The sequence below is a fragment of the Blastopirellula marina genome, assembly GCF_002967715.1.
Taxonomy (GTDB): domain Bacteria; phylum Planctomycetota; class Planctomycetia; order Pirellulales; family Pirellulaceae; genus Bremerella; species Bremerella marina_B.
Window position 1 is genome coordinate 346,029 of sequence record NZ_PUIA01000074.1, and the last position, 57,671, is coordinate 403,699.

The window sequence follows — 57,671 nt, forward strand, 5'->3', positions numbered from 1 at the left end:
CGGTTCTTCGCCGCTGGGTGATCCTTGCAGGGCACCTGTCTTGGCGACAAGCTTGCCATCTACCCACATACGGCTGAGACCACGTGCCCGCAAAAGAAAGGTTTGCTTTCCTTCTGGAAGAGATACATCGGCGGCCATTCTCACCAGTACCGGTGCATTCCAACTATCACGAATTCCCCAGCTGTCATAACGCAGAGGTAACCGTGGGGTAAGAAACTCGGATGTTTCCCAACGGATGATTTCTGCCGGATAATCCTCATCGAAATCGAGCCATTGGGTGTGAGATGGCATGCCTTCGTGGAAAGTAACCGTAACACGATCTGCGGGAAGTTCGCCTAGCTTTGGCATCGATTCGGGTGCGGCTTCAGGCTTTGGGGCTTCGCCAACCCGATGAAATCGCTTCTTGAGCGTCTCCGCATCAAGCGCCACGCGGTGGAGTGCCACGGCGTCTAGGTAGCCGCGGAACGAATTCGAAGCACTTCCTCCCAGAGAAGACCCGATCCAAACGCTGTCGTCGTCAACTACAGGCGCGAGCGTCGTTGGACCACCCATATCCCAATTCCCAGGCAGTTGTTTCCCGTCGATCCAACCTTGCACACTTTCAGGTTTGCCGAACTCGTAAGTAACAGCAACGTGATGCCAGCCTGTTCTCGGTATGAAGCCGTCAGCGGTTGTCCAACGGTGCCAGTGCGACTTCGATCCTTTACTTGGGGTCGCAAACAGGAAGCTGGCACACGCCTTCCCTTTGACACCTCGTAGCCTCAGAGCCCAGTTCTGGTTGTCAGGTGCGAACTCAGGATTGCCAGTTCGACCTTTCCCCATGATGTAGAGATTCTCGCCATCTTTCAGATCGCGAGCATTCACCCAAGCTTCGATAGTAATGGAATCGCCGTTAGTGAAGTCAAACGGACTGAGATGGCCTGGGTCGTCGTACGAGTAGTAAGCGCCTTGACCATCAAATTTGACCGCCGTATTGGCGGTATCAAAATCGGGGTACGAAGGAGGACGCGGCCCTGGAACATCGCGGTGGACTCCACCATGCGCGATAAGCGGAGTTTCCTCTTCCGCGCCAAAGTCCCAGTTCACAACGGGCTCAGATGCCATGATCGCTGCGCAAGTGCACACCAACACGAAGGTTAAGGAAAGTAAATGGCAACGAAGCAATCTCATCTGCGATACCTATTGAGAAGGACCAGAACGCGATCAATCGGGGGCGTTTGGCGAATCAACAATCTGAGTGGAGGGATTAGGACTTCGATCGGAAGTGATAGGAAGGAACCTTAAATATCCATAGATTTTTTGCTTTCGTCAAGGTTTCTTGGCTAAGCTAGAGCGACTCGACCTAGCTCAAAACGCTGAATATCACTCGCTCATCTCAGTACTTTGCTCCCTTCAATTTTGACACAATCATGCGAAGCTCCCTCAATTGCCAATGTGCTTTGAAGGCGATGGCCTGCCTACTTTTTGGTATTCTTGTCGCACCAGCCGCGGCGAAAGCGCCAGATCTGCAACAGCCTCCGAATGTCCTGCTTTTGGTGGCCGATGACCTTGGCTATGCCGAGTTGGGTAGCCAAGGAAATGCGACGGTTAAAACGCCAAAAATTGACGCATTTTGTAAGAGTGCCGTGCGGTGCACGCAGGCTTATGTAACGGCACCCAATTGCAGCCCTTCTCGGGCCGGTTTTCTAACAGGACGAATTCCACTGCGATTCGGCTACGAATTCAATCCCATCGGTGCTCGGAACGAGGACCCTCAAACAGGTCTGCCTAGCAAGCAGCAAACCATGGCGGAATACCTTCACGATGCAGGCTACACAACTGGCCTGATTGGGAAATGGCATCTTGGAGGTGCGGCCGACTTTCATCCACAACGTCATGGTTTCGACGAGTTTTTCGGCTTTTTGCATGAAGGCCACTACTTTGTTCCCAATCCATGGAACCAGACAACAACCTGGATTCGCCGCAAGGGACTACCAGCAGGGCAAAACAATCGGTACGAAGTCTCACCGCGCCTGATCTATTCCTCTCATATGGGGCACGACGAACCTGCCTACGATGCCAACAACCCGATACTTCGTGCGGGGCAGCCGGTTATTGAAGATGCCTACTTTACGGACGCGATCACACGCGAGGCGACCTCCTTCATCGAACGATATCACGCGAGCCCTTGGTTTCTCTATGTAGCCTACAATGCGGTTCACAGTCCGCTGCAAGCCAAGAACGAAACCCTAGAACTATTTAAAGACGAAGACGACATTCACCGTCGCATCTTTCTCGCCATGCTTTATGACTTAGATCGAAGTGTCGGGCAAATTCTCGACACGCTCGAGGCGACAGGGCAAAGCGATCACACGCTGGTCGTTTTCTTCAGTGATAACGGCGGTCCCACGAAAGAAACGACCGCCAGTAATCTTCCGCTACGAGATGGTAAGGGCAGCATGTACGAAGGGGGAATTCGCATACCATTCCTCATTCGTTGGCCGGGAAAGCTCGAAGGGGGAATCGTATCCGATGCGATCATCAGCACGCTCGATCTCTTTCCCACGATCACAGGGATCATTGGCAATAGGCCTCAATACGAACTAGATGGCCTCGAAATCACCGAGCTTATCCACAGCCCAGAATCATCCAGCAATCGCATTCTCTATTGGCGGCAAGGGAAACGAGCCGCGTTGCGCGAAGGCCGCTGGAAAATAGTTGCTCCCAATGGACACGACTCCCCAGAGAAGTGGCAATTGTTCGACCTCCAGGAAGATCCATCAGAAAAGATCGATCTCTCCCAGAATCCGCAGCAAATCCCACAGATGAAGGTTCTATTAAGGAAATGGAACGGGCTAAATCAAGAGATGGCGGCCCCACTGTTCTAGGCAGGACGGATAGGGCCAACGATGCTGGAAACTCATGCTACTAGACATGTTGTGTCGATCTGCGGGTCGAATATAATACCACGATGAACCTCGTTGAACTAGCCGAACGAATCCGATCTCTCCGTATCGACCAACGGTTAACGTTAGAAGAGGTCGCCTCGCGCACCGGGCTAACACGTAGTTGGCTATCGAAAGTTGAAAACTTTCGCGTCACTCCGTCGTTGCCCGCCCTGGCCGAGATTGCCAAGGCGTTGGGAATTACTACTTCTAAATTAGTCGAAGGACTGGATGAAAAGCCCTCGTTAACCATGGTTCGTAAGAATGAACGCAAGGTTATCGAGCGAGATCAGTCCGATGCCAACACATCGGTTTACGAATCGCTGGCTCATCGACGTAAATCCCGTTCGATGGACCCCTTCATGATTACAATCCCCCCAGGGGTTGCCCGTGAAGAGGCCTTACCCCACCTGGGCGAGGAGTTTCTGCTAGTCCAGACAGGCAATGTCGACTTTGAATACGATGGCGATGTCTTCAAGCTCCAAGCGGGGGACAGTCTTTATTTCGATGCCAGCGTACCGCATCGCCTCGTGAATGCTTACAAAAAACAAGCCGTAGTGCTTTGCATCTTCCAGTCGCCGCAAGCCTAACTCTTCGTCATGCGGTGAACTTACACAATCCACGACAATGGCGTGGTAAATGTACGCGCATCGTTATTCTGAACGCACATTCTGAATCTGTCTTCAGGTTTAAGGCTTGGCAATCTTAACCGCGACTTCACAACACATTTGTTGACTACCAGGCAACTTCCGGTAAGAATGACTCAAGTCAATCAGGATGATTGCCTGGCAAAATGTTTCTTCAAACACTTGGCTCAACGAGGATATCCCTATGGGGGCAAAGCAAAACATGACGCAGAACCTGGACCGGCGTTCGATGCTTGCCATTACGGCCGCTTCCCTCTTGGCCACCACTTCCGAGGGTAGCGACCGCGAACTTCCGAAATTCACGGGACCTATGGTGGGCCACGTATCGGACGTTGATGCCAACATTTGGTTTCGGCCCGATGAACCTGGCGAATACTCGCTGCACATCCTGAAAGCAGATGGCTCCGAAGACCGCGTCATCACCGCAACTGCCAAGATCGAAAACGACAATTGCCTGACTTGGCACGTCTCTGGAATGCATTCCGGTAGCCAATACGGTTATAAGATTTCAGGCTCCAATGGAGTGCTGGTTTCAGGGGAAAAGTACTATTTTGAAACGGCTCCCGATCCCGCGAAAGCCAGTAAAGTATGTCTGGCATTTGGGTCGTGTGCGGCGAACAAGCCTCTCGAGTTGTGGTCGCAAATGGAGCAACGCGGATCCCAGGCATTGGTGCTACTGGGCGATACGCCTTACATCGATTCGACGGATCTTAGTGTCGCGCGACAACGTCACCGAGAATTCCTCCAGGTTCCTCAATTAGCGTCCTTGATTAGCCATACGCCTACTTGGGGAACATGGGACGATCATGATTTCGGACGCAACGATTCCGACGGCCGTCTTAAAGGAAAAGAAAATACACGACAAGCATTTGTCGAATATCGAGCGAACAAAGGCTTTGGTCACGACCGATCCGGAATTTACACCAAGTTTCAGTACGGACCTGTCGAGGTCTTCTTGCTGGATACCCGCTGGTTTGCTCGGACGGAAACATCTCCCGTCGATACAAAGCAACCAACACTCTTGGGTAGAAAGCAATGGGAATGGCTCAAGGAAGCGTTGTTGGCCTCTACCGCACCTTTCAAACTCATCACCTGCGGTATGATTTGGGACGATAAAGAGAACTCCGAGTCCGATGACTGGGGTACCTATTCGTATGAGCGCGATGCCTTGTACGAGTTCATTGGCCAAAACAAGATTTCTGGCGTTGTACTAATTGGTGGCGATATCCACTGCTCTCGGCACTTAAAGTATGACACCGAGAAAAGCGTCGGATATCCGATTCATCAGTTCATCGTTTCGCCGATTCACGATAGCACGATCCCCAAACTCAACGTGCCTCATCCCAATCTGGTACGGGGCGAAGCGGTTCCTCATGTATGGCTCCGACTTGAGGTCGATAGTACTCAATCGCCAGCGCGGCTTCACGCGGAATGGGTGCAAATGAAAGGACGCCCCATGTGGGATGTTACACTCACGGCAGATGAATTGTCGTTTGGATAGGTTTAGATTGAGAATCCAGAGATACGAAACGGATTTCGCATATTAAAGGCCGAGAACTTTGCCGCACCTTGGAAAAATGCAAACGGTTTATCTAGCAGAAGGATCCCTCGCCAGGATTCCGCAAATCTTTCAGCAATTGGGCGCTGTTCGCACCTTTCTGGTTGTCGACGAAGTTGCGTATAACCTGTCAGGTGCCGCGGCCCAATTGCGTCAATTTCTGCCGCCAGATGCAATCACCTTGTTTAGTGGATTCGAGCCGAATCCTAAGATCGAAGATGTCCAGCGCGGTGTTGCCAAGTGCCGTGCTGCCGATCCCGACCTGGTACTTGCACTAGGCGGCGGAACCGCCATCGACCTTGCTAAGATGATCGCTTCGATGTCGCGACACGAAGAGAGTCCGCGTGACATCGTTCTCAACGGTATTTCGCTTTCGCAGGGTACATTGCCGCTCGTTGCTATTCCAACAACGGCCGGCACAGGAAGCGAGTCGACTCATTTCGCTGTTGTTTACGTGGACGGCCAGAAATACTCGGTCGCCGACCCTTGTCTACTGCCCTGTGTTGCAGTGGTCGATCCGGAATTGACCTACAGCGTCCCCCCGAGAATGACTGCGGCAACTGGTCTGGATGCTTTTTGCCAAGCCATCGAATCGATCTGGGCCGTGGGTGCTACCGACGAATCGGTTGCCTATGCAACCTCCGCCGCGACCCTCGCATTCGAACACTTGCCAGCCGCCGTGAATGCTCCGACGCCAGAATCTCGGCACGCAATGAGCCTTGCGTCTCATCTGGCAGGAAAAGCGATCAACATCAGCAAGACGACACTACCCCACGCAATTTCCTACGCGATAACAGCCGATTACGGTATCCCTCATGGAGCGGCAGTCGCCACAACGTTAAGTAGCGTTCTTGCATATAACTTCGGTGTATCCAAGTCCGATTGCGCCGACGAGCGAGGAACCACACATGTCCGACAACGGCTCTTACTGATTCTGGACATTTTAAAAGCAGCAACAGTCGAACAGGCATGTCATCAAATCGAAGCATTTGTCAGCTCGCTTGGCTGCAACCCAACTCTCGCATCGGCCGGCATCCAAACGGACGAGAGCCTACGGGTATTAGCAAGCCGTGTAAACCCTGCGCGGCTTTCCAATAATCCTCGAATGGCTAGTCAAGAAGAATTGTTTTCTCTACTGCAAGGCAGGAAGACAGTCTCCACAGGAAGTCGGCGTGATATCGTTCCGACAAAAGCCACAGCTGGTTAACGCAATATTCATCCCAAGCATTACACTGACGAAATTATGATCGCAAAACAAGGCAAGATTCAACTTGTCGTTTTTGACTGGGCCGGCACGACCATCGATTTCGGTTCGTGTGCTCCGGCGACCGCATTTGCCAAAGTATTTGCGGCACACGGAGTCCAGGTCTCCGACGAAGAAGCTCGTCGACCAATGGGCTTGAATAAGAGAGAGCATCTCATTTCGATGCTCAGCACCGACGGAATCTCCAAGCGTTGGCATGAATCGAAAGGGGCTCCTTGGACAGATGCCGATGTTTCGCTCATGTACGATCAATTCGTTCCCTACCAACTAGAAGCGATTGAACAAAGCAGCCAACTGGTGCCGCACTTACTGGATGTCATCGGCATCTTACAGGCGGATGAAATTAAAGTCGGAAACACCACAGGATACTTTCGAGCCGCAGCAGAACTCGTCTCACAGGCAGCGAGTAGGCAGGGCTTTGTGCCGGACGCCAATGTCTGCGCCGACGACGTTCCCAAAGGCCGACCGGCACCTTGGATGATCTACCAGGTTATGCAAAAGCTAAACGTCTTTCCTCCGCAGTCTGTCGTCAAAATCGGTGATACGGTCGCGGACATTGAAGCAGGTCTCAATGCCGGGTGCTGGACAATTGGAATTTGCGATAGTAGCAGCATCATGGGGCTTAGTTTGGATGACTATTGCCAATTAGATCCCGCGACAAAAGCAAACAAGCTCGACACAACCGCGTCCGTTTTTCAGAACGCCGGCAGTCATTTCACGATTGCTTCGATCGAAGATCTTCCGCGCGTTATAAGCCAGATTAATCAACGTCTCGGCGATGGCGAACGTCCTTAAACAACCTCGACTTCAACCCCCCGAAACATCTGAATCATGAGTTCCGCCAGCTTACCGGATCAATCTACGAAGCGATCAGATTCTTTCTGGGCATTTTGGGCCATCTTCGCCGCATTCGGAACATATTTCTGCATGTACGGCTTTCGCAAGCCGTTTACGGCAGCTGAATATGACGGCGCAATGGTTGGCAGTATCGATTTCAAGACTATTGTCGTCTCGATTCAAGTTCTAGGCTACATGTTGTCCAAGTTTGTCGGTATCAAAATCATCTCCGAGATGCCTCCGCAACGTCGAGCAGTTGCTCTGATCGGTCTCATTCTTTCTGCCGAGGCCGCGTTAGCGTTGTTCGGCATCTTGCCGCGACCTTGGAATGCCGTTGGGTTGTTTTTCAATGGATTATGCCTGGGAATGGTATTTGGCTTGGTGCTGGGCTTTCTGGAAGGGCGACGGCTTACCGAGGCATTGGTAGCTGGGCTTTGCACCAGTTTTATCCTTGCCGACGGTGTCACCAAGTCGGTTGGCTCGTGGTTACTTACCAACGGTGTCAGCGAAGATTGGATGCCATTTACCGCTGGTCTGATTTTTCTCCTGCCACTTTGCCTATGCGTCACCATGCTAACCAAGATCCCGGGACCCAGCGAACAAGATGTTGCTGCCCGTTCTGCCCGAGATGCGATGTCTCCTCATGACCGCTGGTCACTGTTCAGCCGGTATGCCTTGGGGCTGTCGATTCTGGTAGCCATCTACCTTCTGATCACAATCATTCGAAGTATACGCGCCGACTTCGCTGCCGAATTATGGGGAGACCTAGGTCAAGAAGCGGTCCCATCGACCTTTACCCGCTCTGAAATGTGGGTCGCGTTAGGTGTCTTGTTTGTCAACGGGCTTTCGATTTTTGTTCGGAACAATCGGCTGGCTTTCTTCCTCTCCCTGGGCATCTGTGCCGTTGGCTTCATTATCCTGGCTGTCGCTTTAGTTGGACAACAATCCCAGTCGATCGGCGCGTTTCAGTTCATGGTGCTAGTAGGCTTCGGACTCTATCTTCCGTATGTCGCCATTCACACTACGGTATTTGAACGTCTGCTGGCGATGACCCGCGAGCGGGGTAACCTTGGATTCCTGATGTACCTTGCAGATGCGTTCGGTTACTTGGGATATGTCGTCATCATGTTTTCGCGCAACCTCTTCGTTGGTCGCGAGAATTTTCTCGACTTTTTCACATCGTTCTGCTGGGTTGCCCTAGGGACATCTCTTCTGGCGCTTTTCGTCGCTTCGATCTACTTTGCCAATCATGGTCGGCAGCCAGCAACGTCATCAGCAATCGCCGAAAGAGTTTAATTCATTCACTTCTGCTTCTTTGTTCGTCACCCCGCAGGCGTCATTGCTTATATGTAGTGACTCGTCTTCTATCGCCAGGTCAGTACTCGAAAGAGGCCCCGTCGACGACGAAATCTCTCTGGCATGGCTAAGAGATAGTCGCGGAAAATACTCAACAGCAGCGACACCACAAAGAAAATCGCACCTCCGATCATCATGTAAACAGCCACGCCTTGCAGTTGCTGTGGAAGATGCACATACACCACAAGGGTACCGACGTACAGCAATGTTGTGATCCCACCGACGATGGTCGTGGTCCGTAATCGGAAAAGAATTCCCGTCCCTAAAAGACCGAGACCTGCGGTCAGAGCTCCAATTTCATGGACAATACGCCAATGGGTCGTTTCACTGTAAAACTCGAATCGCTGCCCAAGCAAACCGGTCAGCATTGGGACGGCTAGTAGCAAACTGCCGACAACCAGGCCAAGTGTAACCCAGTCCTCCTGGCGCTCCCCCTCTTGGGCCCAGCCAACATGGGAAACGATCAATACCACCACTCCCAACGACGCCAACAGGATCTCCAGTTTCTGCCACGGTTCAAGAGTCAAACCAAACGCAACAAGCAATAGAGCAGAACACCCCTGAGCGACGGCCAGAGCGATGTACCAACGACTGACCTTACGCGGCACAACCATTAGTGCTGCCAATAGAGAAGTGGCAATCAACCCTAGCAAGAGAGCCAACGTCCCACCATGGAAGCCTACCATCATCAGACGATTGAGCGCTATAAGCACGCCACCTGTACCCGCCAAGCTCAAGAGTATTTGCCCACTCATTCCCAACGCCCGGTGATCACTGTTCGCTTCGTCGATTTCAAACCCAATAACACGATCGACAATTATTCCAACTATCCCAATCACACCGAACGTGAACAGCCCCAATTCGTACGAAGCACCAAAAAAGTGTTCGAGTTGCACCACAGCGGCACTTCCAGCGACTAACGCCAGGAGGTTCCCAGCAAGATGCTTGGATTGGATGGCATACAAGACGTAAAAGAGGCACACTTCCATGAAGAATACTGAAAGTAAGATCTCGCTTACATGGCCGCTGAGTGGCTCGATTCTCCGAATGGACAGTCCATACGCCGAGACCATTATGGCTCCGACCAGTAGACTCGTCCCGCTATGTGCTGCTATTTGCAAGTTCGTCCGGAGAGAAGAAGAGAATCTCGTGGACAGAAGCCAATACCCCAGCGGAACAACCATCAGCAAGGGTCCTGCCACGTCCCATGCTTCCCAGTTCATCAAGGCCAAGCCGCTAAATGAGGCCAACAGTACAGCAATGCATGAGCTTACTGCGGAGGCTACATTTAGATAAACATTGTGTTCCCGTGTCAGCCAAATACCGAGCCAACACGCTATTGATGTTGTCACCATCGCAATGGCGAAGAGATGAGTTGTCTCGTGAAGCGGAAACACATTGAAAGTCGCCCCCAGATATCCGGCAATTCCCATAACCAAGGGAACCAATAGCAACAGAGACGCCACGGTCTGCATCATGGTACCGAGCGTAATCGGTGCCTTTTCATGTTCCTCCGTCTGTTCGAGACCACGAACACTCCAAGCAAACCCTTGAAAGAAGATTGCCGTCACCGCGAAGACCATCATGACAAGTTCTTCCGTTACCGGAACTGGCAACAGATCGACGAACATCACCTCGGCCCAGAGAAACGAAGCGATTCCTCCCCAAACCCAGGCGGATTGTCTTCCGACTACAAAATACGAATAGCCGTAGAGGTACGTCGCCACGAGGGAAAGGCCAATTGCCAGGGTTTTCAGTTTATCGCTCGTGGCCAATGAAGGCTCGTCAAATGGCAAAGGTCCCGTCCGCCAGAAACTCCACAAGTCAGTCAACATACCGCCATAGGTCCACGAACTGATCGTCCAGCTTAAAAGCACAATAAGCCCGCCCAGCAAGACACAATGTCCTGCTCGGTAGAAGGCCTTACCGAAATCTTCGCGGCTGAATGGACCATCGCCAGAAACAAACGCTCTTTCCGCATGAATCGCGATGGCTCCGAGAGCAATCAATAAGGAAGAAACAGCGGCACCTTCCCAAAACCTTGCGACGCTTTGGTCTCCTAAGATCATCAGGCCCGTTAGCGTAATGCCTCCCACCATCGCGTATGCAAACAGGGGATCACGAACCAGAACCGCACAACATGCATAGAGGACCGCTATGGCCAGTGCTGGAATCCAAAGATGGCCACCTTCATCGAGAACGATTAACCCCTGGGCATCATAAAACCAAAGATGCAGCGGCATGACGAGACAGGCCAGAAGCGTTATGCCTTGGCCAGCCGTCTTAAACCGCGTATACCGCAGCAGATAAACACCAGCTCCCAGAACAACCAGATTTGCAACTCCTGCACAAACGGCAATCACCAAGGGGTCATCAAAGAAACCTTGCGTCGCCAACCAGATGACCAGCCCCAAAACTAACAAAGCCGAGCCGAGCATCATCAAGTATTGAAGGCTTCTCGGATCTAATACCGCCTCAAGCAGTTTTCCCGAAATTGAATTAGGAAGGGACCGATCGCCCTCGACGGCTGCTACCCTATCGTTCGAAGAATCAGTATCCGCTGCAACAGCTGTGTCCGAAGCCTGATTCTCTGAAATCGTGCCAATCTCTGCTTCTAGCTCCCTTTGAATACGTCTATTCTCGTCTTTCAGGCTGACCACAAGATGTTCGGGAAGACGCCCCAGCTGTACGTGACGATCTAACTCATGGTCGAGAAAGGCACGGTAACGCAGTTGTTGTAGCGGACTTCTTGGGCTCTCATTTTCCTTGGGAGCTTCAAGGTGTTCACACGACTGGTCGATGGTCTCCAACTGCTTAAGCCAGGCTTCGTAGAACTCTTGAACGCTGGCGTCGAGCTTCCAGTACTTGAGATTCTGTATGGCAAATTGGATTGCCTGACGTAGATCCTGCTGATGTTCGGATGATGACATGTGCTGCTTCCCGACGTTAATACGCAATGACCTGTGCGTTGAATCAGAATCCGCCGCTAAATGCATCGCGAAATGACCAAGAGAATAGGTCGAAGAATTTTCAAGATTGCCGATCGAGACGCAGAACTTGGCCTGAATACAAGCAGGTGGCCGGTCGAAGGAGCTCTATTCGCTGAGAATCTTCTTGCGAAAATTGCGTGGCGTGGTTCCAAACTTCCTTCGAAAGGCAATGCCGAATCGCGTGGCATTGCTAAATCCGGAGCTTAACGCAACTTCCGTAATGGATAGGTCGCGATTCAAAAGCAACTCTTTGGCACGCTCTAGCTGAACGCGACGGATTTCTTCCGCAGGCGTTCGACCAAGGTAAGACTTGAACTGAATCTCTAAGCTTCGTCGCGAAAGGGGAACTTCCTTCAAAATGTCATCCACGCCAATTCCATGCTGAGTGTGGTTTTGGATGAACCTTAGCGCACGCACGATTATTGGATCATCAATCGCCAGAAAATCTGTCGACCGTCGGCTCACAACACCATTTGGAGGAATCAGCACCGGATCTTTCGGCGCGTTCTTTCCTTCCATCATCTGATGAAGCATGGCGGCTGCTTCGTAACCGATTCGCTCGCAAGCAAGCGAAACGGCCGAAAGAGGAGGGGTCGACACTTCGCACAGCAGATCATCTGAATCCCCAGCTAGAATTGCACAGTCGTCCGGAACTCGAATCGACGAGAAATGACAGACCTCGGCCAGTTGTCGAGCATGATGAGCATCGACCGCCAGGATGGCAATTGGCCTGGGAAGCGAAAGCAGCCAGCGATTGACGCGACGCTGTTGCTCATCCCAAGACATCTTTCTTCCGGCACGATAACCGGGGCGATATGTATGACATACGTACCCCCGCGTGACTACCGCAGTTTGAAAGGCCTCGCCACGACTATTTGAATAACGGTTGCTTGGAGGGGCAAAATAGGCGAACTGCGTGAAACCTCGTGACAGTAGATGCTCTACGGCCAGCTCCGCCCGGGCAGCTTCGTCTGTGATAACCCGGCCAATTTCCGGAGTGACAGGTCCGATATCATCGACATCCACAACGGGAATGTTTCGCTGTTGAATCTGCTCGATCTGCTGCCGATTCGATAATCTGGCAATTGCGCCATCTCCCCGCCATCCGTCCGGCAAGGAAGAACGCTGCTCATGGTCGCGTGGATCAATAAGCAAATGCCAATGGGCGTTCTTTTCTGAGTATTGGGCAATCCCGCGAATAATGCGCCTTCCCCAGCTCGTCTCCGTTTCGACCATCACCGCGATGACCCGAACCAGAAGCTTATCGTCAGATGGATTTTTTTCGTTTGACATTACCGAGCATTTAGTCGTTAAGTGGCCTGAGAAAGCATCACTCTATTCTAACTTTCTTGGTCATCTTGTTTGCGCAGATACGAGAATTATTTGTCATTTTGCTCATGTTGGTTTGCAGGGGGCTTTCGCCTCTGCGACAGGCGGTTAAGCTGAACCGCAAGCCACTTGTCTCTGGCGAATCGTCTCCCCACGCCTGGGTGGAAAATGCTTGCCCTAAGGTTCCCATGAGCGAGAGTCCGCATCATCGTCGCACCGTAATTGGACTAATGAGTGGCAGTTCCGCCAAGGGCGTTGATGCCGCACTCATTTCGACCGACGGTGAGAATTTCGTCAAGTTTCATGGGGGACTGCGACACCCATACGACAACGAGTTGCGATCACGCATCCTTGAGGCCTCTCAGCACAACGTTCGTTTGGATGAGTTGCTTTTTTTGGAACGCGAAATAACGCTGCACCATGCCGCGACCGTGGAGGTTCTCAAGCAACAGCTGGGAACGATCGCTAACTCGGCCAAGCTGATCGGTTTCCACGGGCACACCGTACGTCATATGCCCACAGAAGGGGTGACGATGCAGCTTGGTAACCCGTGGCTTCTCGCCGAGAAGTCGGGTTTGCAGGTCGTGTCCGACTTTCGACGCCGAGACATGGCCCGTGGCGGCCGTGGAGCTCCATTGGCTTCCTTCTTTCACCAAGCCCTGTTCCATGACAAGAGCTTCCCCGTTGGGGTCCTCAATTTGGGAGGAATCGCTAACCTTACCTGGCTAAGCCCTGACGGATCGATCGTTGCTGCTGATACGGGTCCGGGTTGCGGATTGCTGGATGAATGGGCCCAAGAGATGGCAGGTCTGAGCCACGACATTGATGGTCAACTCGCGAGCCGTGGGACCGTTCATCAGACGCTTGTCGATGACTTTCTGTCAGCCCCCTATTTTCAACGACCACTTCCAAAGTCGGCTGAGCGTTTCGCGTTCGACCACATCGATGTTTCCGGTTTGAGCGTAGAAGATGGTGCTGCGACGCTTTGTGCCGTCACCGTAGGAGCTGTAGAAGCAGCGATCGACAAGATGCCCGGACCGCTGGGAATTCTTTGGGTAACCGGTGGTGGAGCTCATCATCCCGTGATCATGCAGAGCCTTCGTGATCGGTTTCCGATGGTACAAACCATCGATCAGCGTAACCTCAGCCCAGTTACGCTGGAGGCCGAATGTTTTGCCTGGTTGGCCGTTCGTAGCTTACGAAACCTACCGCTAACCATTCCCGAGACAACAGGCTGTTCGCAGCCGACCACCGGTGGGTTCGTAACGCCGTAAAATCAAGGCAGAATCTCGAACTGACTTGGCAACTCAGGCTGGGAAAGCATATTTAGAATTGGCAACACTGGATCGACAATTCGCTCTAGTTTCGCATGAAAACCACGAGCCTCGAGTTCCTTGCCAAGTTGGTGCATCAGCGGAGACTCTGCTCGCAATATTCCGCCGGATAGTGCGATGACCATTCCATCCTTCGGCATTTGTAGTCGGGTTTGCAGTCCCTGAACCATATCGGCTAAATCGGCCGCGGCTTTTGCAATAATCGTCGCAGCAAGTGGATCAGTTTCGTGTGACGGGGATAATACAATTGGAGCGAGCGAAGCAACCGCTTCACGAAGGTCGGCAACATCTGCCATGGCTGCCTTGATTCCCAAGGATGTCTTCGCCCCCAGCGCCTCACACACTTGTTTGACCAGACCTTGAGCAGTCTTACCCATTTCCAGACATTGTAAAGTTGATCGGAGTGCTAACCGGCCAATCGCGTACCCGCTTCCATCATCTCCCAGCATTGGTCCCCAGCCACCTGCAATCGCATACCTTCCTAAGGGATCACGACCGATGGCGACGGAACCGGTTCCAGCAATCAACCCCATGGATACTTCAGGACCGCAACCGGCAACTAGGGGAATAAGATCCGGAACGACAAGACACGTTTCTGCGAGATCCATTTCGCCTAGGCGTCGACATAGATCGTGTCGTATTGGTTCATGAAGTGTCCCAGCAACGGCAAATATTGCCCGATGACAGGGGAAGCTATCGAGACCCGCTTCCGCTTTGGCTAGTTTTACAGACTCGGCAATCGTCCTGGCCGATGCTTCGAGTCCTATCGCACGAGGATTGCCCGCCAACGCACGCCCTGTCCCAAGAATCGTCCATTGATTCTTATCTCCGATGCGAGCCAAAGTGCACGATGTTTTTGTGCCTCCGCTGTCGACCGCTAACACCAGTTCGCCGTCAGATCGATCGCGATTGGGCAAGCCGCTCACTATATTCTCATGGATCAGCATTAGCGGCTTCGTTCTCCAGTAGTACCCATAATGGCTTGGCGCAGGTGACCGTTGGCCTCACTCAGTAAGACCCGAGCTCGATCGGGCGATTCTCCTGTATGATGCACCACAATCGCTGTTTTCACTTCGCCATTGCATTCATGCAAAAGACTGGAAACGTCTTCGTCCGAAAGTTTCGTAGCCGCTTTGACGATCCGTCTAGCTCGTTCGTTCAGCTTGGTATTGGTCGCCTTCAGATCCACCATGAGGTTTCCGAAGGTCTTCCCCTGTCGGATCATCGCACCGGTACTCAACATGTTGAGTACCATCTTGGTCGCTGTGCCGGCCTTCATTCGTGTAGAACCACTAATGATTTCAGGGCCCACGACCGGAGCAATGACCATGTCGCAGTGTGAGTGTAACTCAGAGACTTCATTACAGGTCAAGCCAATTGCATAGGCCTCGATTTTCCGAGCATAGTCCAAGCCACCAATCACATACGGAGTACGACCGCTGGTGGCGATCCCAACCACGACATCTTTGGAGCTAAGTCCAATGTCTTGCAGGTCCTTGGCTCCAAAGTCAGGATTATCTTCCGCACCTTCTACCGCATTCTGCAGAGCCGATGGACCACCGGCAATCAAACCGATTACCTGTCCAGGATCGGAACTGAATGTGGGAGGGCATTCGGCGGCATCTAGCACACCAAGTCGCCCCGAGGTACCAGCTCCGATATAGATCAAACGCCCTGACCGCCTAAGTCGCGCTGAAATGGCATCAATTGCCGCGGCAATTTGAACTGATTGCTGTCCCACGGCGATGGCCACACCAGCGTCCTGGTTATTGATCAGGTTTACCAAATCCAAAGTCGACAATTCATCGAGGTCTTCGGACGCCGGGTTACTGGCTTCGGTCGTCAAATGATCGAGCATGTTAGCACAGTGAATGAAACACGATCGGAAGAGTAAGGCGAAAAAATGTGAAAGCGTTTTATCTTGCTCAGTTTAGACCCGGATACACGCGTGGCATAGCTTCTCTGCGCAAAAGGGAGATAATTATGCGCTTGGTCGTCTAGCGAATACAGCGACGCCAGCTAGACTAAAAATGGTCCGTCGCAGCTTCGTTTTCCCCATTTCCCCCAACCCAAGGACCGGTTCGCCTGCATGGTAATTCTGGCGACTTTGGCGATTCACCCAATCGATGTAGCAATCATTGCTGCTTACATCGTGGGGACGAGCCTTCTGGGAATTTGGTTGGGGAAGGGGGGGAACTCGACCAACGATTTTTTTCTAGGCTCTAAAAGTTTGCCCACCTGGGCGCTTTTGCTTTCGATTGTCGCAACCGAAACAAGCACCGTTACATTCTTAAGCGTTCCAGGCCTGGCATTCAAAGAAGGGGGCAACTTTGGTTTCCTTCAACTGGCCTTAGGCTATATCGTTGGACGCGTATTGGTACTGGTTTTCCTGCTTCCCCTCTATTTTCGTAACGAGAACGCGACTGCTTACGAAGTCTTTCAGCGGAACTTCGGTAGCTCTACCCGTCGCCTGGCATCGCTTTTCTTTCTCATTGCCCGAACTCTTGGAGACGGTCTGAGACTGTTTCTAACCGCACTCGCGTTACAGCAGGTGATGCAGTTACCTTTCGAGGTCAGTGTTGCTATCCTCGCGATTGCGACAGCACTCTATGCCTTGTTGGGTGGTGTTCGCTCGGTGGTCTGGAACGATTGTCTCCAGTTTGGCGTCTATATGGCTGGCGCTTTGATTGCGTTGACGGTGATCTTGATTCGTCTTCCAGGTGGTACCGATCAATATTTTCAATTTGCGTCTGAAACAGGACGCCTCAAGCTATTCGATCTTAAATTTCTTCCCGACCATGGCCATCTGACGTTATGGGTAGGACTTTTGGGCGGGGCAATGCTCAGTCTCGCGACACATGGTGCCGATCAGTTGATTGTTCAGCGATACCTTTGTGCGAAAGATCAACGCTCGGCCGGATGGGCACTCTTTTGGAGCGGCCCGATCGTATTTGTGCAGTTCGTGTTGTTTCTGGCGATTGGAGTTGGCTTGGCCTGTTACTTCACCGAATTTGATCCTGCAAAAGTCAATATTCCGGGCGATCAGGCGCTGGCAACGTTCATCGTCGGTGAACTTCCGCTTGGTATTCGGGGAATCATCCTGGCGGCTGTATTCGCCGCGGCCATGTCTACCCTGTCCAGCTCCGTTAATTCATCAGCAAGTTCCATGCTGCAAGATTTTGGACGTCAAGCATGGAACCAATTACCTGACGACCGCAGGCTACGCCTTGCACGGGGTTTCACGCTACTGTTTACCTTGTCACAAGCAGCGGTAGCGATCATCGCCTTCCGAGGGCACTTTGCCGATACCGTCGTTAATCAGGCTTTGGCGATCGCCGGCTTTTCCGCAGGATTATTGCTCGGACTTTTTTTCGTTACCTTGGTGATCGGACGAGTATCGAGCGTCCTGGCAAACATCGGACTGCTGACAGGGGCCTTGGTGATAACCCTGGTTGCCTTTCAAACGAATATCAGTGGTTACTGGTATTCGTTGATTTGTTGCGGCACCTCCTTTGGAGTTACCGTCGTCCTTGGCTACCTCGTCGCATTGCGTGGCGAGAATCCTCGAGTCGCTTCCTTGGAGGAAGATTAATGAGTCTGCGTTGCTTAGTGGCTCTCATTCTGGTTCTGGCTCAGCTTGTTCTAGCGAAAGCAGATCTGTTTGCCGCCACCCCACAGTCAACTGATATCACGGGTGAAATCACAACGAAGATCGATCAGGCTATCGCTGCAGCTCTTACCGAAAAGAAGATGCCAGGCTGTGTGGTGGTCGTCGCACATGGCGGACAAGTGGCCTACAAGAAGGCACACGGCAACCGCCGGATCGAACCGTCGGTCGAACCGATGACGATGGATACAGTGTTTGATATGGCTTCGCTGACCAAGCCAATTGTCACGGCAACCAGCATCATGCAGCTTGTTGAGGAAGGCAAGGTTGACCTCGACGCCCCGGTTGCCACCTACTTGCCCGAGTTTCGCGGGAATGACAAGGAAACAATCACTATCAAACAGTTGCTCATCCACACCAGCGGGCTGACCCCAGACAATGCTCTCTCTGACTATGAAAACGGTTGGGCAGGTGCCTACCAGAAGATTTGCAATCTCAAGTTACTGTCCGAGCCTGGACAACGTTTCCGTTATTCCGATGTGGGATTCATCTTGTTGGGTGAAGTAGTGGCCCGCGTCTCGAAGATGCCGCTCGACCAGTACGCTGCCCAACACCTGTTCAAACCCCTCGGAATGAACGCGTCGGGCTATAACCCAAACGAAGCATTGGCCAAACGTTCGGTTACCACCACGCAGGTTGATGGAGAATGGCTGAAAGGAACCGTTCACGACCCGCGTGCACGGTACTGCGGCGGTGTTGCCGGGCATGCTGGTCTGTTCAGCACGGCGGATGACCTGTTGCTTTATGCCCAGGCAATGCTCGCGGCACGCAATCCCGGCACCCAACATCTGCTCAGCCAGCAAACGCTGGCAACAATGACCAAATCGTACGACGCCGCAGGCAACCTCCGCGGTTTAGGTTGGGACAAGCAAAGTGGCTATTCAAGCAATCGTGGTAAGTCGATGAGCTCGTCAGCCTACGGACATGGCGGTTTCACGGGTACCGCTATGTGGATCGATCCAGAGCTGGAACTCGTCGTGATTTTCCTCTCGAATCGCGTTCATCCCCACGAAAAGGGAGCGGTGAACGCGCTCGCTGGAGAGATCGGAACAATTGCTTCCGATGCCTGTCGAAACACTCAGAAAAGTTAGGCGAACACGGCAACCAAACTTGGAATAGACGTTCTCGTCCGTAATACCGGCGGCTGGTCTTCTCTCCTCGATAAATAACCACAGTTTCTCTGTTTTGCGCAATACAAAACGATATTTGCCTAGATTATGGCATATTTCACTAGCGCACAATTCACGTTGCTAGCTAACTAATCGTCTGTCGTGAACACGCGAGCTACTGGCGAGTGTGACCATCGTTAGTTCACGTTCCTAATAGGGCCTTTTAACGGAAATCGTTGCTGTCACAAGTCGTTGAGCTCATTCGGCAGTAAACAGGCTAAGTTGAGCCGAAATAGAAAACATTGACTAAATCGCCTCGACGATCTAAAACGTGAATACACAAAGATTTGTTGTCCTACCTATTGCCTGCCATCGATTCCGCTGTACCCACCTGGGATTCCCTTGTCTCGATCTCGTTTGAGGCAATTTCCCTCGCAAAGCCGAGCAAGCAGTCCTGCCTTATCTGCTCCTGGTGACTTGGCTTAACGCGACCGGTTACAGCATTTAATCGCTTACCACTGGCGTGCCCGCTGAAACAACCACGGGAGCTGGGAACGATTTCTCAGTAAAGCAAACCATGTATCGCGTTTCCTTATCATTGTCCGCTTATTGTTGTGTTGCCGCAGTAGTGGCACTGCTCGGTCAATCCAAGGTCTGGGGCCAAGTAGAAGAGCCACTTATTCAGTCGTCAACGGATGTGGTTGAGTCCCTGCCTGGTGACGAAAATAACACGGAAGAAGTCGCCATGCCCGAAATCGACGGGAAGCTGCGGTTTTCGTTCCGTGGTGCTTCATGGCGTGAAGTGCTGGACTGGGTAGCGGAAGCAGGAGATCTGTCTCTTTATGTCGATGACGTCCCGACTGGAAGCTTCACCTATTCGGATAGCCAATACTTCACGGTAGACGATGCCGTAACTCGCTTGAACCTGTTTCTTTTGCCTCGCGGGTATACGCTCGTGCGAAAGGGGCAAATGTTGTCGGTGATCAATCTGGGTGATCCTCGTGGGCTTCAACAATTGAATGCCATGGCCCGAGTCGTTTCGCCCCAAGACCTCGACCAATTGAACGACCATGAAGTTGTCAAATGCTTCGTCAAGTTAGGGGATATCGTTCCCACAGAAGCCATCAACGAGATGGAACCTCTCACTTTGATGACCACGCCGGTAGTACTTCCCAGATCGAATCAACTCATCATCACGGACACGGCGAAAAACCTTCGAAGTGCTTTGCAGATTCTCGAATCCATGAAGGAACCGCACGGTGAAGAAGCCTCCATCCGACGCTTTGATCTCAAGCACGTGGATGCCGCCACCGTACTGCTCGTTGCCAGCACACACCTGGGAATCCCCGAGAACGACACAAGTGGCATCGACATTACCATAACCACCGACACAACGGGACGCAGATTATACGCCGTGGGATCCGAGGATAAGCTCAAACGGCTTGATTCGCTCATTCAAGTCGTCGACGTGCCTGAGGAAGCGGAGGAAGCACCGATCGAAAAAACGCTTCTATCACATTCCGTAAGTGGAGATAACCTGCAAGCCGTTTACGACGTACTTCAAACGATTCTTGCCGATAAGTCCCTGAGGCTATCAATGCAGGAAAGTAGCAACTCGATCGTAGCCTTAGCGGATGCGGAAACCCATCAAATCATTCGCGATACGATTCAGGAACTTCAAGCTCCGTCGATTGAATTTTCCGTTGTGGAATTGAACTCGGTCGATCCTTACTTTGCAGTCTCGCTCGTGGCGGAGATGTTCGGTGTCTCCGACGAAGACGATCGCGACAAGAAGAACGAAGATCGTGTGCCGCCACCGAAGGTGGATGCCGACCCAGGCAATCGACGCCTCTTCGTACGCGGTACCGCAGAACAGATCCAGCAAATCGAGAAGCTTATTGAACGACTTGATTCCCGCAAAAGCAGTGGTACCGACTTGCGGTTTATCCCTCTGACTGGGCCAAAGCGAGAGAACCTCTTGCAAACAGCGAAAAAGTCGTGGGGAGGTGAGAACTGCCTGCAAATCCTGCCGGGTGACGAAGCAACACCGCAACAGTTCATCGAGCGTTCGCTTCACAATGAAGAAGAGCAGGGGGGAGACGACGCACAAGATGTCGTCCCTACAAACTCGTCGCAAGAAGATCTCCTTCGCCAGCCGATTTCACCAATGCGTCCCGAGGAGCTGCCGACCGATAGCTTCGTCATACTGCCTGAAGTAGGCGACACGATCAACACTTCGGCAACGGTCAAAAACGCCAACGCCCCCATTCGTAGCCAGTTGGTCCCCAATGGTATCTTGCTGCAATCTGACGACATCGAAGCTTTGGACCGCTTTGAAGAGCATCTCCGGATGCTTTCCGCCCAGGACAAGAATGCAATCTCGCCCACAGTCATTTATTACCTTAAGTACGTCTCGGCGGATGAGGCCGTGAAGATGCTGGCTGACTTGCTAGATGGCGGAAACGCTCTGAATGACTCGCCGGCCGATACGCTGGTTCGCGGCTCCGTTGGTAACTTGGGAGGCTACTATGGCAGCCTGCTCTTCGACCGCGATGGCGTCACGACCGTTACCGCAGGTACGGCCACGATTGTTTCCGACGCGCGACTCAATCGCCTGATCGTACAAGGGACAAGGGAAGACATTGCCACAATTGAAAGCTATATGAGGATTATCGACAAAGACTCAAGCATCACCGACATCGAAACCTCCGGCCGTTCGCGTGTTATTGAACTAAAACATGCGCGTGCGACCGAAGTAGCCGAGATGATCCGTGAAGCGTTTCCTGATCGCGTCGATATGACCACTCAGCAAAACGCGCAGGCACGTCAAGCCCCACCCGCTCAAAGTGAAAACCGAGGCAATAGCGACGACCGTCGGGATGACGAGCAGCGAGGATTTCAAGAGAAGCCAACCCGCGGCAGCAAGCCGACCATGGCCGTTGCCGTGCACGAAGCAAGTAACTCGCTGGTCATTACCGCCCCCGACGCACTTTTCTCGGAAGTTGAGCAGTTGGTAGCATCCGTCGATCAGCGCAGCGAACGCGCCGTTCGCGTCATCACAGCGACAAACGGAATCAACCTGGAAATGATCGAACAGGTACTGGCGGAACAAGCAGGCAATTCACCTCGATCAAGTTCTTCGTCACGCACACGTTCGTCCGCGTCGTCGAGTTCCAGTCGATCGAAGGGACGATAAATGCATCCCTCACCACTCTACTATCGGTATCTGTTAAGCGCGATTATGTTTGCTCTCTTTTCGGGCGTTAGCTTTGGACAGGGTGAGTGGATTCGTCGCCTTGATGACGATAACAATGGTTACATCGAACCGGACGAGATCTCGGAACGAAGTCGACGTTATCTGGAAGACTTCGCTATTCCGTATGGCCTTAGCCTTTCACGGCCCAATTCGGTGAAGAAGCTTGAACAGGCAGCTCGCCTCCACGCAGAGCGTCGTGAACGTGCTGGAAGCCCTACGTTACCACCGCCTGCGGAAGTTGAGGGATTAAAGGGCTTCGGGGTCGATCCCGAAAAGCCGTTGGTTCCAGGGTTTGGTCTTCGCGAAGTGAAATACCCGTATACCCAAGCCGATCTGGACGAAGCGGCCTCCATGTTACGTCGCTGGGATCGCGACGGTGACGGCAAGCTCGATCCACAAGAAATCGAGCGAGCCCGCTGGGATGGCCATGACCCGCTAGACAGCGATTTCGATCAAGATAGAAGCCTCACGAAACTTGAACTCTCTCAGAGATATGCACGCCGACGCCTCGAATCACAGCGTCCGATCATGTCAGTCGGCTCCTTGAACGAAGGTGTTCCGAGACGCGACGAGGGACAAGAGATTCGTGACCGCCGAGATCGGATGCGGGCTGGCAGTTCTCTGGATGGTGACCGCGGAAGCGCCTCGCTGGCCGATAGCATTCTTGAGCGATACGACTTCAACCGAAATGGTCAGCTTGATCCGCAAGAAATGTCTAGCGTTGGCATTTCAATCGCCAAGGTCGACTACGATCGAAACGGCGCGGTCGACGAAAATGAATTCGCCAGGTACTTAAACGAAGAACTCGATCGCGAGGCAAACGCCAGCCAAGAAGCCATACCGACCTGGTTCTTCGAGCGGGATGGAGACGGGGACAAACAGGTCGTGATGTCCGAATTCACCCAAGAATGGGATGATGCCAAGCTCGAAGAATTCGCATCCTACGACCACAACCACGATGGAATTATCACAATCGATGAAGTGTTAACATCGCAAACGGTTGCCGGCGGAGAATTCTCGAACTCGCAGGCCCACCTACTGCTTCCCCGGTCGACGGTCGTTTCCGAAATCGAAATTGCCGATGACTATTTGATCGGAGATCTCAACGTTCAGCTTTCGATTACCCACACCTATACGGAACAGCTTGATGGCTACCTGATCGGCCCAGATGGCCAACGCATCGAACTCTTCACCGGTGTGGGAGGCAGCGACGACCATTTCGATAAGACCATCTTCGATGATGACAACGGCGAGCGAATCACGCGGTCGCGGGCTCCGTTCCGGGGTACGTTTCGACCGGAGGCACTTGAGAAACGTCAGCCAGGATTAAATCATTACAAAGGCAAGAACTTGAAGGGTACTTGGCAGTTGATGATTCGCGCCAGCCGTAGCGAACGGTCTGGCGTACTGCACGGTTGGTCACTTCTAGTCAAACCAGACCAAGAGGCGGTCGACAACCCTGATTCCGTATCCGAGCGATTGACCCCAATGGAAAGCATACCCAGCGAAGAATCCTCGGAAACCGAGGATTCGACATTCCCGGCCCAGCCGCAGCAATGACCGGAGCAGTGGTGACTATTTAGCGGACGACTTATTGGTGAGTTCCAAATAGGCCTTCGCATATCGCTTGCCGAATTCTCGGTATGACTCTGCGTTGAAGTGGACCTTATCCCCTTTATGCGTGAGCCCATCGGATTGAACGAAAACAACATGGCCATCCATTTTCGCAATGTTCTGATGGGCCAGATCGACTTGTTTTTTGGATTCGTTCCAAGGACTTTCTTCAAACTGGCCTAATTGGCCAATGATGAACGGAACGTCATCGGCATCTAGTTCATTGCGAAATCGTGCAATCAATTCCTGAAGCTTCTGATCGTAGATTTCGGCTTTCCCTGGCCCGGAGTCCGATTCACCTTGATGCCATAGGATTCCAACGAGCTTACCTGACTGAAGTGCCTGATGCGCCCTCTTCATGGCATCATCGTAAGGATGTGTTTTTGTCGGTGCATCCCAGGCCCCAGGCTCCCATGACTTTATCGGAGAACCGCCTACCGCACAAGGAATCAGCCCAATCGTGATATCAGGGTTGCTTTTGGAAACCTCGAGCCCGAATGTTCGCCCCAACCCCACACCAACCATCTTCGGCTTATCGAAGTGCATTGGATCAACGGCAGGCACCCATTTTCCCTGCTGATTCAACATCAACACTTTGGGGTTCGCTACCTTGTCGTCTGGGGTTACCTTTCCGCGACCCGCCATGTTGGACTGCCCAACCAATAGGAACAGATGAAACTTGTCCTTGGCTGGTAGGTCTACTTCTTCACTTCTGCCAGTAACCACGAAGGATGCAGTAAGGAGCATCGACATAAGAGCAACAAGGGGAAGTTCTTTTCGCATGATGGATATCTTTTGATTCGGTTCGATGGTTTCGTGAATAGAAACATGGAAATTTGCATTTAGACGACAGATCTTAACTTTAACCCATCGTGAATCAGATTTATACTTCCGAACCTATGCTGCGCGTTTTCACACGTTGTTGAATTTCACTTGGTTCAGTAATGATGTCGATCGATCCGTTGGCCATCCTCGCGAACAGTCGCGTTACAACTCCGCTGGTACCCATTCAGCTTCATGAGCATGGCGTGACCATCTGGTGTAAGCTGGAATTTCTGAATCCGAGCGGGTCAACGAAGGATCGAATTGCACGCTACATCCTCTCGAAAGCGATGAGGAGTCAGCTTATTCAACCTGGCGACCAGGTTGTCGAAGCTTCGAGCGGATCCACAAGCATTGCATTCGCGCTGGCATCAGCCCAGTTGGGGCTACACTTCACGGCCGTGATGCCAGAAAACGTGAGCCCTGAACGAGTGAAAATAATTCGAGCATATGGCGCGAGTGTCGAGTTAACCAAGGCAGCGAAAGGGATCGATGCTTCGATTCGATTAGCCCAACAGATTCACGAGCAGCACAACGCGTTTTGGCCGCGGCAGTTTTCAAACTTTGATAACGCAAAAGCCCACTGTGATGAGACGGCCGCGGAGGTGCTTTGTCAGATTCCAAGCGGCAAAGTCGACATGTTCGTCAGTGGGGTGGGAACCGGGGGAACCTTGGTTGGCGTAACCCAGGGGCTGGCCTCGGCCGGATGTCAGATCACCCCTGTCTTGGCGCGTCCCGTTAGCAACCGGCTCATCTCTGATGTCGAATGTTGTAGCTTCAGTACGCGAATTCCTGGCGTGGTGGACGGACTGTCGACCATCTTTCGCGACGCGGATTTACCTGATCTGAGGCAGTTCGAGATCTCAGACGAAGAAGCGATTGATACGACTCGGAAGCTGATTCGAGCTGGTTTTCCGGTCGGTCCGAGTTCGGGGCTCAACTACCTGGCTGCCGTTCAGGCATACAAAGAACATGGTGGCGATCCAATTTGCCTGACTGTTTTTCCTGATCGGATGGAACGCTACTTCTCGACCGATCTATTTTCGTAGGTGCATCTCGGTGTATTGCTTCGCGAGCATTACTTCTGGCCCACGCGACTTGCAAGTTGCTCACTCAACTTCTGTCGAACTGCCTCGTATTTCGACTTCTCGACAACATTAGTCGCCTCCTGTGGATCACTCTTGTGATCGTAAAGCTCAGCAGCAGTCATTTTGCCGGTTTTGAAGTCACGCCATTCGGTGTAACGAAAGTCATTAGAACGCAGTGAATAGCCCATCACGTCTGGCATGCCTTGGTAATAAGCGGGACGCGGATGCTGCGTCAACGCGCTACTGCGGACACTTTTCTCTGGGTTTTCAAGTAATGGCAACAGGCTTGTCCCTTCCACGGCTGATTGGGGAGCCAGGCCACACAGATCAACAATCGTGGGATAGAGATCAACCAGTTCTACCAGTGAGTTGCTCTGCTTGCCTGGATTCGTCATGCTGGGCTGGGAGATGATCAGCGGGACGCGGGCATCCAACTCGAAGTTGCTTGTCTTGCACCACAGATCGTGTTCACCGAGATGCAAACCGTGATCGGACCAAAGCACGACGATAGTATTCTCAACTAGTCCTTGCTTCTTCAACTCGTCGAGAACTTTACCAACTTGTGTATCGAAAAAGGAGATGGCAGCGTAGTACCCATGATTCAATCGCAAGTTTTGCTCGTGAGTGATCGCCCCCTTCTTGGGAATATCCGTATAGCTGCGAACTTCACGGCTATCATGGCGAGCAATCTCTGGGGCATTCGAGCCTGGCAAATCCTTGATCTGTTCCGCTATTTCCTGCACATCGTACTGATCCCAATACTTCTGCGGAGCATTGAATGGAAGATGGGGCTTCCAAAATCCAACGGCCAAAAAGAATGGCTGTTTGTCATTGGCCCGCTGCTGGAGAGTCTCGACTGCCGCCTTGGCAATACGGCCATCGAGGTAGGCCTCGTCAGGCACGTCGACCTTTTGAACCGCGGGCCCCTTGGGCACCTGATGCATTTCAAATGGCTCCCCTTCGACGTACCAATCATTTGAGTGAGCCCCCCAGGCAAACTTCGCTGGCACGCTCCACGACTGCGGATCGTTCTGAATATTTTGACGATAGTTATGAAAGACCTTCCCGATGTTCTGCGTGTAATAGCCTTCCATCTTGAATCGTTCAGGGAGGGTCACAATATCAGGATGTGTTTCCCGAAAATGAGTCACCAGGTTCCAAATACCCAACGAATCTGGGTACCTCCCGGTCATAACTGACGCACGAGACGGATTGCAAAGAGCCTGTTGGCAATAGGCACGCTGGAACAGCAGACCACGAGCGGCTAAGGCATCGATATTGGGTGTCTGGGCGATGGGATCACCGTAGCACCCAAGTTGCACTCGCAGATCATCCACAGCAATGAACAAGACATTCGGTTTGCCGATCGCCGATCGAGTCGTTTGCTTTTCATTCGGCTTCGTAGTTGGTGGCAGCAAGAGAATACCACCGGTCCACGTCAACTGAGGTATTGCAATTCGGTCTCCCTTGGACAAGTCATAATCGTATACTCGCATCATGGTGCGACCGCCATCGGTGTAGTGGAAAGTTGCTCCTTCAACTGGCTTCCATCCTGGAAGTTCAGCAGGCTTAACCGAAGCGGAAATTGCCAAGTAGGCCTTTGCATTCTCGGACGCTGACACGAATGCAGGCTCAGCCTCCCCACCATTGCCCCGTACAAACTGCCAGCCTTCAAACCGCTTGGGAATTGAATCCCACACGTACGGTCGGTTTCCGTAGGCCCGTGCGCCGTCTTCGAATGGATGTACGTCGACTACCCTCCGTTCGATCGTCAAGGGGCCAACCTGCTTCGCATCGTACGGCTTCCAGTTGTTTTCCAGATGGTAGAAGTGACCATCTTCGGCACCGATGAACAAATCGGGGCGATTGTCTTTATTCCAGTCAACAACCGTCGGGCTCGTGGTATGCCCTGCCAGGCGATGCGGATGTACTTGAACTGGAGCATCAAATGCCCACGGCTTATCTTCTGTCGAAACATTTCGCATCAGGTCGACGCTGCGACTGTTGAGCAGCAGATCCAATTTGCCATCACCATCCCAGTCGACAATACAGATCTTACGTCGACCGCTTCCACCAGCCGTTTTGGCGTTGAGTTGTAGAGGTTCGCCCCTTCGATCGGTGAAGATTCTTTTACCAGGGCGGAGGATCAACTGGTCACCGGCCTTTTCCCGCTTGAACCAGGCAAGGTATCCTTCGTGGTCTAAGCTGACCAGATCGTTCAGTCCATCTTTGTCGAGATCGATCACAACCGGTGTCGTGCGCCATTGGGTTGCCAGTTGTTTACCCTCAGGCTTCCACCAGTTCCAGGCCGGCTTCGGCGGAGTTCCTTCCCATTCGACTTCAACGGGCTGGGCTTCTGCTAACTCATCTGGCTTCCCAATGTTGCGATACCATTCAATCTTTCCCCAGATTGAATTGACCATCAGGTCGTCTTTTCCGTCATGATCCCAGTCGGCGACGCTTAAGGTTGTGTATCCCCATTTCGCCTCGGCCGGTCCTTGAATAGAACCATTAGGCCCGGCTTGAGGTCGGATCGGCTTTCCATTGACCTTCAACAGCTTGGCGTCCGCCCACTTGGGAGGATTACCCCCATCGAGATTCTCAAAGAACGCGATGTTTCCGGCTGAGTTCCCGGTAATGATGTCTTCGTCTCCATCGCCGTCCCAGTCTACGCCAACGGGCGTTGCCAGTGCGCCGAACTTAAGTGCATCGGCCTCTTGCTGGAAGTATTTCGGAGGGAGAAATTGCGGGATACCATCGACGACCTTGCCGGTATGCTCGACCAGCGCGACTCGCCCATCTTCGTCACCCACGATCAGGTCCCAATCACCATCCCGATCCCAGTCGAATGCGGTTGGCGTAATCATCTGCAGGTCCATTGCCAATGGCTCACCTTCGTGCGTAAGGCGTTGGCCAGTGGCAAACTTGGGTCGCTCTCGCGTTCCCACGTTTTGAAAATAGGTGAAGCCGTCGAGGAATTCACCACAAAGTAAATCCAAATCCCCGTCGCCGTCGAAATCAGCGAGATTCGGAGAAGGCATCCCAAAGACATCTACCAGGCCACTACCGGCCTCAAGCTTGGTTGGTTCGGCATACGTCGGCTTGGCAGTTGTTCCCGTGTTGCGAACCAGATAGACGTAACCATGTAGTGGCCCACGAGTCCAGTTCCCCTGAGCATCAAAAGCATCGTCCCAGCCATATTCGACCCAGTCCCCCACACCAACCAGCAGGTCAACGGCACCATCTGCGTCATAGTCGACGTAGCGCCACTGATTGGCGCGTACACGATTGGGATGAACATTCTTCGTCGGATAGATCGACTTATTTTCTTTGAATTCCCCCCCTAGAAAGTTCACCCATTCCGTTCCAGGTGAAAGAACTCGCGGTTGTCCATCCACATACGAAACATGCACCGAATGCATCCCTGGACCAATTTTCACCGGCGGCTTGAACGTCGGATACTTCGCGTCATCGCCAGGGTTCTCGAAGAGATACATCCCATTGAAAGGGACATCGGGACACGATACGACGAGGTCTGTGTCTCCGTCTCCATCCCAGTCCATGGGCATTGGCCAAGCCCAAAGCCCTACCCCTAGATCCACTTTTAAGCCTGGGTTTCGATACTTTACAACCGCCAGGTTATCGTCCGCGTGCACTTGCGATGTACACCAGTTAGCTGCAATCAACAGCAACGCAAACGCAGTCATTCGCTTTAGCAATAGAAGCATTTCTCTTAGCATGGGAGGCATTCTTGGGGAGGGAAAACGAAATACAAATTTGACAACGGTTTATTGCGAAACCGTCAAAACGAACTGAGGCTTTTTACCTTCCGTCTCGACGACAGCATCTAATATGGCAGAATCCGCTGGCAAGTCGATCTCGGCCATCAACGAACCGAAAAGCGGCTTACCTTCTTCAACTTTCATTTCGCGGCCGTCGTACGGAACGCCATCATAGGCACGAAGTTCCACTCGGTGCGGACCACCAACTACACCACGGCCATTGTTCTCTGTCGAAAATTTACCATCAACGATACGCGCTTTGCCTTGCGGCCCCTTGTTTCCACGACCAGTATCAGGCGTAAAGATCAACTCGCCAGAGGGAATAGGCTTTCCATCGTACGTTGCTTCTCCGGATAGCACAAAACGATCCGAAGATTTTGCCTGGCAGCCGAGTGACGTCAGACAACCGATTAACAACAGACACGCAGTGAATGCTAACGTGTCGGTACGCAGGCCAGAAATTGTTGTTTTCATGATACGGCGTTCTCGCACATTTGAATCTGGAGATGAAACCTTGACGCTCGGGTCTCGGCCCCAACTAGGGCTTTGAAACGGCTTCGTTGCCACTTCGGCTCGCCAAGGAAAGCAGAACATCAAAGTCGGTAGTTTCCGGCAGAAACGAAACCGATCCATCTCCTAAGGCAAACTGGGCTCCGCCGGGATGATTACTTGAGAACGGACGTGAGTTGCCATACGAACCACATGATTCGTTGGGACCACAGAAATTGACGCTGTATTCGAGGTTCTTAAATGCCGCTGCATCACAGGGCCAGCCAATGCTGTTGCTAGTTCCGGCAATCCAGCTGGTCTCGCCCTCGAAACGTTCTCCGATGACAAGTGTATTTGAGGTGCCGTCGGTAATGTCCCCGAAGCGTACGTTCGAGTCGACATAAAGCGTTCCTCCAGTCGCCATTCCACGGCGCTCGCTGCCGCCAGTACAAGCCGAATGGTACGCATTCCCGATGAGAACGGGGTAACTTTGACCCGTCTGCGGATTCGTCCCAATTGGGCCGGCTACACCGTTGTAGTGTTGTGTGTACGTATTCTGCCCGCTGACTTGACCACTTCCCCAGACGCCGCGTCGTTTGTCGCTAGCGTTACTAGGGCAATGGAAAGTATCAGGAACGATATCCAAGGTAAGTGGTTTGTTTGCCGGGTAGCCCGATGCGGTCCATACAATCTGATCTTCGAGAGCCGACTGCTCAATGAACGACAAGATACGAGCATGCCAACTAAGTTGGTTTCCCCCCTTATAACCACCGGGCGGAAACGAGCCGAAGGTGTCATGATAGTTATGCAGGGCCAAGCCTAACTGTTTCAGGTGATTACTGCATTGCATCCGCCGAGCAGCCTCACGGGCTGCCTGGACTGCCGGCAGCAATAAGGCAATCAGAACACCAATGATCGCAATCACAACCAATAACTCGACCAGCGTAAAACCCTTAGGCCTTCGACAAATCGCTGGGGGAAAAGCTGACATAAGAGAATCCTTGCGATGAGGGGGGAATCGTGTTGCCGAGTCAAAATCATGAGTAGACATTGCGGCATCTGAAAGATCGTTACACGCATCTCACTTCAACCGCACTGGCAACAGAGGGAAGGCTATTCGCGAAAAGTTCACAGCACGATTTGGCGCGAGCTGAGGTCTAAGGCGACAATAGCATCCCACTGGGATCCCAGGCTATTACATCCTCGAAAATAAATCAAGTAATTATTTGATGCTGCTGGAAAAGCACGGCAAATTGTTGCTTTTGTCGAAGCTATGAGGTGCCTTATAGTGATCGACCAGGAAGTCGTCATTCAGAATCATCATGATGATGGCAAAACCAAGGCCGACATCCCAAGCTTGGGGTAGAACCCAGTTCTATCGTACGTTGGCGACATGGATTCCGGGACGACGCAACGGAATCAGCTGGTCATCCCACGGGATTGACCAGGAGCACAAGATCTCGAAGTTTGGCAGCGGTGACTGGCATCACTTCTTTTCTTTTGGTCGTTTATTTTAGATTGGGCACGGAAAGTTCGTTAAACACATATCAGCAATGGAAATATCATGTGGAGAGCCTCCAACATGCTGATGAGCAAAACCAGTCGAAATGCACGCTTTGTCCGCGAATTCGCTTGCCATGAAGAGGCGATTCGGGCCTACGTGCGCCGATTGGCCCCCTCACGAAGTGACGCCGATGATATCCTGCAGGAAGTCGCTATGGTACTGTGGGAGAAGTTTGACGAGTTCCAAGAAGAAGGCAATTTTCGGTCGTGGGCGTTCGGTTTTGCTCGGTATAAAGTGCTCTCCTGGTTGCGCGACCATGGCCGCAGACGTTTAGTGCTCGACAGTGATGTCGTGGCCCTGATCGCTGATGAATCAAACGAGGAAGATCGGCATCTCGAACAACAGCGGCATGCTTTTCGTTCTTGCTTTGCCAAGCTTCCCAGTGATCAACGCTCGCTATTGGCCAATGCCTATCATCCTGACATGAAAATCCAAGAGGTCGCGGCCACAAGCGGCCGTACGACAGCCGGTTTTTACCAGTGGCTTTATCGAATGCGGCAGATGCTGCTGGAATGCGTTCAACGTCAACTCGCCAGCGAGGCGAACCTATGAGTAACGAAGCTAGATTTCGCCAAAACGTGCAAGACTACCTTGAGGGTCGAGCGACTCCCGAGCAAGTTCTCCAGATGAATCAGGAACTACGGAGCGACCTGGATTCTCGGCGTGCATTTCGAGAAATGTTGAATCTCGATTCAGCTCTCATGGAAGCGACCAAGGAAATGATGCATGAAACAGCCGAAGTCACTGCCGAGTTGTCGGAAGAAAGTGCTCCACAAGTTCAATTTGAGCCAACGCCAGAAAAGGTCAGTGCCTCGTCGCCTGATGGCGGCAACAATCACCATTGGGTGAGTCTGCTTTTCCTGATCGCGGCAAGCTTGATGATCCTTGCTGGATCGCTGGTCTGGTTTGCCAAGAGCCCCGAGTTTGCCATCGTAGAATATGCTGCAGGTGCTCAGAGTCTGTCTACCGGGATGACCATCGGCACGGAGTCCCATTTCATCCAGGCCGGAACGGTTCAATTAGTAACGACGCGTGGTACTCGAATCGCTATCGAAGCTCCTGCGCTGTTCTCCTTTGAATCTGCCCAGCGGTTGCAATTGAAGCATGGTCGCCTGGCCGCGGATGTCCCTCAGGAAGCACATGGATTTACGGTGATAACGCCAACTGGTCAAGCCATCGACCTGGGGACCAAGTTTGGAGTCGACATGCCGGAAGCTGGCGAAGCAGAGATCCATGTATTTGAGGGTGAAGTCGTTGCCCAATCGACCGATGGGGGTAATCTTAGCAATCTTCGCAATAGCCAGGCATTTCGGTTGCAATCGGCGGCAGGAACCCCCAGCAGCTTTCGATCGGGTGCTTTTATTCAGCCGGGCGAAGTTGATTCGCTGAGTGCCGCACTTCAAGCTGGTCAGCCCAAACGTTCCCAGTGGGCCCTCCAAGAGCTTCGTGACGACCCGCAACTCATTGCCCTATTCGACTTCGAGACCGAACAGAAGCAACCAGGGAAGTATCGTTGCGTTCAAGGTCGCTGGCCAGGCTCACAAGCTGCAGAATTCGTCAACGTGGGCGATCACATGAAACTCGACGTAGGGGGCGAGCGTCTATGGCCGCAATTAACGTTGGCTGCCTGGGTTCGCTTGGATCATCTAGGCGAACCATACCACTCGCTTCTGCATACCGACGGTTGGGATGACACCAAAAAAGGCCAGGTTCACTGGATGGTCACTCGCTTGACGACCATGCGATTGGCCCTCCGGGACAACAAGCTTGCTCCGAGTGACCGCCCGAATGAAGGTTTTCCTGACTCGCAAACGAGTGTTCTTCCTGAACAAGGGCGTTGGGTTCACTTAGCCACCGTCTACGATTCCGACAAAAAGACGGTCCGCTTCTATTTCAATGGCAAATTCGATAGCGAATCGAAGCTTTCTCAGGCCCATCCTGCCCGCCTGGGGCCTGCGCAAATCGGCAACTGGAACACGCTTGATCGCACCTTAAGTGGTCGCATTGACGAGATGCTGATCCTAGGCCGTGCCATGTCCGATGCTGAAATGGAACACCTCTTCGCCGCTGGCAATCCGTACCGCTAAATCGCTGACTCCGCCATTGCTCATGCAGTACGGAGTGTCATCGGATCCTCTTCTGATTTAGGATAGATCAGGGCAAACAAAGCGTTTCAACAGCTGTAAACGACGACATTGTCTTCACCTCAATTGTCATAAATACGATCCTCAACAGCGTTAAAAACGACGCTTCTATGGAAATATTTGGGTGAGCAAAGATGTTTTTAGATTATCCCGGTGAGATCTCATGATGCGTTGGCTTGCCCTGGCAATCTTTCTTCCTGGCATAGTGCTGGCAAACGATACCACGTTCGCGGAAACGGTGGACTTCGTTCGAGATGTCCGTCCGATTCTGCAGAAATATTGCTATGAGTGCCACGCAGGCGATGTTCGTAAAAGTGGCCTGAGACTTGATGTTCGTTCGGAAGCCATGAAAGGGGGCGAACTTTACGGCGAGTCGATCCTCGCCGGTAAGCCGGAAGAAAGTCCCCTTTTGCAGTTCATCGCGGACGAAGATGCTGACTTGCAGATGCCGCCTGAGGGGGCAGCTCCTACCTCTACGGAAATTGCCACACTCAAGCGCTGGATCGAACAAGGGGCCGCGTGGCCCGATGGCGTCGATGAAGTGAAGCTGACAAATCCCGGCGACCATTGGTCTTTTCGTCCCATCGAAAGGTCCGTCCCGCCAGTGGTAACGCGGGCGGATTGGCCACGCAATCCGATAGACCTGTTCGTTCTCGCACGACTGGAATCCAAGGAACTTTCTCCCTCCGAGGATGCCCCTCGTCGCGATTGGCTACGCCGGGTGACGTTCGACTTGATCGGACTTCCCCCGACACAGCAAGAGTGGATTGAGTTTCGAGACGACGATCGTGAAGATGCCTATCAACGCGTAGTCGATCGACTCCTAGATTCGCCTCGTTATGGGGAACGCTGGGCGCAACATTGGCTGGACGTGGTTCGCTACGCCGATACGCATGGCTTCGAGGTCAACACCGAGCGACCCAACGCGTGGCCCTATCGCGACTACGTCATCGAGGCACTCAATCAAGATGTTCCCTATAACCAATTTATTCGCGAACAACTTGCAGGCGACACATTGAACGCCGATGCAGCTACGGGCTTTCTGGTCACGGCGTCGGTTCTTTTGCCCGGGCAAATCGGCAAAGACGAGGCTTCCAAGCGATTGGCCCGGCAAGACTCGATCGATGAGATCGTTACCAACATCGGGACCTCGTTCCTGGGAATGACGATTCACTGCGCCCGGTGCCACAACCATAAGTTCGACCCCATCTCGCAGCGCGACTACTACGAGATGCAGGCCTTCGTATCCGGGGTCGAGTACCAGGATCGTAAATTTGAAATTCCGCTTGGGGACATGCAGCGCGATCAACTGCAGCGTTGGACCCAACGGCAACACGAACTGACGATGCTTCTTGGGCGGGCAGCTCCGCTGGCGGATTCCACCTCGCTACGGCCGATGGTCAACTCGTACGAAAATATCGATCGCTTCACTCCGGTTCGTACACGGCAGGTCCGCTTCCAGGTGAAAGCCACCAACCGGTATGAACCTTGTATCGACGAGTTGGAGGTCTTCAACATCGAAGGAGTCAACGTTGCCCTGGCCGAACATGGCACAAAGCTCACCGCTTCAGGAAGTAATGTCTCGCCCAATCGCCATGAGCTTCGTCTAATTAACGATGGCAATTACGGCAATTCCAGCAGTTGGATGTCCAACGAAGTCGGGGGTGGATGGGTCGCGGTCGAGTTCGCCGAACCTCAGTTAATTGAACAGGTCGTCTGGGGACGCGATCGTCAGGGGAAGTTCTCGGATCGACTGGCGATGGAGTACACTATTGAGGTCCGCGACGAGAACGGTACCTGGAAGAGCGTCGCCGACTCGACCAACCGGCATCCCTTCGATCCGCAAAAGAACAGCCACGCCCCGCTGGACGTGAATACGATAGCCGAAGGAGAGCAGTCGCAAATCCGCAAGATGCTGCACGAGAAAGAGATGCTGGCCAAGAAGTTGAGCCAATTGGATGGTAGCCGCTCCGTCTTCGCTGGTACCTTTCGAGAACCCGACGAGATTCGCATCTTGGGGCGGGGAAGTCCCGAAATGCCAAAAGAGCGTGTTTCACCTGCGGTGCCAGATCTCTTGGGCACCACCATCCTCTCGAATGACGCCCCCGAAGTGCAACGACGCCTGGCACTGGCCGACTGGATCGTTTCCGAAAACAACCCATTGACGTCACGGGTGATGGTCAATCGCATCTGGCAAGGTCACTTCGGCATGGGATTGGTTGAAACCTCGAACGACTTGGGACACAACGGGGTCCCTCCATCGCATCCTGAACTACTGGACTGGCTCAGCGCAGAATTCATACAAAGTGGCTGGTCCATGAAGCACATGCATCGTCTCATCGTGCTCTCCTCGACCTACCGTCAGTCCAGTTCCTTTCATCCCGCAGCGGCCGAAGTCGATACCGATAACCGTCTGCTTTGGCGATATCCTCCCCAGCGATTGATGGGCGAGGTGATTCGCGATTCGATTCTCTCGATCAACGAGAATCTCAATCTCGAAATGGGAGGCCCAGGCTTCAGTCTTTTCGACAAGCGGGGAGGGCTATCTGGGTTCTCTCCCATTGAATCCTTCGAAAAGGATGGTCTGCGTCGCATGATCTATTCGCATCGCGTACGGCGTGAGCGGGATCCGGTGTTCGGAGCGTTCGACAGTCCCGACTACGGCCAAAGTACCCCTCGCCGCCGAGAATCTACGACGTCGATTCAAGCTCTGAATTTGTTCAATAGTTCGTTTGTGCTCGAGCAGTCTCGCAGCCTGGCCGAGCGTCTCAAGAATCAGCACGCCGATGTTCCTCTGCAGGTTGAGGCTGTTTATCAGCGTGTGCTGCTAAGACCTCCGACGCCGCAAGAGCAGAAAGAAGCCACCACTCTAGTCGACCAACACGGACTCGACTCCCTTTGCCGCGTTTTATTCAACAGCAACGAGTTCCTGTTTATTCGCTGAAAGAATTGGAATGTTTCGACCTCACTCTCCTGTCGAACCTGTCATCAATTGGCTCGATCGACGCCGATTCCTGAGTAATGCCGCGAGCGGACTGGGAGCCATCGCGTTAGCCAGCCTCTTCGGCCAGGAAGGCATGCTTGCCGCGGACGATCAGACAATTGACCCCTCGCGTCCTTATCAGCCCCGGTCATCCCACTTTCCCCCAAAAGCGAAGAATGTGATTGTCATCTTCTGTGCCGGGGGCGTGAGTCATCTCGACACATGGGACTATAAACCGGAACTAGAGAAGAGGGACGGCAAGCCGATGGAGAATGGCCCTGCGGTGACCTTTCAAGGGCCGGCTGGCAACCTAGCACGTCCGCAGTATAAGTTTCGCCCGCGAGGCAATACCGGCAAGATGGTCTCTGACATGCTGCCGCACCTGGCCGAACTCACCGATGACCTGACCTTCATCCACTCGCTGACGAGCAAGAGCAACACCCACGGTCCTGCCGAGAACTTCCTCTCAACCGGGTCGGTGCTCGATGGATTCCCCAGCCTGGGAGCTTGGGTAACTTACGCGTTGGGCTGCGAAACGCAAGAACTGCCTGCGTATGTTGCCATTCCAGATCCCCGTGGCGTTCCTCAGAATGGCTCGAACAACTGGGGACCTGGTTTTCTGCCTGCCGCGTTTCAAGGCACCACCTTCAGTGCGACCAGGCCGATTCACCACTTGGAGCCTAGCGGCGTTTCTGCCGCGAAAGATGATGCGTCTCGTCAGTTTCTCGCCCGGATGAATCAGCGTCATATGGAGGAAAACCCACATGACTCAAAGCTCGCCGCGCGGATTGCCAGCTACGAATTAGCAGCGAGAATGCAACTGAGCATTCCCAACGTGATGAACCTGGAGAGCGAGCCAGAGCACATCTTGAAGTTGTACGGTGCAGACTCGCCCGACAAGACCAAAGCCGCGTTTGCTAGAAACTGTATTCTGGCCCGGCGACTGGTCGAGCGAGGTGTTCGCTTTGTCCAGCTCTTCAATGGAGCCTACGCAAGCGGCGGCGAGTTGAACTGGGATGGGCACAACAAACTCAAGCAACAATACGACAAGCATGCTCACATTCTCGATCAACCGGCGGCGGGGCTCATTAAGGACCTAAAGCAGCGGGGCATGTTAGAGGACACTCTGGTCGTTTGGTGTACCGAGTTCGGTCGCATGCCGATGTTTCAGAAGGGATCGCAAGGACGCGACCACAACCCCGACGGCTTTACCTCGTGGATGACCGGGGCAGGCGTCATGCCAGGCATCAGCCACGGTGCCACGGATGAACTGGGCAAGACGGCCGTTCAAGATGTTCATCCGCTCTACGACTTCAACGCCACGATCCTGCATCTGCTTGGACTCGATCACGAGCGGCTGACCGTTCGCCACAATGGGATAGATCGACGTCTCACTAATGTGGAAGGCCATATCATCCACGAGATTCTGGGGTAATTCTTTCCCCAGAGTCTATCTGCGTTCACGAAAGCGATTGATTCTGAGTGAAGAGATCAACTCGTTCGCGAAGCTTGGCCAGGCAGGACATCGTTATGCGGTGGACTAACCACAAGTAAAGATCCGACCAGAATGCTCTGGACGGATCTTTACTTTTAATCGAAGTAGCTAATTGCCTTACGTCTCAACAGCAATATCCAGCGTAATGACCTCACCGCCAAGTGTTGCCTTGATTCCGCTCGACTTGGGGTCGGAGAACTTCCCGTAGTTCTTCGGAGCGCCTTTAGTTTTCACTTCGATTGATAGTCCGGTCTCGTCCGTGGTTGTCTGGCTTGGGGGGGGCAAGACGGCCACTTCGTATTCACCTGCCTCCAATGGTGCCTGAGGAGGTGGAAGATATGAGTATTCCCCCGTCGCACTGGTGCGCGTGGTAAACGAATAGCTTCCTCCTACCAGGTTGAAACTAACCTGCGAGCCTTCGGGAGCAGGCTGACCGTCGACGGTAACTTTGCCTTGCACACCCTTCAAGCCGGGCTTTGCTTCTTCGCATCCCGCAAGCACGAGAAAGAGTAAAAGAATTAATGCACTGAATCTTTTCACGTTGTTGTTCCCTCTGAATGCCCCCGACGGTGCTCGGGCGATGAGAAAGTAGATTGGAAAATGAACGTTAATTTTGAGAGATCACCTGACCATCATCTCGGGTTGCCTGATATTTGAAGATATCGAGATCAATCGTTTCCGCGATGAACTCAACATGACCATCCACGAAGAGGGCCATGACGCCACCAGCGTGCTCGGAAATCAAGGGGTTGTTGGCACCATAGTTGGTACTGATGCCGTTCAAGTCGTAGTTTTTCTCGTTTGGCGCGTAGCGGACGGTGGTGATGTTAAATGCGCGATGGTTCGAATACGAAGGCGGGGTTCCCGTTCCCTCGGAGCCCATCAACCAACCATGTTGCCCGGCGGCCGTCATCAAGACATTTGGCCCAGAGATATTGGTCAAGGAACCGGAGTTCGCCGTGAACATACGTCCGCCACATTCGCCAACGGCAAGCGTGTTGCTTGACCCGTCAGTCACATCACGAAAACGGATCGATCGATTGGGAATCAACATTCCCCCTCCGGAAATGACTCCATCGTTGGTTCCTCCCGAGTGGGAACAGCAAGCGAAGCCCGTATTGGTACGCGACTCGGTAAAATTCGTGTTATTGATGACCGCGCCGGCGATTCCGATATAGGTCGCCGCCGAGTCCCAGGCTCGGCTGTTCCACCCGGACGTTTCACCAGGAAAAGAGGGGCAAACCATCGCCGTGGGCGAAGTCCCTACCAACGCGGAAGTGTTTCCGCTCCAGCCTGGTCGATCGGCCTCGAAGTTGATTCGATCGTACAGAGCTGATTGCTCAATGAACGGCAAGAGTCCTCCCCACCATGAGGTGCCAAACGGACTCGAGGTCGCTGCCGTCGATCGCCATCCACCGAGGGGAAACCCCAGGTGGGTGTCGTGATAGTTGTGGAGAGCAACACCCACCTGTTTAAGATTATTCGAGCAAGACATTCTCCGTGCGGCTTCACGTGCCTGTTGAACGGCCGGCAACAAAAGGGCAATCAGAACGCCTATGATCGCAATGACGACCAACAATTCCACAAGCGTGAATCCGCCATAGCTCTTTTTGATAGACATACCACGTTTCTCGCAACAAGCAATGAATGGTTTATCAGGAAACGAAGCACAAACGGCGATCGCCGGCGACAGACAATCTGGCCGGCGACGATCGAAGTTTTTCGATAATTGCGTGAACTAGGTACCGGAGATGACCTGACCATCATCTCGCGTGGCCTGATACTTCAAGATGTCTAGATTGATAGTTTCGGAAATGAATTCCACATGACCATCCGTAAACACTCCCATCACCCCACCAGGATGATCGGAAAGCAATGGGTTGTTCGGGCCATAGTTACCGTTGATCCCGTCGAGATCGAAGTTTCGCGTGTTCGGGGCGTAACGGATTGTGGTGAGGTTAAAGGCACGCTGCGTGGTTGGAGTTCCTCCACCGTTGGTTCCCATCAGCCAGCCATGGTAAATACCACTGGCAGACATCAAGACGTTCGAGCCAGCAATGTTGGCGTACGAGCTTGAATTGGCGGTATACATGCGGCCTCCCAGTTCGCCAATCACCAGCGTGTTGCTTGTCCCGTCGGTCGCGTCTTTGAATTTCAGGACCTTGTTGGCAATCAACATACCGCCCGCTGCAGTCGTTCCATTGTTGTGGCCGCCTGAGTGCGAACAACAATCAAACCCGGTCGCGGTTCGCGATTCGGTGTAATTTGCATTGTTGATCACCGCACCCGCGATACCGATGTACGTGGTAGCCGAATCCCAGGATGCGTTTTGCGGCATCGTATTGACGTCGCCAGCAAACGAAGGACATACAAGCGTCGTTGGAGCCGTTCCAGTAAGCACGGCGCTGTTGGCACTCCAACCGCTATTGGAAACGCTGAAATTCAAGCGGTCATAGAGCGGTCCCTGCTCGATGAACGGCAACATGCCGCCCCAGAACGAAGGGCCGAACGAGTTGGAATACCCCTGGCGAACGCCAAGGGGAAACGACCCATGCGTGTCGTGATAGTTGTGCAAACCAATCCCAACTTGCTTCAGATTGTTTGAACACGACATCCGTCGTGCAGCTTCACGTGCTTGCTGCACAGCCGGTAACAGCAAGGCAATTAACACACCGATGATGGCGATGACGACCAACAACTCGACTAGCGTGAACCCGCGAGCCTGGCCATTTTGAATGCGCATGAGATGACTCCCAATCAGAAAAGGAATTGAATAAGAACGCAATTACCACGAGAAATCGAGCTGATAGCCCGCGACAGTTATAAATCTATCAGTTATTTTTTTAGCTTCTGTGTGAAACCCGACCAATTTTGTGCACAATCCGACATCTCAGACAGATAAGCCAAGTGAGATATCCCACTGGCGTTGCCTTTGATATCCAGCAATTTTTTGAGGTGCCTCGTCATTGTTCACTTCGCGGGACCAACACGAACTGCGCATAACACATTTAAATAGTTGGATGAGTGTGTGGAGATAAGATAAGTAAAGGGTAAAAGCGTCCGGCGCAAAGCGTCTTGCCTAAACGAAGCCTTCCCAGTGGGGCATGTTCATTTCTATAGAAATGATTGTCCAGAGAATGCTCACAGTGGGTCATAGGACTGCCACAATGTGATTTCCAAGAAGAGCACTCTATTTTACGAAGAAAACGAGAAAAAAAACGTCTTTGATGAATTGCCTTGCTCAGCAACTTTTGACAACGGGAAACATCCCTTCCTTCAGTGCCATATATGCAGGTTTAATAATCGATCAATAACCACAATCTGAACACTGGTGTTTTGGAGCAGCTGACATGCGGGCTACGCCCTCACTCCAGCAGCCCACTGCGATTCCTTTTACCCAATCCGAACTCTCATAACGGTGGGCCAGGTTTTTGGGGCATTTCAACTCTGGCGTCGCCGTGTTGGTGAGGTCCGCCAGGTAAGTCTCGCAGACCTACGCGGCCGTCCAGTCTTTCGACGGTGGGAACGAGGCAGGCGTCAGTTCGTTGGTCAATTTGATCCAGGCCAGAGCCGGTTCCTTGTTCTGCTTGCCCAGTATTTGTTACCCATCCTCGTCGAAAAGAACTATGCACCTCGCGAATTTCTTCCCGCTTCTTCATCCCTAGTGGTGTGATATACCAGCAGTCCGTCTACTTCCAATGCCACGCAGAGCCATGCTGTGGGCGACGCGACTTTCGAATCCTCGCCATCTTTAATTTTACCACTGGAAGTTGTTCCGGTTGCCGCTGGGAATTGACTTACGAAATACGAGAGAGGACACTGAGAAATGGAACCGGTTTCGGTTCCTTGTCTCCAAGGGATCAACATGCGGTTTGCCGACCGCGAACCCTTGGTCTTTTTATGCGCGTGTTGAGCCATCAAAATTGCCAGTCACGAGATTGAAACATACGCAGCCGTCTCGTCATCCGAAGAATGGGTATCCACATGTTTCAATTCCTTGCCATTTCGACGCGTAGTTCTGTAACGCCCGATTGCCGCCGAACATTCCCACGTCATTTGCTACCCAGAGAAACTACACTCGCGATTGCGGTGAGTCTGGTGCTCATCACACAACTCTTTCTTGCAACACCACTTAGCGCCGGGTCAAAAGATCGCCCGAACATCATCTTGATACTTGCCGATGACAAGTAGAATTCCGAGTGTGAATTTGATCAAGGAGTTCGGGAAAAATAGAGTTATTCAGACCGAATTTCAGGGTTTGTAAATTGTGGTAAATAGCGACAAATTCAGGTCTAATTTGGGAGATTAACTACACTTTGCTACACGGACTGGCTATCCGTCTTGCACGCTGTTGGGGCGGGAACAGATGGCAACGCCTCCGAAGTAAACTCAGCTGCTATCGTCAAGAACCAGCAGAGAACAGACCTAGTCCGTAGTGACTACCGTATCCAATAGCCAAAGGACACGAGATCGTCTCGTCAAAATGCAAGGTTAACCCAAAGGCCTTTGAATCTGGCGGCTGGGGTTTGTCAGATTGTCGAGCTCGTACGTAGGTCAAAAGATGGGTTGAAGCAAGACGGCGATGACCGGAACTCAAATCATCGTTCCACACCTCGATTCTTGATGGTTTGGGATACCCCCTAGATGCAAGTTCCCGGCAGATATCGTCTTCGAGTGTGTAGCGACTTCGCTTGAGCTTTAGATGTCGTGATGGCACATAGGGAGTTTCACTATGCAAGACGGTCGAACTGCCTAAGATTGGTAATCGACGTCCGCTTTGGGCGTTGATTTGTTGCTCGATTTCTTTCAGCGAACCAAATCCAATCCAGCGAAGCACAATACGAGGGATCTTTTTTGCCCATGTAAACCGCAATCGACGAATAGCCTGTTGAGCCGCGTCATCAAGCCCCATTGGAGCATGAATGAGCATGTGGTCGAGCAAGTCACTTCCGTGAAGGCTTAGCGGGACAAAGTGGGCGTGCCGGTGATTTTCCTGCAATGGCTTGCCGTCGTGCGTACGACCGATGATCGATTCGGAATGAGCCTTAATGTCCCGTGCTAAGATTCGTACCAGGGCAGCATGCATCGCCTCAGCTTGCGGCAGGCAGCGCGACATGGCAGGAAGCCGAGAAGCTTTGTCTCGATCAATCGCCAGAGCCACCAGTGCGGCTTCAACCGGTTTCGCTGGGGCTGATCGATAACTAGAAATAGCGCTTCGTGGCGAGGGCTCAGGAGCAGAGTATAGAACTTCCTTCGTGCCTGGGGTTCTATTCCAGCGATATTTGCGAACGTCGGCCGTATCCCAGGACAAGCAGTCGATCAAATCGACCGGGAAGGCGGCTTCCAGTTTCTTTCTGGCAGTGGAACTTACTTTCTTGCCCTTGCTGGATGATTCCTGATCTACCGCTCGCTGCACTGCTTTGACGCGCCATCTTTCGTATTCAGATTGCGGTATGGCAGACAACAGCCGTAATGGATGGATGCTCGTTCGATCTTCTGTCAAAGGCTGAAACCAGCTTTCGTCAGGCTGATGTTCTTCAATCAGCTTGGCATCGGTCCAAGATTCGGCTCGCCCAAGGTAGGTAATGGAACAAATTAAACTTTCAAGGAGTGACTTCAGTTCACTGTTCAAATCGACATCATAATGAACCAGCAGCGAACTCTGCTTCGGGAATCGCAGGAACGCATCAATTACCTTGGTAGTCTTCTCATTCTTTCCCTCGATGTACGGCATGTAGTGCCGTGAGTGAGCCTCGTAAGTGCGGGGCACTCGATAGGCCGGTAGCGTCGAGGCGAGTTGCTCAAGCAGTTGAATCGCGGCGACAGGTGGTTCGTTCCAGTGAAGCCGCGTATAGCCGACTGCCAAAAACGTGCGGAGCAATCGCCAAGGACTGGGAGGCCACTCGATACGGCCCTCGTTGACATGTGTCCCCGTCAACGTGGCATGGTAGCGATGGGCCGGAAAGGTAAATTCGATGGTAGGCATGGGGTAAATTACCGATCCAATTATAGCTTGTATGAGACGGTCGTAACGCCCAGATCTCCGGCAAAAGAATCCTGGCAGGCCTTGATCGCGGTAGAAAGTTCCTGCTCCAGTTGCTCGCTCGAAGGAAGTTCAAAGCCTGCGGGACGGCTTGCCGTGATCTTGGGCATTTCTTGTTGATCAACCTCCAGATCGCAGGCCGTTCGCAGACGCAAATCTCCGTCGACCAGCTTGCGGATCTTAAACAACGCCAGAAGTACCAGCAGACGCGTTGCCTGGTCGTTGAGTCCATAGCCACGTATTTGAGCAAGATCGATATTAAAGTAGGCCGTAATCTTGCCGGCGGTGAATTCCTCACGCGAAAAAGGAACATTGCCAAAGCCTTTCGATGTATCACCACTCGGGTCAACGTGGTCATTTTTGACACCACCTGACATGGCGATTTCAACCTGCTCGGCCTCGATGAATGCAGATAAAGCTCGCGCTACTCGCAATCGTCCACCGGCAAGTTCTTTCTTGGCGAGAAAGATGCCATGGATCAATGAGTTCGCGTCATATTTGAATAAGGTCTCGGCCAATACTTTTCGATTTATCGGACCGGTCGCTAAAACGGATAAGTCCTCCTTTAGCTGTTTGGCAAAGCTATCATCCTTGCCTTCCAGAATGTATGGACTATTCAACCGATGAGCTTCCGTGATCGTGCTGGTCAGGTAGTCTCCATCCTGGTTATTGACCCGAACGTAACTCAGCCCACGCAAGGGAGCGACAAGTTGGTCGATTGCTTTATCCCAGCAGACTTCTTCCAGACGGTTGGCCATGCTTTGGGCACTTTCGACCAACAGGCACGTTCCCTCGTCGACCTGATATTGGGCCGGCCCCAGATCAGGGAAACCCGTCGGTTGAAATCGACGCGTTTGAATCGGTCGAAGCGGAATCGAAAATAGCAGACGGGTCTGCTGGCCATCCAAGAGTGAGTCCAGGTTCTTGTTCATTAATGATTGCCCTATGAAAGAAAACGATTGGTTGTTTAGAGGTCGTATTAACTCGCGGACGATTCTTCTTCGGATGGATCGATCTTGGCATGTCCAGTTGCCCAAGTCAGTATCCGTAGGCTTGGTTCGGCAAGCGGAATGGCCATCGAAGCGGCAATTCGGCGTGCCATCGTCCGATTCCCCACGGCTGTTGTCACGTAGGGATGCAAGCCGCTAACTTTCAAACGTTGGTTGGCCAAACGCAAAGCTCCCGAAAGGTCACCGGCGGTCAATCGCGACAGTGGACGAGGGTCAAGCTTTACGGATATTTCCGCGTCGACTTCCGTGTGATCATTTCGTTGAATTGGCAGTGGCGAAGGGGCGTAGCACAGCCGTAAGGCACCGTAGGTAGATAATTGCTCAGCACAGCCTCGCTCGTTGATTGGTTTTGGATTCGCCAACACTTGAAATTCTCTCGAATCTCGATTCCTTAAAGCATCTTCGAGTTTACGCCAATCAAGTGCCATCAAAGGACGAATAAGCTTAGCTACCAGTCGCGTGTCAACACTCCCTTCCAGCCAGACTTGAATGTCCGCAAGCGTTACCCCCGTCCCAGGCGTCGGGCACAAAGCAAGTCGGCGGTGGCCGTCGCGTTTGCTCTCAATCAGGCGTCGCTGGACAAGCTGAACCAGGTCATCTGATAGACTTCGCCCCTGGCATACCTGATGCGGTCCCCAGGCCAGGCGTTCGTTTAATACGTGAAAGCGATGAACCCTCGAAATATGGCCCTGCAGGTTCTCTTGCAACGGGAGCCAATGGCGTCGAACTGGATTGCTTCGATCGAACCGTAACCCATCAGTCGTCCTGGCATGCTGCCCTGCAATTGCCAACGCGAGGCGAAACTCCGGACGCCCTGCCAACGCTTCGGCGGCAAGCAACCAGCCAGGAGAAAGACCGTAGAGCGGCTGCAGACCTCTGCTGCCGGTGAACTGGGGGCTACGAACGAGTTGTTCCTCCGCTTCCCCCAGGCGAAGCAGTAGCTCCAGCCAACGCACGGGCGCACTACCATCACGGCAGCAGGCGAGCATCCCGTCTTGAATACGCCGGGCAGACTGAGAAATGGAAGCTGGAGCGTTCTTGTCGGCCGCTTTACTCTCTAAGCGTTCATACCAGAGAGTGATTTCATCCAACAGGTTCTGATTCGGCTGTTCACTAACTTGCCAAACGCCGAGAGGGACCGCCAGGTTTGACAATCCATTCCGTTCGATGTAGCCGTACCGCTGAAACGAGGTGATCCCGCGTGCTACGCCCAGGCGAGCGATCGCTTTCGCGGTTTCCAACGGACGCGTGGCGACCTTCCGATCGGTCTGGCATCGTGCTTCGGCAATCAAGCATTGGATCTCATCAAAACGTGCGAAGTTCTCCCAGAGGGGCATCCACTGTTCGCCGCGACTATTTTCTTCAGCCGCACTGCCATACCCGGCCGATGCCGAGCGAACCGCAAACGGAGCGGACGCTTGAGGAAGACTGTTGGCCAATGCCCGTCGAGTGACCGAAGAGACGAACACAATAGCCCCTTCTAGCATGAGTACAAAGTCCCAGGAGTTGATATTGGTATCGGCACTAAAGCCAGTGGTTGCGTTCGCTCCACCGGCAGCTCCCGGGAAGAACTGGCCAACCGCGCTAGAATCGAGCCCATTTTCGATCTCGCTGAATAACGCGGCACGTAGAAATCCGGTCGCTGAAGCGTGGGCGACACCTTCCGCCGATGCTGTATCAAACAACTTCACCAATTGCTGCATGAAGTTGTTGGTGAAATCGAGACGGCCGTCATTTCCTCCTGTACCTAGCATCGCCGGGTAAGCCGGGTTGCCTTCCTCGGAAAGCGTAACGACGGCGTCGAGCCAGTCACCTAGTGCTCCTTCCCACTGTTGTCGGCACGTTTGGAGCATGGTTTCTTTTTCGTCCCCCGTAGGACGCGTGTCACTATCACCGACAATTGCCCGGCATAAGGCGATTGCCTTGCGGTAACGGTCGAATCGCAATGCGGTACTATTTTTGATGGTATCAAAGCCGGTGTGATTGTCTTTCGGGTAAAACCCACTGCCACCATTCCACGGCGCTACCAACGGCGTAGGGCTATATCGATTCAGGAAGAAGTCCAGCAGTTCGTCTTCGTCCAGGCTGGTCAACAAAACGAATATGCCGTTTCGCCAGGCGCCGCGTGCGTGCGGATCGGCTTGTTCGGCAACCAACCGCAGGATACCCAGGGCTTTCAGGTAGTGAGCCAACGGAGTGGCACCGCACCCAGGCAAGTGATGAACGTGAATACTCATCCGTTTGTTTCCTGCATAGTCGCGAGCAACGGGTCTGGATCGGTGTTGGCCGAATCCTGCGAAGCTCGGCCATCAGCGGCGCGAACGATCGCTTCCAGCCAGGCCAGTGTAAATATGCCCCAAGTTTGCCGAACCCGTTGAACTCTTTCAGTCCAACTGACTCCATAACGGGCACTGATTCCCAATTGGGATACATCCAGATGTAAAACAACCGAGGGAAGAACGTGGCATTGACCTTCTGTGTCGTAGAGTTGCACGCCACTAAGCGGGTCTCCATCGCGGATGCCGCAAATAGGCATTCCGGTTCCTGTCAGCGAGCCGTTTTCAAAGGGAAAGTCCTGATCGAGCGGAGTCGATTGCCATCCGCCGCGAACTTTGCCGTGGTGACTGCAAACCAAATAAAGCAGCAAATGAAAGTCATCCGCCGAGAGTGCTCGTAGTTCACCCACCAGCGGGTGATTCTCTGAGCCAGAATCACGCTGACAACGAGCGATTTCCCCCAGTTCGATCAACTCGGCAAATGGCCCCAGTAAGGCATCGTGTTCAGGCTGATCGCAGGACAACAACTCCAGCATGCCCAATGTGGTTGCTAATTCATGGCGAAAGCCGCGTCGCTTGCCCATTGGCGGCCCTGGCCAGTTCAGCTTTTCCGGCCAATTGAAGTGCTTGTGGCGATAGTCGACCCAGTCACGTGCCTTGGCCAGTTCCCAGCAGTCGACACCGGCTTCTTCACGGCGAATATTGGCCTGAAAGGCACCATGAGCTTTCCCCCAGTCATGCCAGCGGGCCGCCATCATTAACAATGATTTGAGCGTGATTGGCAGTCCCAACGAGTCGGCAACCTTCTCAATCTCTTGGGAAACCATCCAGCCATGTGTCGCGATGGTTTGTAGCATGCTTGTGTGGCTGCGGTCTTCTCGTGATTGTCCTTGGTCGGCCAAATCATCTTCTGCTTTTCGTGGCCGTTCAAAGACATTGCTCACGTCAACATTGATCGACTTGCCCGGCTTGTCGCCTGTAAAGCCACGTTGAGGGTCATAGCCCCCGTATTGCACGTCGACCAATACCACGCTACCAGGCAAAAGCTGCCGATCACTAACCAACCGCTTCCAACTTCCTTCAACGTAGTCCCAGCACCACGCATGCGACCGGTTGCTCCACTGTGGCCACTTCTTCTTTTTCGAAATCAACCAGTCGCGTGCTTGGGCTATCGGCACCGGACAAAGTGCATCACGAACAGGCTGATGAGCCGGCGAAGGAAGTTTCTCTTCCTGTTCATTCCAGTCCACGGCAGACCAACATACCGACACATCGCGATTGCCTTCCTCACGGATGAATCGTCCAATGTCCAGATCAGCGCCACTTAAGTCGGGCGTCGTATCGAAGAGCTCTTCACAATCTCGTTGGCTCAATAAATGACAATATTCAAAGCGATACAGACGCTGATATAGTTCTGGCGTATCCTGTTTCAAATTGCCTTCGAGTTCAGACAATTCCGCTAGCGAAACATCACTGGCCTTCGAGATCGCCTCAGCGGCGGCCGATAGGTCATTCTCCTCATAGGGAAGACTGTCTTTCGCTTTCAATTGAGGATCGACTACAACGACATTCGCTGTGCCGCCATAACGTGCCGCCCGACCGAACCGCTGTACCAAACTTCCCCACGGAGCGAGCTCCGTAATGAGCGTTGTCGCAGAAATATCGACGCCAGCCTCGACGACTTGCGTGGCCACGATGATACGATTGACATCATCTGCCGTGCTTGCGTTACGAGAAAGACACGCCTCGGGCCATGCCTGACGTTCTCGCCCCCGGAAGCGACTATGAACAAGGTGCAATTCAAGTGTGTCGTCTTGTTTCGCGATAAGTTTGCTGAGCGAGTCATGGATCTCGATCGCTGATTCTACGCGGTTCACGATCACCAAGGTCATGCGCGAAGCAGCGTCCTGAGCACGATGCCGCTGTAGAATCAACTCTGCCCACTGCTTTTTTGCCTTGTCTGGTTTTCCAGCAATGACCTCAACTGAGCAAGGTTTGCTCGCTTTCCACAGTTCGCCTTGTCGATCTGCTTCTGGAAGGTCAATTGCGTGCTCACATAACGCTGGCACCGAATCAGCGAAATCCTTGGTCTTCAGCCAATCAGAGGTGAGAGTCGCACTCATCCACCAGGTAGCACATTGGCTGCCAATTTGTGATTCCCATAATGCACGAAACGCCTGGAGCTGAACCGATGTGGCCAGGCCGACTCCTTGTAACTGCACCTCGTCCATTACCCACAGGCAGTCTCGATTCAATAGGCCAAACTCAATTGGCCAACGAGCCCGGCCACTGCCATAGCCTCGATTCAAAGCCCGAGATAGCAGCATGTCTTGTGTCCCTACCAAGACGCATGGCTTTTCTGGGTATCGGTACCAATCACCCGTATCAACGCCTCCTAATAGCGGATAAACGGGTACCGATTCGGTATTCTCGACTTGCGAGACTTTCTCCAAAAGCTGCATCAAAGAATCAACCGTCTGTTCCACCAAAACGCGTGACGGCAAGCACCAGATCAACCGACGCGGCCAGTCGTTACCCTCTCGACGATGAAACGCCCAAACCGAGGCAACTCCCAGTGTCTTACCGAAACCTGTGGGGATATGCACGAGTCGATTTTGCAACGCGGGTTCGTTCGCGAGAGCGATCTGCCAGTCGTGTGGCGAAAAGCCGGTGACTTGATTGAACCAAGATGCGAATAGAGTAGATCTCATTAAACGCGTTCCGATCTGTCCCTGGATCGACAATGGATTAGTGAGTCGAATTCGCCAACAAGGCCAATCATCGTAGTAAAGATGCTGCCTGGTTGCGAGTGTCGCTTATAATTTTCTAGAGATGGCTCGTGACACGTTTGGTCACAAGGTCGTAAGCAACTCTAAAAGTGTAGAAAAAAGGCGAAGCAACCAATTCGGTCGCTTCGCCCATAGCGTTAACTGGCACATCGCCAGTGCGGATAATCATCGCCCTTCGAGCGATTATTCGACCAGTGCAGCGGCTGCAGGTTGCTTAACTCGTCACCTCCGCCCCGAGACACGGGTTTTATATGATCAATTTCCCATCCATATATACCTAGCGTTCCATACTGATCCCATTTTATTTTGGATCCGCACTTATCAGACCGCCAAATGCGAGGATCGTGACCAGCTATTATATCGCCTTTACGCCACACAGCCGCCTTCTCGGCTTCGCTCCAGCTTCCTCCATCTCCTCGACTTCCACGCGACCTCGATTTAGACATAGCAATCTCCAAGCCAGTTCCGATTGACAGCCTGAAGATAACGCGCGATCATATAAATCGTCGGAACTGGCGTCTGATTGGCGTTATCCGGCATAACATGGGCCAACCATCGCCTCAGACCTTCGAAATCAAGGGCGGTGAGTTGGCTTTTTCAGTTCGAAGGCAATATTAACGCTAGACTTCCTGTAAGTCAAATGCTAATTCAATTAATCTGAAGTCATCGTATTTGGCGAACCTCCCCGCGTTCATTGAAACGCGGCTCCATTGAAGCAGATTTATTGTCTTGGCCTTTGAGTTCGGCAAACTCGATTCCGTGCCTAGGGCACGGCCCCGCTTGAGACAAGAAGACGCTGGCTGAGAGCAGTTCAGCGTCTTCTTTTTTGGCTTGCTACCTGATCATTCAAATTGAAGCTTGAACTGGTGAAGGGAAAAAAGGGAGCAGCCAACCTTGCGAGACCTTCTCGAACTTATTCCATTCATATTCATTGCATCACTGCTACAATGACCAAATTAGCTGTTACTCAAATATTGCTCTTTGGCAATTCATTAAGTTTGTGCATAGCGTTCCGTGGAATTCCATTTCCTAGAGCCTCCGTAGAGACTGGTATCTGCGGAGGCTCTTGATGGAATGTTAATGTTTACGCGAATTCTGTTGACTGGCCCCTGCCAGCAGGGTAGCTTAAACAGCCATCAAACGTCGCGGTGGGCGTTTTATCTCGGCCAGGAGGGTGACCTGTTCACCGGAGCGTTGCCTCTATCTTCCTGGCATGGCTCCTGTTCTGCGGGAGGCCGATTGTGCGGAATACTTACCTGGTCTGTTACGACATCTGCGACGACAAACGCCTGCGGAAGGTCTTCAAGACGATGCGGGATTTTGGCGATCACTTGCAGTACTCGATCTTCGAGTGCCAGTTCACGCCGGTCGACCTGGCCAACTGCCGCCACGAACTGAGCCAGATCATCCACCACCACGAAGACCAGGTGCTGTTCGTTGATCTGGGGCCGGTCGAAGGTCGTGGCGACCGGGTCATCTCCGCCTTGGGCAAGGCCTATACCAACATCGATGCAGCTTGCATCATCGTTTGACGAAGGAGTCTGCCATGATTCGAGCGGAAGAAGAAGCGCTGATGCCGGCGCGGACGATCAACGAGTACGTGTATTGCCCGCGTCTTTTTTATTACGAACATGTTGAGGGAATTTTCGTCCACAACCTGGAAACGATCGAAGGGAGCCAGGTTCATAGCCGTGTTGATAACAAGGAGGACGAACTTCCTCCGGCTAATGAGCTCCTCGAAACGGATCGCCCGGCCAAGCTGCGCAGTGTGACCCTTTCCAGCGATAAGTATGGCATCATCGCCAAGCTTGACCTGCTGGAAACGGATGGCTCGACGGTCACGCCGGTCGACTACAAGCGGGGCGAACCCTGCAAAGCAGACGATGGCTCGCTCGATGCCTGGCCGGCCGACAGGGCCCAACTAGCCGTTCAAGCGTTAATCCTGCGCGATAACGGCTACGTTTGCGAAGAAGCGATTGTTTACTATGCCAAAACCAAGCAGCGCGTACGGTTCGCGATCGACGATAAGTTAGTGGCCGATACGCTGAAGGCGATCGACTCGGCCCGCGAGCTTTCATCAGGCAGCGTGATTCCGCCACCCCTGGAAGATAGCCCCAAATGCCCTCGATGTTCGCTGGTAGGAGTTTGTTTGCCCGACGAAACCCGCCGCGTGACCTCGAACCGCTCGCAAATTACTTCCTCGCAATTAACCCTTTTCGAGCTAGATGCGCCGAAAACGGCCGACCTGGGCGAGGGATCGCCCGTCGAAGAATTGCGTCGGTTGGTGCCATCTCGGGATGACCTGCGTCCCCTCTATTTAAACCAGCCTGGCTTGTACGTCGGGTGCTCAGGCAAAGTATTGCAGGTCAAGGACAAGAAGAAAGTGATTCAACAGGTTCGCCTGGGCGAGATCTGCCAGGTGAATTTGTTTGGCTCGATTCAACTGACGACCCAGGCCGTCCAGGCGATTTGCCAGGCCGAGATTCCGATCGCGTATTTCTCGATGGGTGGTTGGTTTTACGGTGTTACGCACGGGCTGGGGGTGAAGAACATTTACCTTCGCCGCGAGCAATTTCGCTGGGCAGATGCCCCGTCTTTCTGTTTAAATCTGGCCAGGGCACTGGTGGCCGGCAAGATCAAGAACCAAAGAACCATGTTGCAGCGGAACCATGTCGAACCGCCTAAGGTTGCCCTCGCGCATATGAAGTGCATGCAGGAAGACGCCGAGAAAGCGACTTCGCTGGAATCACTGTTGGGCATTGAAGGCAACGCGGCACGCGTTTACTTCCAGAATTTTCAAGGGATGATCAAGATCGACGATGGCGAAGCGGACGCGGAAGATGCCAAGGCGTTTCGCTTTCACTTCGAGACCCGCAACCGACGTCCTCCCCGCGATCCGATCAATGCCCTGTTGAGCCTGGCCTATAGCATTCTGGCCAAAGACTTGACGATCATCTGCCACACGGTGGGCTTCGATCCGTATCTTGGTTTCTATCATCAACCACGCTACGGACGCGCCCCATTGGCACTCGACCTGATGGAACCATTCCGAGCGCTGATCGCCGACTCGGCGGTCCTCAGCGCGATCAACACCAAAATGATTCAGCCCAACCACTTCATCCGCGCCGGCAACGCCGTTGCCTTAACGCCCGATGGCCGCAAGGCATTTTTCAGAGCGTACGAACAACGCATGGACACGCTGGTCACGCACCCGCTATTCGGCTACCGCGTTAACTATCGCCGAATCCTGGAAATTCAATGCCGCTTGCTGGCCCGGGTATTAACAGGCGAGATCAGCAACTACCCGGTTTTTGTGACACGCTAAATCGATTTTCCAGAACAGAAACAACGTCTCAGGCTATCGCTTGCCAAGTGCAGATCGGGACGATAAATAGTAGTTACAAGTTCAATTCGGGGAAACAACTTGCCAAACCCTCCGCGAGCAGCAAGGCAACGTCAAAACCCCAGGCACCGCTCGCACGCGACTAAACAATTGCATTGACTGAACTTACGAGGAGACCATGTTTCCACTAGGCTGGCCCAAACAGCTCACAACGCACGCCCCTCGCAAAGTGCGATATAAGTTGATAAATTTCAACAACTTAGAAGAGCGTTCTTTCCGCGTTCATTGAGACGCGGCTCCATTGAAGCCGGCCCAGGACCGGCTTTTCGACAACGCACACGACTTCTTTCCGCGTTCATTGAGACGCGGCTCCATTGAAGCTTTCCGGCCTCGCCGCCCTCACCTTCACCTTCGCCCTCCTTTCCGCGTTCATTGAGACGCGGCTCCATTGAAGCTCGAAGAATTCAACAACGCCAACCGCCTCGGTTGGTTCCCTTTCCGCGTTCATTGAGACGCGGCTCCATTGAAGCTTGCACATCCAGTGGGGTGTGAAATCGTCGTTGATCCTTTCCGCGTTCATTGAGACGCGGCTCCATTGAAGCACTTCGTGTTCGCTCATTTGGTCTGGTCCTTAGAAGCTTTCCGCGTTCATTGAGACGCGGCTCCATTGAAGCCAGACCGACGCACGCGAACCACTGAACGCCAGATTCGCTTTCCGCGTTCATTGAGACGCGGCTCCATTGAAGCACGAGGTCATCACGCGATGGCATCGCTTGAGTCATCTTTCCGCGTTCATTGAGACGCGGCTCCATTGAAGCCTTGGAAGCTTTGCCCACGTCGTCGACTTGTGGCCACTTTCCGCGTTCATTGAGACGCGGCTCCATTGAAGCAGTTCATGCAAGAGGTTTACCCTTCGTGGCTGACTACTTTCCGCGTTCATTGAGACGCGGCTCCATTGAAGCACCAACTGGCCAGTGAGTACCTTTCTACGCCAGCCGACTTTCCGCGTTCATTGAGACGCGGCTCCATTGAAGCTACCGAGAACACTTTCAACATGGCGTTCGCATGTTGACTTTCCGCGTTCATTGAGACGCGGCTCCATTGAAGCGAAGGCTCTGAAGATGAAGCCATCGCCTACGCCATTCCTTTCCGCGTTCATTGAGACGCGGCTCCATTGAAGCTACTCCCACGTCACGGTAAAGTCTCGGACGCTTGACCCGACCCCTTTCCGCGTTCATTGAGACGCGGCTCCATTGAAGCCTTAATCAAGCTAATGAAACCAACATAATCTTATCCCTTTCCGCGTTCATTGAGACGCGGCTCCATTGAAGCAATAGTACCTTGAACCACATGTGGCTGAAGGAACTCGTCTTTCCGCGTTCATTGAGACGCGGCTCCATTGAAGCACTCGAAACGCACTCTGATGCGTCCTTTCCCCATCGCCTTTCCGCGTTCATTGAGACGCGGCTCCATTGAAGCTCGCAGATTGCGATGTCAACAAGTTTTGGTCTGCTTTCTTTCCGCGTTCATTGAGACGCGGCTCCATTGAAGCAGTCTCAAACCAGTAATCGACCAGTGCGTCGAGGATGGCCTTTCCGCGTTCATTGAGACGCGGCTCCATTGAAGCTGGGTGAATGGCGGGATGGTGTTTGCTGGGGAATATCTTTCCGCGTTCATTGAGACGCGGCTCCATTGAAGCTCCAGGAAATCCTTGGCGATTGCGCCCCAGCCGTGGCTTTCCGCGTTCATTGAGACGCGGCTCCATTGAAGCGTCCACGATTCCGGGAAGCCCATAAACCACGCTGCATGGCTTTCCGCGTTCATTGAGACGCGGCTCCATTGAAGCGCGGATCACGATGGTTGTCTTGGTGTTTGGGGGGAGAGCTTTCCGCGTTCATTGAGACGCGGCTCCATTGAAGCTCGTTAATCCGCTGGCGTCAATGGTTGGGGTTCCAGCCTTTCCGCGTTCATTGAGACGCGGCTCCATTGAAGCGAGATTACCGCACTCGGAAAGATGGGTCAACAATCTCCTTTCCGCGTTCATTGAGACGCGGCTCCATTGAAGCGTGGCTTGGCCTTAGGTGGTGCGGACTTAGCCGCTGGCTTTCCGCGTTCATTGAGACGCGGCTCCATTGAAGCATCCTTAAAACGGAACTAATTCCGCCTCCAAGAGTTCCTTTCCGCGTTCATTGAGACGCGGCTCCATTGAAGCTTCATATAGCGAGAAACACAATGGCCCTGACAACCGACTTTCCGCGTTCATTGAGACGCGGCTCCATTGAAGCGTTCAGCTTTCTCTTTTGCCCATTCTTGCCGGTAGACTTTCCGCGTTCATTGAGACGCGGCTCCATTGAAGCAAGACTGTGGCCGATGTGCTAGACCAGGTCGAGCACTTTCCGCGTTCATTGAGACGCGGCTCCATTGAAGCCAGCATAGCTCACTCTGGCGCGGAAGAGTTGGGAATCGCTTTCCGCGTTCATTGAGACGCGGCTCCATTGAAGCTCGATATAGCGACATACCGACGAGTAAGATTTTTTCTTTCCGCGTTCATTGAGACGCGGCTCCATTGAAGCCACCATTAGCAACCTCAATATTAACCCCCATCTCATTCTTTCCGCGTTCATTGAGACGCGGCTCCATTGAAGCAATATTAGGTCTGTTAATCGTGCAGGTACTTACCAACTTTCCGCGTTCATTGAGACGCGGCTCCATTGAAGCCAAACTTTCAACCGGATACACCTTAGAGCCACTTGCCTTTCCGCGTTCATTGAGACGCGGCTCCATTGAAGCAACTCGGCAAAGATGGCTTGCTGGTGATGATTCACGCTTTCCGCGTTCATTGAGACGCGGCTCCATTGAAGCCGGTCTCGTGGCACGACGCCGGCCAATACGACGCGGCTCTTTCCGCGTTCATTGAGACGCGGCTCCATTGAAGCCAGCAACGCGGCCAGGTTGCCGAACTTCGTATCTTTGCTTTCCGCGTTCATTGAGACGCGGCTCCATTGAAGCGCCTGCGTGCTGCGAGAAGGGTTCGACCTGGCGTTGACCTTTCCGCGTTCATTGAGACGCGGCTCCATTGAAGCCGGGTCCGCCACTTGAACGGACAGGGAATTCACGTCCCTTTCCGCGTTCATTGAGACGCGGCTCCATTGAAGCAATGCTTCTCGCTTCATGCTTCCTGCCTTAAATAGTCTTTCCGCGTTCATTGAGACGCGGCTCCATTGAAGCGTCGTTGACCAAGTCACCAATAACGCGAGCGTCATCTTTCCGCGTTCATTGAGACGCGGCTCCATTGAAGCATCAATACGATTGCGTCCGTTTGGGAAGATGCCACCCTTTCCGCGTTCATTGAGACGCGGCTCCATTGAAGCTGGAATGTAGCCACACCAGAGCCTAAGCCGGTTGCCTCTTTCCGCGTTCATTGAGACGCGGCTCCATTGAAGCAGGTATTTGGTCCAGTTAGTCATGGGCTACGACCTCCTTTCCGCGTTCATTGAGACGCGGCTCCATTGAAGCGCATGAGGCGTTGGGACAACTTCGACGGCTTACCGAGCTTTCCGCGTTCATTGAGACGCGGCTCCATTGAAGCTGAGATCATTGCGGAGAAAGCTGGCATAACGGTTCAGGCTTTCCGCGTTCATTGAGACGCGGCTCCATTGAAGCAAGGCGAAGCATCTGGGTATCCCTTACATGAAGCGACTTTCCGCGTTCACTGAAACGCGGCTCCATTGAAGCGGGGTTTGAGGTCGCAGATCTCTCATTCCAGGGAGGTTTGGGGGCGATCGTTTCCGGATGTATGGGTAAACAGTATATTGAGCCCTGATGGTAAGGGTTTCTCGGAGTCTTTCGTTGCAGGGAAGTCACATGAGCCTCGTGGTGCAAGTCATCATGTTCTTCGGTAAGTCGGTTCGCGAGCGAGGTTCCGAGTACGCGGCAGCGGGGCGAGTTCATGTGGTAA

Annotated in this window: 35 protein-coding genes and 1 CRISPR repeat array (1 of these 36 only partly in view); of the genes, 18 read left to right on the forward strand and 17 right to left on the reverse strand. The window is 52.9% G+C overall.

Annotated elements, in window-relative coordinates; translation table 11 throughout:
- Window positions 1-1,104: the beginning of a DUF1553 domain-containing protein gene (locus tag C5Y96_RS23530; RefSeq protein ID WP_105358521.1), read on the reverse strand. The gene continues 2,544 nt to the left of window position 1, outside the view; the window shows 1,104 of its 3,648 coding nt (coding positions 1-1,104); its start codon is at window positions 1,102-1,104; its stop codon lies off the left edge, out of view.
- Window positions 1,105-1,409: 305 nt separating this feature from the next.
- Here C5Y96_RS23530 and C5Y96_RS23535 point away from each other — a divergent pair, with 305 nt between their 5' ends.
- The 6 genes from C5Y96_RS23535 to C5Y96_RS23560 all read left to right on the forward strand — a co-directional run bounded on the left by C5Y96_RS23535 (window position 1,410) and on the right by C5Y96_RS23560 (window position 8,526).
- Window positions 1,410-2,867, forward strand: coding sequence for a sulfatase-like hydrolase/transferase (locus C5Y96_RS23535; protein WP_199188777.1), 1,458 nt, complete (start codon window positions 1,410-1,412; stop codon window positions 2,865-2,867).
- 83 nt (window positions 2,868-2,950) lie between these two features.
- A complete protein-coding gene (locus C5Y96_RS23540) occupies window positions 2,951-3,514 on the forward strand; it encodes a helix-turn-helix domain-containing protein (RefSeq protein ID WP_105358525.1) in 564 nt (187 codons plus the stop codon).
- A 259-nt stretch (window positions 3,515-3,773) separates the two neighbouring features.
- Window positions 3,774-5,072, forward strand: a complete 1,299-nt coding sequence (locus C5Y96_RS23545) for an alkaline phosphatase D family protein (protein WP_158261387.1) — start codon at window positions 3,774-3,776, stop codon at window positions 5,070-5,072.
- Between the two features lie 76 nt (window positions 5,073-5,148).
- Window positions 5,149-6,336, forward strand: coding sequence for a phosphonoacetaldehyde reductase (locus tag C5Y96_RS23550; protein ID WP_105358529.1), 1,188 nt, complete (start codon window positions 5,149-5,151; stop codon window positions 6,334-6,336).
- A 36-nt stretch (window positions 6,337-6,372) separates the two neighbouring features.
- A complete protein-coding gene (gene phnX, locus C5Y96_RS23555; RefSeq protein WP_105358531.1) occupies window positions 6,373-7,188 on the forward strand; it encodes a phosphonoacetaldehyde hydrolase in 816 nt (271 codons plus the stop codon).
- 36 nt (window positions 7,189-7,224) lie between these two features.
- Window positions 7,225-8,526, forward strand: a complete 1,302-nt coding sequence (locus tag C5Y96_RS23560; protein ID WP_105358533.1) for a DUF5690 family protein — start codon at window positions 7,225-7,227, stop codon at window positions 8,524-8,526.
- 68 nt (window positions 8,527-8,594) lie between these two features.
- Here C5Y96_RS23560 and C5Y96_RS23565 read toward each other — a convergent pair whose 3' ends face one another.
- Window positions 8,595-11,516, reverse strand: coding sequence for a hypothetical protein (locus C5Y96_RS23565; RefSeq protein WP_105358535.1), 2,922 nt, complete (start codon window positions 11,514-11,516; stop codon window positions 8,595-8,597).
- 165 nt (window positions 11,517-11,681) lie between these two features.
- Window positions 11,682-12,869, reverse strand: a complete 1,188-nt coding sequence (locus C5Y96_RS23570) for a xylose operon transcription regulator XylR (RefSeq protein ID WP_105358537.1) — start codon at window positions 12,867-12,869, stop codon at window positions 11,682-11,684.
- 224 nt (window positions 12,870-13,093) lie between these two features.
- Here C5Y96_RS23570 and C5Y96_RS23575 point away from each other — a divergent pair, with 224 nt between their 5' ends.
- A complete protein-coding gene (locus C5Y96_RS23575) occupies window positions 13,094-14,179 on the forward strand; it encodes an anhydro-N-acetylmuramic acid kinase (protein WP_158261388.1) in 1,086 nt (361 codons plus the stop codon).
- Between the two features lie 2 nt (window positions 14,180-14,181).
- Here C5Y96_RS23575 and C5Y96_RS23580 read toward each other — a convergent pair whose 3' ends face one another.
- Together C5Y96_RS23580 and murQ are read right to left on the reverse strand one after the other, a co-directional pair.
- Window positions 14,182-15,186, reverse strand: coding sequence for a BadF/BadG/BcrA/BcrD ATPase family protein (locus tag C5Y96_RS23580; protein WP_105358541.1), 1,005 nt, complete (start codon window positions 15,184-15,186; stop codon window positions 14,182-14,184).
- The gene (gene murQ, locus C5Y96_RS23585; protein WP_105358543.1) at window positions 15,186-16,097 is read right to left on the reverse strand and encodes an N-acetylmuramic acid 6-phosphate etherase; all 912 of its coding nucleotides are present in this window, start codon (window positions 16,095-16,097) and stop codon (window positions 15,186-15,188) included. Before murQ ends, C5Y96_RS23580 begins: the two co-directional genes overlap by 1 nt.
- A gap of 231 nt (window positions 16,098-16,328) precedes the next feature.
- On the opposite strand from murQ, the gene C5Y96_RS23590 reads away from it, so the two are divergent.
- From C5Y96_RS23590 to C5Y96_RS23605, 4 genes are all read left to right on the forward strand, one after another.
- Window positions 16,329-17,831: a sodium:solute symporter family transporter gene (locus tag C5Y96_RS23590; RefSeq protein WP_105358546.1), complete on the forward strand. Its 1,503-nt coding sequence runs from the start codon at window positions 16,329-16,331 to the stop codon at window positions 17,829-17,831.
- On the forward strand, window positions 17,831-18,997 hold the full coding sequence (locus C5Y96_RS23595) for a serine hydrolase domain-containing protein (protein ID WP_105358548.1): 1,167 nt from the start codon (window positions 17,831-17,833) through the stop codon (window positions 18,995-18,997). The genes C5Y96_RS23590 and C5Y96_RS23595 overlap by 1 nt, the downstream gene beginning before the upstream one ends.
- A gap of 595 nt (window positions 18,998-19,592) precedes the next feature.
- A complete protein-coding gene (locus C5Y96_RS23600) occupies window positions 19,593-22,211 on the forward strand; it encodes a secretin N-terminal domain-containing protein (RefSeq protein WP_105358551.1) in 2,619 nt (872 codons plus the stop codon).
- Window positions 22,212-23,831 carry a proprotein convertase P-domain-containing protein gene (locus C5Y96_RS23605; RefSeq protein WP_105358554.1) on the forward strand — a complete coding sequence of 540 codons (1,620 nt, stop codon included), beginning with the start codon at window positions 22,212-22,214 and terminating at the stop codon, window positions 23,829-23,831.
- Window positions 23,832-23,846: 15 nt separating this feature from the next.
- On the opposite strand, the gene C5Y96_RS23610 is transcribed toward C5Y96_RS23605, so the two are convergent.
- On the reverse strand, window positions 23,847-24,668 hold the full coding sequence (locus C5Y96_RS23610) for a sialate O-acetylesterase (RefSeq protein WP_199188778.1): 822 nt from the start codon (window positions 24,666-24,668) through the stop codon (window positions 23,847-23,849).
- A gap of 161 nt (window positions 24,669-24,829) precedes the next feature.
- Between C5Y96_RS23610 and C5Y96_RS23615 the strand changes: the two genes are divergently transcribed.
- Complete coding sequence (locus C5Y96_RS23615; RefSeq protein WP_105358556.1) at window positions 24,830-25,756, forward strand: PLP-dependent cysteine synthase family protein; 927 nt, start codon at window positions 24,830-24,832, stop codon at window positions 25,754-25,756.
- A gap of 29 nt (window positions 25,757-25,785) precedes the next feature.
- Here C5Y96_RS23615 and C5Y96_RS27895 read toward each other — a convergent pair whose 3' ends face one another.
- The 3 genes from C5Y96_RS27895 to C5Y96_RS23635 all read right to left on the reverse strand — a co-directional run bounded on the left by C5Y96_RS27895 (window position 25,786) and on the right by C5Y96_RS23635 (window position 31,057).
- Entirely contained in the window at window positions 25,786-29,535 is a 3,750-nt protein-coding gene (locus C5Y96_RS27895; protein ID WP_233199077.1) for a sulfatase-like hydrolase/transferase, read from the reverse strand.
- A 48-nt stretch (window positions 29,536-29,583) separates the two neighbouring features.
- Window positions 29,584-30,051, reverse strand: coding sequence for a hypothetical protein (locus C5Y96_RS23630; RefSeq protein WP_105358559.1), 468 nt, complete (start codon window positions 30,049-30,051; stop codon window positions 29,584-29,586).
- Window positions 30,052-30,115: 64 nt separating this feature from the next.
- On the reverse strand, window positions 30,116-31,057 hold the full coding sequence (locus C5Y96_RS23635) for a DUF1559 domain-containing protein (RefSeq protein ID WP_105358561.1): 942 nt from the start codon (window positions 31,055-31,057) through the stop codon (window positions 30,116-30,118).
- Window positions 31,058-31,630: 573 nt separating this feature from the next.
- Between C5Y96_RS23635 and C5Y96_RS23640 the strand changes: the two genes are divergently transcribed.
- The 4 genes from C5Y96_RS23640 (at window position 31,631) to C5Y96_RS23655 (ending at window position 38,192) form a co-directional block, all read left to right on the forward strand.
- On the forward strand, window positions 31,631-32,182 hold the full coding sequence (locus C5Y96_RS23640; RefSeq protein WP_233199079.1) for a sigma-70 family RNA polymerase sigma factor: 552 nt from the start codon (window positions 31,631-31,633) through the stop codon (window positions 32,180-32,182).
- Window positions 32,179-33,717: a LamG-like jellyroll fold domain-containing protein gene (locus C5Y96_RS23645; protein WP_158261390.1), complete on the forward strand. Its 1,539-nt coding sequence runs from the start codon at window positions 32,179-32,181 to the stop codon at window positions 33,715-33,717. Before C5Y96_RS23640 ends, C5Y96_RS23645 begins: the two co-directional genes overlap by 4 nt.
- Window positions 33,718-33,937: 220 nt before the next feature.
- On the forward strand, window positions 33,938-36,718 hold the full coding sequence (locus C5Y96_RS23650; protein WP_233199082.1) for a DUF1553 domain-containing protein: 2,781 nt from the start codon (window positions 33,938-33,940) through the stop codon (window positions 36,716-36,718).
- Window positions 36,719-36,728: 10 nt separating this feature from the next.
- Window positions 36,729-38,192 carry a DUF1501 domain-containing protein gene (locus C5Y96_RS23655; protein WP_105358567.1) on the forward strand — a complete coding sequence of 488 codons (1,464 nt, stop codon included), beginning with the start codon at window positions 36,729-36,731 and terminating at the stop codon, window positions 38,190-38,192.
- 177 nt (window positions 38,193-38,369) lie between these two features.
- Here the strand turns inward: C5Y96_RS23655 and C5Y96_RS23660 are convergent, their stop codons facing one another.
- The 8 genes from C5Y96_RS23660 to C5Y96_RS28220 form a co-directional block, all read right to left on the reverse strand.
- Entirely contained in the window at window positions 38,370-38,792 is a 423-nt protein-coding gene (locus tag C5Y96_RS23660) for a hypothetical protein (RefSeq protein WP_105358569.1), read from the reverse strand.
- Between the two features lie 67 nt (window positions 38,793-38,859).
- Window positions 38,860-39,873: a DUF1559 domain-containing protein gene (locus tag C5Y96_RS23665; protein WP_105358571.1), complete on the reverse strand. Its 1,014-nt coding sequence runs from the start codon at window positions 39,871-39,873 to the stop codon at window positions 38,860-38,862.
- A 117-nt stretch (window positions 39,874-39,990) separates the two neighbouring features.
- Entirely contained in the window at window positions 39,991-40,995 is a 1,005-nt protein-coding gene (locus tag C5Y96_RS23670) for a DUF1559 domain-containing protein (protein ID WP_105358573.1), read from the reverse strand.
- A gap of 1,659 nt (window positions 40,996-42,654) precedes the next feature.
- Window positions 42,655-44,238, reverse strand: a complete 1,584-nt coding sequence (gene csb2, locus C5Y96_RS23675; protein ID WP_105358575.1) for a type I-U CRISPR-associated protein Csb2 — start codon at window positions 44,236-44,238, stop codon at window positions 42,655-42,657.
- Between the two features lie 20 nt (window positions 44,239-44,258).
- Window positions 44,259-45,227 (reverse strand): type I-U CRISPR-associated RAMP protein Csb1/Cas7u, encoded by a 969-nt coding sequence (gene cas7u, locus C5Y96_RS23680; protein WP_105358577.1) that lies wholly within the window; start codon window positions 45,225-45,227, stop codon window positions 44,259-44,261.
- 47 nt (window positions 45,228-45,274) lie between these two features.
- A complete protein-coding gene (gene csx17, locus C5Y96_RS23685) occupies window positions 45,275-47,542 on the reverse strand; it encodes a type I-U CRISPR-associated protein Csx17 (protein WP_105358579.1) in 2,268 nt (755 codons plus the stop codon).
- Window positions 47,539-50,292, reverse strand: a complete 2,754-nt coding sequence (locus C5Y96_RS23690) for a DEAD/DEAH box helicase (RefSeq protein ID WP_105358581.1) — start codon at window positions 50,290-50,292, stop codon at window positions 47,539-47,541. Before C5Y96_RS23690 ends, csx17 begins: the two co-directional genes overlap by 4 nt.
- 215 nt (window positions 50,293-50,507) lie before the next feature.
- Window positions 50,508-50,816, reverse strand: coding sequence for an HNH endonuclease signature motif containing protein (locus C5Y96_RS28220; RefSeq protein WP_105358584.1), 309 nt, complete (start codon window positions 50,814-50,816; stop codon window positions 50,508-50,510).
- 795 nt (window positions 50,817-51,611) lie between these two features.
- Between C5Y96_RS28220 and cas2 the strand changes: the two genes are divergently transcribed.
- Window positions 51,612-51,902: a CRISPR-associated endonuclease Cas2 gene (cas2, locus tag C5Y96_RS23700; protein ID WP_105358586.1), complete on the forward strand. Its 291-nt coding sequence runs from the start codon at window positions 51,612-51,614 to the stop codon at window positions 51,900-51,902.
- A 14-nt stretch (window positions 51,903-51,916) separates the two neighbouring features.
- Entirely contained in the window at window positions 51,917-53,695 is a 1,779-nt protein-coding gene (locus C5Y96_RS23705) for a CRISPR-associated endonuclease Cas4/Cas1 (RefSeq protein WP_105358588.1), read from the forward strand.
- 290 nt (window positions 53,696-53,985) lie between these two features.
- Window positions 53,986-57,448: direct repeats of the CRISPR family, unit length 36 nt; unit sequence CTTTCCGCGTTCATTGAGACGCGGCTCCATTGAAGC.
- Window positions 57,449-57,671 lie beyond the last annotated feature (223 nt).

Excerpts from the sequence above, each read along its gene's own strand:
- murQ (WP_105358543.1), bottom strand. The coding sequence starts at position 16,097 with ATGCTCGATCATTTGACGACCGAAGCCAGTAACCCGGCGTCCGAAGAC.
- csx17 (WP_105358579.1), bottom strand. The coding sequence starts at position 47,542 with ATGAGTATTCACGTTCATCACTTGCCTGGGTGCGGTGCCACTCCGTTG.
- C5Y96_RS23565 (WP_105358535.1), bottom strand. The coding sequence starts at position 11,516 with ATGTCATCATCCGAACATCAGCAGGATCTACGTCAGGCAATCCAATTT.
- C5Y96_RS23595 (WP_105358548.1), top strand. The coding sequence starts at position 17,831 with ATGAGTCTGCGTTGCTTAGTGGCTCTCATTCTGGTTCTGGCTCAGCTT.
- C5Y96_RS23600 (WP_105358551.1), top strand. The coding sequence starts at position 19,593 with ATGTATCGCGTTTCCTTATCATTGTCCGCTTATTGTTGTGTTGCCGCA.
- C5Y96_RS23605 (WP_105358554.1), top strand. The coding sequence starts at position 22,212 with ATGCATCCCTCACCACTCTACTATCGGTATCTGTTAAGCGCGATTATG.
- cas7u (WP_105358577.1), bottom strand. The coding sequence starts at position 45,227 with ATGAACAAGAACCTGGACTCACTCTTGGATGGCCAGCAGACCCGTCTG.
- C5Y96_RS27895 (WP_233199077.1), bottom strand. The coding sequence starts at position 29,535 with ATGCTAAGAGAAATGCTTCTATTGCTAAAGCGAATGACTGCGTTTGCG.
- csb2 (WP_105358575.1), bottom strand. The coding sequence starts at position 44,238 with ATGCCTACCATCGAATTTACCTTTCCGGCCCATCGCTACCATGCCACG.
- C5Y96_RS23705 (WP_105358588.1), top strand. The coding sequence starts at position 51,917 with ATGATTCGAGCGGAAGAAGAAGCGCTGATGCCGGCGCGGACGATCAAC.
- C5Y96_RS28220 (WP_105358584.1), bottom strand. The coding sequence starts at position 50,816 with ATGTCTAAATCGAGGTCGCGTGGAAGTCGAGGAGATGGAGGAAGCTGG.
- C5Y96_RS23550 (WP_105358529.1), top strand. The coding sequence starts at position 5,149 with ATGCAAACGGTTTATCTAGCAGAAGGATCCCTCGCCAGGATTCCGCAA.
- C5Y96_RS23670 (WP_105358573.1), bottom strand. The coding sequence starts at position 40,995 with ATGCGCATTCAAAATGGCCAGGCTCGCGGGTTCACGCTAGTCGAGTTG.
- C5Y96_RS23640 (WP_233199079.1), top strand. The coding sequence starts at position 31,631 with ATGTGGAGAGCCTCCAACATGCTGATGAGCAAAACCAGTCGAAATGCA.
- C5Y96_RS23665 (WP_105358571.1), bottom strand. The coding sequence starts at position 39,873 with ATGTCTATCAAAAAGAGCTATGGCGGATTCACGCTTGTGGAATTGTTG.
- phnX (WP_105358531.1), top strand. The coding sequence starts at position 6,373 with ATGATCGCAAAACAAGGCAAGATTCAACTTGTCGTTTTTGACTGGGCC.
- C5Y96_RS23655 (WP_105358567.1), top strand. The coding sequence starts at position 36,729 with ATGTTTCGACCTCACTCTCCTGTCGAACCTGTCATCAATTGGCTCGAT.
- C5Y96_RS23575 (WP_158261388.1), top strand. The coding sequence starts at position 13,094 with ATGAGCGAGAGTCCGCATCATCGTCGCACCGTAATTGGACTAATGAGT.
- C5Y96_RS23690 (WP_105358581.1), bottom strand. The coding sequence starts at position 50,292 with ATGAGATCTACTCTATTCGCATCTTGGTTCAATCAAGTCACCGGCTTT.
- C5Y96_RS23650 (WP_233199082.1), top strand. The coding sequence starts at position 33,938 with ATGATGCGTTGGCTTGCCCTGGCAATCTTTCTTCCTGGCATAGTGCTG.
- C5Y96_RS23560 (WP_105358533.1), top strand. The coding sequence starts at position 7,225 with ATGAGTTCCGCCAGCTTACCGGATCAATCTACGAAGCGATCAGATTCT.
- C5Y96_RS23590 (WP_105358546.1), top strand. The coding sequence starts at position 16,329 with ATGGTAATTCTGGCGACTTTGGCGATTCACCCAATCGATGTAGCAATC.
- C5Y96_RS23610 (WP_199188778.1), bottom strand. The coding sequence starts at position 24,668 with ATGCGAAAAGAACTTCCCCTTGTTGCTCTTATGTCGATGCTCCTTACT.
- C5Y96_RS23630 (WP_105358559.1), bottom strand. The coding sequence starts at position 30,051 with ATGAAAACAACAATTTCTGGCCTGCGTACCGACACGTTAGCATTCACT.
- C5Y96_RS23615 (WP_105358556.1), top strand. The coding sequence starts at position 24,830 with ATGATGTCGATCGATCCGTTGGCCATCCTCGCGAACAGTCGCGTTACA.
- C5Y96_RS23635 (WP_105358561.1), bottom strand. The coding sequence starts at position 31,057 with ATGTCAGCTTTTCCCCCAGCGATTTGTCGAAGGCCTAAGGGTTTTACG.
- C5Y96_RS23535 (WP_199188777.1), top strand. The coding sequence starts at position 1,410 with ATGCGAAGCTCCCTCAATTGCCAATGTGCTTTGAAGGCGATGGCCTGC.
- C5Y96_RS23570 (WP_105358537.1), bottom strand. The coding sequence starts at position 12,869 with ATGTCAAACGAAAAAAATCCATCTGACGATAAGCTTCTGGTTCGGGTC.
- C5Y96_RS23540 (WP_105358525.1), top strand. The coding sequence starts at position 2,951 with ATGAACCTCGTTGAACTAGCCGAACGAATCCGATCTCTCCGTATCGAC.
- C5Y96_RS23545 (WP_158261387.1), top strand. The coding sequence starts at position 3,774 with ATGACGCAGAACCTGGACCGGCGTTCGATGCTTGCCATTACGGCCGCT.
- C5Y96_RS23580 (WP_105358541.1), bottom strand. The coding sequence starts at position 15,186 with ATGCTGATCCATGAGAATATAGTGAGCGGCTTGCCCAATCGCGATCGA.
- C5Y96_RS23645 (WP_158261390.1), top strand. The coding sequence starts at position 32,179 with ATGAGTAACGAAGCTAGATTTCGCCAAAACGTGCAAGACTACCTTGAG.